Genomic DNA, 57,671 nt, shown 5'->3' with positions numbered 1-57,671 from the left:
TCACATGCTTTTAGCTTACACAGTGGTTGTCAAAGCTTCTCTGTTCCGAGTATGAAATCGAATATTACTGTAAAAAATTCCGCCCAGAATGATGATCACACCCATCCACTGAGACCAGCTTATGGTTTCGCCTAGGACTAAAGAGGACATGGCAATGACAACGGGCAATTCGGATGACGTAAGAATGGTTCCCAATCCCGAACCGACATGCGGCATTCCAATCGAATATAGAAGAGGGGGGAGGACACCGCCGAATATGCCCAGCGCCAATCCATACGGAATGATTCCCACGAGTATATCCAAGTCAAATAAAAATGTTGGCGGAAATACGATAAATACGGTCAATACGCCTCCCGTGGAAAGAAGGGCGCTTTTTAAAATGGGAGGGGTTCCCTTTTCAACCGAACCGCTCAAAAATACGAATGCGGAAAAGGATGATGCCGCAAGCATTCCCCACAGAATTCCATGCCATGATAACACTATGGGTTCTTGGAATAGGATATTAGCTGCCAAAACGGAACCAGCCAGAAGCAAGGCGATGGAAATAAGTTTCGTCATGGTTGGCTTTTTCTTGTGGATTACCCACTCCAACAAGGCTCCGATCCAAACAAATTGGAACAAAATAACGATTGCTAGAGAGGCGCTTAAAGTTTGTAGGGCTTGATAATAAAATATGCCCGTTAACCCGAAGGGGATTCCAGAAAGGATAAGCTTTGAAGCTTGGATTCGAGTCAGTTTTTTCTTCTTGGTAAATAACACGGCAAGCCAACCGAGTACAACGCCGAACAGATACTGTCCTCCGGTTACTGCGGACACGGTGAAACCTGCTGCATATGCCAATTTAACAAAGGTGGACAAAACCCCATAACTGCAGCCTCCTAAAAAAACGATCAATGCATAATGCCATAATTTCATCAAATCATTATCCTCCTTCATTACACGCAAAAAAGCCACACAAACGACCGTACGGCCTTTGCGTGGCGAAAATGGAGAGATAACTCTCCAGAAAAGTCCACATCATCCCAAATAGGTTTTAGGTAAGATATTAAGTATCATGTAACAGTATAAAAGCATACTTTGAACCATGTCAATTACTATATAAAAAAATAATAAAGCTGCCCCAAAAAAGCAATTGTTAACCAATGCCCTATGCTTCCATAAATTTCATATCTACAAGTATGGACTTCAAATCCTCTCTGGTCAAACAAATAAGTAACTTGATAGAACTGGATAAACGGGGGAACCGAAAAATTCGGTAAAGAGGGGGAGGAAAAAAACTTTTTTCAAAAAAAATTTATGTGCAAACCGGAAAGGAATTACTAAATTCGGTCGATATGGACAACTCAACATCAAGACAAATAACGGAGACGGAAGAACAAGAGTCGATAGAAGGAAGCCATCGGAAACCTTGGAGAATCGAAGATGATTTGGTATCCAACATTTGAACAAATGGCGGCGAAGCTACGGCCAACGTTGTAATGTTCAAAAGTCGCCCGAATGTTTCTGTCTAGACAGAAACACGCGGAAGTTAGCTATTTACAGAATTCATAACGCTGGCTAAAATGAGCTTACTGATGCATCAGTTTGGCAATAAATCCTACTTAACCTATTTGATTAATAATATTACTTAAGAGTTGAACTCTAAAAAATGACAAAGGTGGTTTCTATGAGAAAACAACGATATTCCGGTTTGTTATGGTTAGGGTTATTGTCGCTATTCTTGATATTGTCTGCCTGCTCCTCCGAATCTGCTAACAAGGAGACGGCTGCATCGCCGCCGACAACTCCAGAAGCAAACGCATCCAGTGAGCCGGCTGAGCAAGGTGCGGATGGCCATTTGCTTGAAGAACCCTTTGCTGCAACCGATTTAAACAAGCTTCCGGACAGAGCGAAGCAGCGCAATGATGCCATTATCGTCACATTGGTAAATCCGAGCGGAGCATTCACACCCTATTTCACCCAAGTGGGCTATGACGGCAATGTAAACTCTGTTCTGTACACCCCGCTTGTCCGCGTCGATACCGATGGTTTACCGGTTCCAGGTCTTGCGGAGAAATGGGAAATTTCCGAGGATAAGCTGACGTATACGTATTATCTTCGGGAAGGGCTGAAATACAGCGATGGTTCCCCGATGACAACCGAGGACGTGGAATTTACATGGACCTTGCTTCATGATCCGTCGTATGACGGCCTCAACAGCGTGGTGGAGACGAAGATCAAGGGAGGTCAAGCCTACAAGGACGGAAAAGCGGATTCCATTGAAGGCATTCAAATTATCGACGAGCGAACGATTTCAGTGACGCTGGAAGAGACCAACGCAACGGCGTTGACGGTGCTTGGCGGACCGATATTGTCCAAAGCGTACTACGGCAAGGATTATCAGTTCGGTAACCTGGACTATATTAAGAACCTGCACGCCAATCCGATCACGAACGGCCCTTACAAGCTGGAGAAGTTCATTCCGGGCCAAGAAGTGCGTTTTGTTGCCAATGAACACTATGTGTTAGGCAAACCGAAGACCGAATACTTCATCTACAAGACGACGGAAGGCGACACTTGGCAGTTTATCGAAACCGGAGAAGTCGACTATGGCAGCTTCTCGGCTACGACGGATAACATCGAGAAACTAAAAGCCCTTGGTTTCCTGAACCTGATTCCGTCCACGGCCAGCAACTACGGCTATAATCAATTCAATCTGGAGAGGGATCCATTGAAAGACAAGCGGGTTCGCCAAGCCTTGACTTACGGCCTGAATCGTCAGCTGATTTACGTGGATTCCAGGCAAGGGGCGGCGTCGATCGCCAACATCCCATCATCTCCGATTCTGTGGTCCTATACCGAGGAAGATATCAACCCGTATCCGTATGATCCGGAAAAAGCAAAACAACTGCTGGATGAAGCGGGCTGGACGGTCGGCGCAGACGGCATTCGGGAGAAGGACGGGGTCAAGCTTCGTATCAACTATCTGGGATCAAAGAGCCCGAATACCGATATTTTCATTGCCGTTGCCAAAGAGAACTATCAAGAACTCGGTGTTGATTTCGTGCCTGAGCAATTCCCGGACTTTAACACACTCGTATCCAAGGTCAACAGCGGCGATTATGACATGGCTTCGTTCTCGACGACAATTATCAGCGATCCTTCGCAAGGGGTGGAGCGGTTCATTAAAGGGGAAACGAAGGGTTACGACAATCCGCGCATCGAAGAGCTCTACGCCCAGGGTCTTGCCACGGGCGACGTCGAAGAACGCAAAGCGATTTACCACGAAATGTTCAAAATATTGAATGACGAATTACCGATCATGTTTACCAACTATACAAAATCGGTCATCGCGATCAACGGGCGCATCGACGGTTTCGAATTGAACCCGCTGGCGGGAATCGCATACAGCTTGCCGGGATGGAATCTGCAATAAGCCAGCTGGCGGCTGGAGGGAAGAATAGAAATAGACTGCTCTATCAAAGAAGACGTCTCCTGCCTGAACCCATCAGGCAAGGAGATGACTAAATGAAGGAGAGAACATGAGAACCTATTTGCTCCGAAGATGCTTGTACATGCTCTTGATATTAATTGGCGCATCCCTGTTAATTTTCTTCCTGTACTCCCTAACTCCAGGCGATTATGTCGATAACAACTTGAGTTTGAGCGAGGAGCGCAAGGCGGAACTAAGGGAAATCCACGGGTTGAACAAGCCTGTCATCGAACGATACGTTAATTGGATGGCCAACATTTTCACAGGGGATTTCGGCTATTCTCTGGCTCAGCAGCGCCCCGTCCTCGACCTGTTTCAGGATTACATATGGAACTCCTTTGTGCTGGCGGTGGTTTCCACGTTCTTCACCTGGTTCATCGCGGTCGTCGTGGGCGTTATTACGGCCTATAAGCAATATTCGCTGCTCGATACCCTGGTTATGATTGGCATCTTCGCCGCGATGTCGATTCCTTCGTTCTTCATCGGATTATTCCTGATCAAAGTATTCGCCGTCGATTTAAAGATTCTTCCGCCAGGGGGAATGATTACGACGGGGAGCCGGGCCGAGGGCTGGGACTACGTTGTCGAGGTGCTGCACCATATGCTGCTTCCGGCCGCCGTTATGATATTGCTCGGCGTCGGGTCGCTAACCCGTTATTTCCGCAGCAACATGCTGGAGGTGATCCGCCAGGATTACGTCCGCACCGCCCGTGCGAAAGGGTTGAAAGAGAGAACGGTGCTGTACCGCCATGCATTGAAAAATGCGATGCTGCCCGCGATTACGTTGATCGGTTTCGAATTGCCGGGCCTTTTCGGCGGCTCCATCATCATTGAGAAGATTTTCAATTGGCCGGGCATCGGCCAGTTGTACATGCAATCCTTTACGGTGAGGGATTATCCGCTCCTTATGGGCTTTACGATGTTTTTGGCTATCTTGACGGTCGTCGGGACGCTCATATCCGATATCCTCTACCACACGTCCGATCCCCGGGTCAGGCTTTAAAGAAAGGAGGAACTATCTTTGTCGATTCCAACGACGGCAAGCCAAGCCGGAAAAGCCGACCGAAGAATGGATGTTCCAGACTCCCTGTGGAAGCAATCCACTCGGCAACTTAGGAAAAATAAGATGGCCGTAGCCGGCCTCGCCTTTATCGTGTTGATGTTTGTCGCATGCTTTATCGGTCCGTTGTTCTCGCCGTATTCGGATGGCAAAATCAATCCTGCCATGATGCACAAGCCCCCAAGCGGCAAGCATTGGCTTGGAACGGACCTGCTCGGCCGCGACGTGCTGACCCGACTCTTGCAAGCAGGCCGAATATCGCTCACGGTCGGTCTTGCTTCCATGGCGCTGTCTATGACGATCGGGACGGTTCTCGGGGTCATTTCGGGGTATTATCGCGGTGTAGTCGATCAGTTGATCATGCGAACCGCCGATTTGCTCTTCACGATTCCGGGTCTTCCCATTCTCTTTATCATGGGTGCGCTGATGTCGGATTGGAAGGTTCCGACCGACTATCGTCTGTATCTGGTCATGCTCATGCTCAGCATCATCGGATGGCCTGGCGTGGCTCGGCTCGTCCGCAGCCAAATGCTGACTTTGCGGGAACGAGAATATATGCTGGCTGCAGACGTGCTTGGTCTCAGCGATAAACGGAAGCTGTTTCGCCATTTGCTGCCTAATGTCTTCCCGCTTCTGATTGTCATCGCCACGCTTAGCATCGGTGGAGCGATACTGTCGGAATCGGTGCTCAGTTTCTTCGGGCTTGGGGTCATGCCTCCGACGCCCACTTGGGGAAATATGATCGATGCGGCCAACAATGTCATCGATTTTGAGAAACGGCCCTGGCTGTGGATTCCGCCAGGCTTGGCCATTTTTTTGACGGTCATTGCCATTAATATTTTCGGCGACGGTTTGCGGGACGTTCTCGATCCTAAACAGAATACAAGCAGGTGAACGGATGATGAATTCATTAATGGAGATCAATCACTTAAGCACTCATTTCGAATCCGGAGCCGGAACGGTCAAAGCAGTGGATGATATCAGCTTCCGTATCCGCGAAGGCGAAACGGTATGCGTCGTGGGCGAATCCGGCTGCGGCAAGAGTATTACGGCCATGTCGATCATGGGACTGGTCGAAGGGCCGCACGGGAAAGTGGTGAACGGCAGGATCCAATTTGGGGACAAGGATCTTCTGAAGATTAGCAAAGAAGAGATGCGACGAATCCGGGGCAACGACATCTCGATCATATTCCAGGAACCGATGTCTTCCCTGAACCCGGTCATTACGATCGGCAAGCAAATCATGGAGCCGCTCATGCTCCATCGGCGAATGAACAAGAAACAAGCCTATGCCCGGGCGCTCGAATTGATCGAGCTGGTCGGCATATCCCGAGGGGAACAAATCGCGGCTTCCTATCCCCATCAATTGTCGGGAGGCATGCTGCAGCGGATCATGATTGCAATTGCGATCTCGTGCGGCCCCAAGCTGTTAATCGCCGACGAACCGACGACCGCACTGGACGTTACCATTCAGGCGCAGGTGCTGGAAACGCTTAGGGAAAGCAAGGAGCAATCCAATATGTCAATCCTGTTGATCACGCATGATCTTGGCGTAGTGGCCGAGATGGCGGATTATGTCATCGTCATGTACGCGGGGAAAATCGTCGAGGAAGGAGACGTCGAGGAGATCTTCGACCATCCGAAACACCCGTACACGAAGGGATTGCTGAAATCGAAGCCGATCATCGGCCAGCGCTCGGAACAGTTATACTCCATCCCCGGTCAGGTTCCCAATCCGCTTGAATTGACGGAATCCTGCCATTTTCATGATCGCTGTGAGAGCTGCATGGCCGTCTGCCGAACCCGGCAGCCGTCATTAAGAGAAGTGGAGCCCGGTCACAGGACGGCCTGTTGGTTGTATGAAGAGGAGGCGCGGCATGAGTGAAGCATTGCTGGAAGTACGACATTTAAAAAAATATTTTCCCATTACCGCAGGGCTGCTTAACCGTACCGTCGGTCACGTCAAAGCGGTTGATGATATCAGCTTGAGCATACGGGCCGGAGAAACTTTCGGCCTGGTCGGCGAATCCGGCAGCGGCAAAAGCACGGTCGGGCGCACGATTCTTCGGCTTCATGAGAAAACCAGCGGGGACATCCTTTATAAAGGAATCCCGTTTCACGAGCTTCCCAAAGCGGAGATGCGCAAACTTAGACCTAAAATGCAGCTTATCTTTCAGGACCCCTACAGCTCGCTGAACCCGCGAATCCGCATCGGAGACGCCATCGGCGAAGCGCTGCTTGAGCATGGTTTGGCCGAAAAAGACGAGGTTCGCAATCAAGTATTGGATGTGCTGGAGGCTTGCGGCTTGTCTGCCTATCACTACAATCGGTTCCCGCACGAGTTTTCGGGCGGCCAGCGGCAGCGGATCGGCATTGCCCGCGCTCTGGTGCTGAATCCCGATTTTATTATCGCCGATGAGCCGGTATCCGCGCTGGATGTATCCATCCAGGCACAGATCATCAATTTGTTTCAAAGGCTTCAGCATCACCGCGGATTAACCTATTTGTTCATTTCGCATGATTTAAGCGTCGTGGAGCATTTGTGCAATCGCATCGGGGTGATGTACCTCGGGTCCATGATGGAAATGGCTTCGCGAGACGAATTGTTCAGCCGTCCGCTGCATCCTTATACGCAAGCATTGCTATCGGCGATCCCTGTTCCGGTACCAAGGCTGAAGCGGGAGAGAATCGTGCTTAAAGGGGATATTCCAAGTCCGGCCCATCCTCCTGCCGGCTGCAAGTTCCATACGCGCTGCCCATATGCCTTGGCGCAGTGCAAGGAGGTCGTGCCCGAGTTCCGAAACGTGGGGAACGATCATTACGTGGCTTGTCATCTCGTTTGAAGCGGCACGCCATTCTCGGATCATTTTATAACACTTTGGGGGATATGCCTGGGGGCTGTGTCGTCCGATGCCAAATGTTGTACAATATGAACGAGAAGGTTGCTGTATTTACAGCGCCAGTCAGTCCTAACAGGTTAAAGAAGGAGTGCAACTTGTTGTCCTATCAATTGGAATTATCGTTCAGTCCCGTCAACGAACTGATCAACAGCCTCCATACGTTTCTTTGCAAAAGCTGGCACAAACGGATTGATCTTGGTCCTGCCTGGACTCAGAATGTACATGCATCCTTGTCTCCAGAATTCGCCGATCAACTGGAACAGACCGGAATCGATTTGGAATGGAAGCTGCTTCATCTTCTGGCCTATGTGTCCCCGAACAAGAATAGCGTCGAAGATTTTCTATCCTGGCTGCATCAACTCACGTTGGGCGAACTTTATGCCGTGCTGTCGCCGTATGTCCAGACGTTTCCCGAAGATTTCGGCGCGGTACGAAATCGGCAGCATCGGATGCTGTATGAATGGAATGAAGTCTATTTTAAGCATATCGACCCTGGGATCGTCACGGCTTTGCGTGCCGAAGCAGAAGAGAAGACGGGATGGGGTGGATTTGAGGCTTACGAGAAGGCGGCAGCCTTGACGAACGGGTTTTGTTTCGAGCCGGTGAACGGGCTGGAGAAGCTGGTTCTGGTTCCGCATTACCATTTTCAGCCCGGCAATATCTTTTATTCGTACGGAAGCCTGACCCTCTGCCATTATGCCTCCAGGATCGAGCTGCATTCCGAGGAAGAGGACGAGCCGTCGCTTCATTTATACCGGCTGCTCCGCAGCCTGAGCGAGAAGAGTCGTTTGCGAATCCTGCACTTTTTGCGCAGCGAACCGCGCACTTTTATCGAAGTGGTTCGTCATCTCGGCATATCCAAAGGCATAACGCATGACCATATTTTCAATTTGCGCTGCGCAGGGCTGCTCAACGTTCATGTCGTCGGGGAGACGGTATCGACCTATAGTTTAAGAGTGGAACGAATTCAACAAATCGAACAGGGGCTCTTCGATTATTTGGGAATGAACCCTAGCCTATTATCCAATCCCGTTAATGAAATAGTAGAACCGAGCAACGAGTGTTGACCGAATCGTCGGAGACACAGCTTTATGCAGAGATACTGCTTAGCTGTGTCTTTTTTCGTTAAAATCATCAAAATTTTAAAGGAGCGAGATACGATGACTACATTAAATGAATATTTAGCGCAAAAGAAAGCGGCGGCGGCGGCCCTGCGTTCTCAAGCGGAGCAAGACCCCAAGCCGAATACTTATTCGGCCAAGGTACAGGCGAAAGGCCGCAGCGGCGTTCGTGAAATACGCATACGCGACTTCCAAATCATCAGCGACAGTCCCGAGAATTATGCCGGCTATAGCCTCGGTCCTTCATCACCAGAAATTCAGCTTGGCGTATTAGGCAGCTGCCTGACTCATATTACGTTGATTCAGGCGGCGGAACGGGGCGTATCGCTGGAATCCCTTGAAGTCGAAGTCACGGGTCAATTGCACCCGCTTGCCGGCAAACCGGGATACGAGGATATTCCTATCTATCCGCATAATATCGAATATAACATTTACATCGTCTCCGAAGAATCCGCTGAAACCATCGCCGATCTTCATAAAGCGGTTGAACGCGTATGTCCGATTTACAACCTGTTGAAATATCCACAATCGATCTCCGGTGGAGTGGTGCATCGCTCGCCTGCCGGACAGCCAGAAGGTTCTTCCCTCTAGAAATGAATGAAATTCCGCCTAACCGGCAGCGTATATGAAGCTACTTGGAACCAGGTGCTAACGCTAATGCCGTGGACGGTGCTCTGCGGCGGGATCGCCTGGTTGAATGCTCGCCATTTGAACATTCACACGCTTGGGGAAGGGATCGCAACCGGCATCAGCGCGGATGTACAGCGACAACGCCTATGGCTGCTTCTCATTGCCGTGGGACTTGCCGGATCATCGGTCGCTCTGGTCGGAGCCGTGAGGTTTATCGGCCTGATTGGGCCGCAAATAGCTAAAAGGATAAGCCGCCACGATGCGATTCGTGGCGGCTTATTCGTGCGTATAACAGAGTTCAACTCACAGTATAATTCTATGATATGGTATTTTGCCTACGAATCAAATCCGGACAAGAAACCGTTCGAGTCGGTTAAGGAGGATCGTATGAACATTACCGGTATACAATCTGACTGGAAAGTGGAAAAAATCGAATTCGCCATGTTAACGGGTGAACGAGCCAGAAGCGCGGGCGCCAATGGCAGAATCGGCGTTCATGGCAAAAGCTGCACGGTGGATATCGCCAGAATTACGATCGATGGGCAAACAGGTTACGGTAGCTCGATTCATATGACACCGGAATGGGCTGAAGACATAATAGGCCGCCATTTGCTTGATTTATTCGATGACCGGGGCAGACTGCGGGAAGCGTATCGATTGCAATTGGAATATCCTGTGCTCGATTGGTTAGGACAGAGACAAGGCAAACCAGTGTATGACATAGTGTCCGGTGCCCACTTGGAAAGGGAAGCTCCATTGATTGTCCCCTGCTACGATACCTCTCTATACTTCGACGATTTGCATTTGCCGGATGAGAAGACCGCGGTGGCACTGATGCAAGAAGAAGCGATGCAAGGTTACGCGAAGGGCCAACGTCATTTTAAGATTAAGGTTGGCCGAGGCGGACGCCATATGCCGCTCTGGGAAGGGACGAAACGAGATATCGCGATCGTGCGCGGGATCTCGGAAGTGGCAGGACCTGCGGGCAAGATCATGATCGATGCGAATAATGCTTATAATTTGAACTTAACCAAAGAGGTCTTGGCGGCTTTATCGGATGTGAATCTGTATTGGCTGGAAGAAGCGTTTCATGAGGATGAAGCCTTGTACGAGGACCTGAAGGAATGGCTCCTGCAACGTGGACAGAATGTGCTTATCGCGGATGGGGAAGGACTTGCCTCACCTCATCTTATTGAGTGGGCCGCTCGCGGTCGCGTTGATGTACTGCAGTACGATATCATCTTGCCTGGTTTCACGCATTGGATGGAATTAGGCGAGAAGTTGGATGCCCATGGTTTGCGGTCTGCGCCTCATTGTTACGGCAATGCTTATGGTATTTACGCATCGGGACATTTGTCAGCCGCGGTTCGAAACTTCGAATTTGTCGAGTATGACGACATCACGATTGAAGGAATGGATGTATCAGGCTATCGAATCGAAAACGGAGAGATTCATATTCCGGCCACGCCGGGTTTCGGCATCGTCTTCGACGATGAACTTGTAACTTACCTTATAAACCGATCCGGCTGGTCCTGAGATCAGTTGGCCAGGATTGCTGAACATGTAAAATCCGTGTCAGAGGAAATGCAATTGACAAACCAACTACTACGTGTTACTTTATAGAAGTAGTAAGTAACACTTCATACCAGTGCTACAGAATAGCCAGGGGTAATTGTGCTGGAAAACCTAACGGAATTGCTCAAAGGGATGCTTGAAGGTGTATCCTTGGACTTATAGGCCGTATAGAAACCTACGGCTACGAAATCACGCGGCGACTGAACTTCCTCAGTTTCACAGTGTTGTGGAGGGAACGATGAACGTGGAGCACGAGGAGCTGAAAAGTTTTGGGGAAAATGGGAATTCGAATCATCAACAATTAACGAGTTAAAGGAGAATTAATCATGAATTTTTGGGAAAAAATCACCGGCAGCGACATGACTAAAGAATTTAAAACTTTTGAATCACGAGCCAAAAAGCTGCCGGCTGATTATCAAGCTGCATGGAAAGAAATGAATGCAAATCTTTGGCCGCACTCCGATTTCACCGGTCGGAACCTCATGCCAATTCTTGACGGCGTGCTTGGCCTGCTCGAAGAATCGGCGGCGGAAGGACATAATGTGCAAGAGGTTTTGGGTGACGATATCAATGGTTTCTGTTCAGCGCTGGCTGGCGAAGAAGGAGCAAAGTCTTATCGGGACAAGTGGCGCGAGCAGCTCAACAATAACATCGCTAAAAAATTAGGTAAATAGGAGGATAAAATGAGAATACAAGATATCATCGAAGGCAAAAAAGAGTGGAGAGCGCACGTGGCTCGCGCCAAAGCACTCCCGCAAGATTATCAGATCGTTTATAAAGAGATTCAAAAATATCTCTTTAAGGTCGGCCCTGTCGAACTAACCGACGGGACGGGTTTGCTCTCAGGGATTATCGATCTTTTTGAAGAGGGAGCGGCCGTGGGAAAAGGTGTGCTCGAAGTAACGGGCCGTGACGTAGCGGCTTTCTGCGACGATCTGATCAAAGATTCAAAAACTTACGCTGATATCTATCAAGAATCTGTTGACCATAGCAAGGCCATAAAAAAGATTACGGATAAAACAAAGTAAAAGTGGGATCCAGCCTGGACAAATCCAGTACATCGTGGACCAAACGCGATAACCGCAAGACTTCATCGAGAACTCCGATTTTCCACAAGGAATACGCCATGTTTGATCCGTCAGAATTCGGGAAGCCCGTCATGAACGATGTTAGGGAGCAGACCATTGCTGCCTTCATTTTTAGCTTACCTGAAAATCTAATATTAGATAGAGGAGAAACGGAACTTATACCTTGTGCCCTGCGTCATATTATTTAGAACAAACGGAAGGAATGGGAGGTTATACGTTGTCGCTAACGCTGCCCGCACTTCATGTCATGGGGGATATCACCGTTAACAAGGGATCCGTTCTGGGGGAGCGAACGATTGATGATTTCGAATTGGTATTCTTTCCGACGGGCTCCCGAACCGTTTATGAAAACGGGCGGGGCGAATTTCTGCTGGATCGGCCCGGCATTGTATTTACCTGTCCTGGAGAGCCGCATAGGTACCGATTTGATCCGCTCGTTCCCACCAGGCATCTATATGTCCACTTCGAGTATGCAGCGTTCCGGGAAACCTTCTGCGGACAGTACGATAGCCGAGGGGAATGCCAGGACTGGTCGGTGATTGCCGGGGGAAGTCTTGTTCCCTCATTGTTGAAACAAATGCTCAAAATCGTGCATGTAAAACCCCGCGGCTGGCAGAGAAGAGGAGCCATTTTGCTACTGAGCGTTCTGGAGGAATGGCAAGCGATCGATGAGGACGATTCGCGCTCATCCACGAAACTGCCTGCCCCGATTATCAAGGCATTGGATTATATGGAACAACATCTTCATCACCAGATCACCATTGAAGAGATTGCCGGCAGTTCCGGCTGGACTCATGAGCACTTTACCCGAATGTTTGTCCGCTGGATCGGAATCCCTCCCCAGAAGGCTTTGCTGGAACGCCGCCTACGGAGAGCAGAACAGCTATTAATCCAAGCAGAGCGAACGATCAAACAAATCGCTTACGATGTCGGGTTTGCCGATGAGCACTATTTCTCCCGAATGTTCAAACGGACACGTGGTGTTACCGCCGTGGAGTTCCGCGATCGTTTTGCGGATCCGTTATTTCGTCATTTGGCCATGACTGAAGAGGAGGAGTCCGCTTATCCTTTGAACCGGCATTTTATCGCTCTGAATCAGGAGCGGACATGATAACGGATATCAAATCAGTCCACCGTTTTCCATGTCCTCTCCATTGAGAACGCTTTCGGAATCCTTCACACTTAAAGTAATCAATTCATGTGGAGGGATCAGCATGGGGCAGACTTATGTACCTAAGGCCAAACTAAGAGAAGGCCGTTTTTACGTAACGGTAGAGCAATACAAGCACTATCACAGAGATGGTTTTCTTATTGTTGAAGGACTGTTGGATCCGAAAGAAATAGAACAATACGCTGCGTGGGCAGAGAGACTGCGGATTGAAAATGAGGGGAAACGTGAAAAGGCATCTAGAGAAGATAATGACCCTCTCAAATCGGAGTTTGCGGAGAAAACAAGGGTTCATATGATCTCCCGGGTCCATCCGGAAGGAGAGCAGCTGATGCTTCATCCCCGGATTTTGGATGTGCTTGAGGCGCTTATCGGGCCCGATGTCTATGCTCTGCAATCGATGATGTTCTTTAACCCGCCTGGAAAAGGGGGGCAAGGTTGGCATCAGGATGCTTATTACATCAAGACCCATCCCGACACATTAATCGGAGCCTGGATTGCCCTGGAGGATGCCGATGAAGAGAATGGGTGTTTGTGGGTCGTTCCCGGTTCCAATCACGAACCGATCTACCCACCGCCAGGGGATAATGGAGGCAGTGTTCATGCTAAAGAAGCATTCACCGATCTCCATTCCGTGGAGAATGTCAGTCACCTCGACGATGAGGTCAACACGTTATCCAAAGTGGTGTCCAATTATCCGGCCCCCATTCCAGTGCGAATGAAGCCTGGAGATGTGCTGTTCTTTGATTCCCATTTATTCCATCGTTCATATCGGAACCGAACGAAGGACCGTTATCGCCGCTCCTATGTGTGCCATTATTGTAACGCTCGGTCGTTCGTTCCGTGGGACCATGACGGTTATGAAGGCGAAAGCGGGAATTACCGCCAGATTTTGGCCCGCGGCCGGACGCATCTTGCCTATGCGGAACCGATATTTGATACCCCGGTAGATATTACGCAGCACGATGAGATACCCGAATCATCCAGCGTGACGTTGATGGGCATGGATGACGGCATGATGCTGCCGGTCGTACAGGTGAAAAAAGAACAGGACTAGAGGTGAAAATTGCATAAGAGGAAGAGTCCCTGAGTTCAATGATTGAACGGAGGGACTCATTATTTTGCAAACAGAAACGGACTAGTGTTCGACAATACGCTAGTCCGTTTCTGCCTGCATCGAGTCACAAAACGCGTTGATTATTTGCCTCGAAAACACCGTACACTACGCGAGGGTGGATTACTTTTCTGACAGTAATGAGAAGTGAAAAAAGAATTATTGCCTACCATCAGCCCTTCCTCTATATTCACTCGGAGTTAGTCCTACGTATTTTTTGAATTGCCGCATAAAATGTACATCGTTCTCATAACCGCATATTCCAGAAATATGGCTGATCACATACGATGTGTTCTTCAGTAAATAGGAGGCGTATCCTAGTCTGTTAAGGATGATATCGTTGATTACCGATATGCCAAAGATTTGTTTGTATATATGCTGGAAATAAGACCGACTCATATTCATCTTGTCCGCCAAAAACTCGACAGTATACCAAGTCGAAGGAGAACTGAAAACTTCATTTCTCAGGTTCAGGAACTGATCGTAGTATTTACTAATCTGATGGTGTGGCTCCAAATGATTTCGAATATCGCTAAGCTTCATGAACAGGCAGCAAATGGTATAATCGATGATCTCATTTCGGAAGGTTCCGTTCTGCAGATTCTCCCAATGAATGTCATTCACCTTTCTGGAAATATAGAAGGGGTCGTATGCTTTGATTAAGGTATCTAGAGGGAGATTCAGCCGATCAAAAAAAGCATCTGCGTCCTCCATATCAAAGTGAAACCAGTCATGGACCAGAGGTTGTTCAGCATGCTGGTAGAAATACGGGCTGTTTTTGTTAAAAATAATAAAGGTATTAGGTTCAACCAATACAGCCTGCGAATGAATCTTAAGCTCCATTTTGCTCCGGAAGAATAAAAAGACATAATCTCCGGAGCCGTCCGGGCGGTCAACAGTAAAACCTTCCGGATGGATCACGTTATATCCGCATCGGTTTAGATGTATCAATGATTTCCACTCCTATAAAGGATATTAGATCAGTCATTGGATAGGATAAATCATTTTCTTTCTCTATACAAGATAGTAATCTGTGATAGGAAATACAGATTATACTTCAGTCATTAGAGAGAGGATAGGTGCTAAGATGCCCACAGCAGCTACGAAATTTTATATAAAAAACTATCCGAGACCCCAATTTGTACGGAGCCAGTGGCTGGATCTGAACGGAGCGTGGGATTTCTGTTTCGATGATGAGAAAGCTGGCGTTGCAGAACGCTTTATGGACCATTTTCCGGCAGCACAAAAAATAAACGTTCCCTTTACCTATGAAACCCAGGCGAGCGGGATTGGAGAGGAGACATTCCATGCGCAGATTTGGTATCGCAGAAAACTGACACTTTCGCCAGAGGCGGAAGGGAAACAAACGATCCTGCATTTCGAAGGCGTGGATTATAAAGCCACCTGTTGGGTGAACGGAGGTTTTGCGGGGGAGCATGAAGGGGCGTACGCTCGGTTTTCTTTTGATATTACTGACCTCCTCAAGCAAGACGCCGAAATTGAAATTGTGCTGAAAGTGGAAGACAGCGATAGCTGTCTGCAGCCTCGGGGCAAGCAGCGCTGGGCCGGACGGAATCATGATTCTTTTTATGTGCAGACGACAGGCATTTGGAAAAGCGTCTGGCTCGAACATGTCCATGACACCCGCTTGGATACAGTAAAAATGACACCGGACATTGACCGCCAAATGATTCGGTTCGACTTCCGGTTTAACGGGACGAAAAACAATAAAAATCTCCGGCTGGAGACAGAAATTACATTTAAGGGTGAAACGGTAAGAAAGCTGAGCCTTTCGGTGGACAGAGCCTGGCTGACGGCGGAAACAAGCATGATGAGCGGCATCAACGGGCCATGGCTGCAGAACATGTGGTCTCCGGGCAATCCCAATCTGTTTGATGTGGAGTTTGTGCTGTATGAAGGAGAACGGGAGACCGACCGGGTGGGCTCATATTTCGGCATGCGCAAAATCTCGATCCGAGACGGACAAATTCTTCTGAACAACATTCCCCTTTACCAACGATTGATTCTGGATCAGGGATACTGGAACGAAAGTCATCTGACGCCTCCGTCCGAAGAAGCGCTGATCGAAGATATCGAGGCAATCGCCGAAATGGGCTACAACGGTTTGCGCAAGCATATGAAAATTGAGGACGCTCGTTTCCTATACTGGTGTGATGTCAAAGGTTTGTTGGTCTGGTCCGAAATGGCGGCTGCTTTTGAATATAACGATGAGGCCGTGGAACGTTTTACCAAGGAATGGATTGAGGTTGTGCAGCAGCAGTATAATCATCCCTGCATTATTACCTGGGTGCCATTTAACGAATCCTGGGGCATTCAGAATATTATCCATGACGACCGGCAGCAAAAATTTACGGAAGGTATTTATTATTTGACCAAATCTATTGATCCTTACCGCCCAGTCATCACTAATGATGGATGGGAGCACACCGTTTCTGATATTTTGACTCTTCATGATTATGTGGAGCGGGGGGAAGATTTGTACGAAACCTACAAGGATAAAGACTCGATTACGGGTAGCAGCGGTACGTACAACGAGTGGAAATTTGCGTTCGCCCAAGGCTACAGTTATAAAGACCAACCGATTATCATCAGCGAGTTTGGCGGGATTGCTTTCAAGAGCGAGCATGGCTGGGGTTACGGCAATCAGGTGGATAATGAGGAAGCTTTCCTGGAGCGATTCGGCAGCATAACCGGAGCGATTAAAGCAATTCCGTTTATCTCCGGTTACTGTTATACGCAGATTACGGACGTGCAGCATGAGGTTAACGGTCTGCTCACAGAAGACCGAAAACCGAAAGTGGCGCTGGAAAAGATCCGGGAGATTAATTTGGGGTAGAGAAGCAAGGAAGAAAAAAGAGAACTTAAAGGATAAAGGAAAGACAAGGCTAAAGATATTGTAGGGTAATTGATATGGTTTATCAATTACCCATGTAGCTTACAATGGAAACTCTGAGCACCTTGCGCCAGGAGCCAGGCAAGACTCAATTTGGCGGGAGTGCAGCCTGTTTGATAAGCTATTTTCTCGATCATGAGAGACGATCTCAACATTCTTGGCGAGTTGGGTTTTATATATTATTCAATGATCATCGTAACGACCACTATGATGAGTACAAATTGATATACTCTATAAAACAGAATATCCGGAATTTTCTGAGCACATCTTCTCCCCAATGGTACGCCTATTCGTCCTCCAATCGAAAATCCGATCAATGCAGGTAAATAGATGAATCCGATGGTCAAAATTGATATTTCCTTTCTTCGCATGATTATAAGTGGAGTTGGCTGAATTTATAACCATGACTGCAAGCGATGTTCCCACTGCGGTATGCATTACATATTCTGCAGGTACGACAGAGGGCAGAAAAACATACAGGATAGGAACGACGACGAAACCTCCGCCAAGACCGAAAAGACTGGAAAGTACGCCAATAAAAACACCGATCACAGTAAACCAAACCATCGTCCCGTTCCCCTTACAACTGATTTTTGATTACAGCTCAATGATAGGGGAGACGATTATATAAATAAAATTAATATTAGTAATATATTATATAAATAAGAGTAATGGATATTCCGAACAAGGATACAGATTTTCCTCAGGTCATTTTCCTAAACAACAATTGGGGTGCAGTTCAGCTGCCGTTTTCTGAACTAAAGAACACCCTTTGTTCTGTTAACGAGCGGCGCCAGAGGACATAGCAAATGATTTTGGAGGTCTTTATGAGAGAAGCGAAGGTTCTAACAAAAGCAAAGGATAAGGCAAGAGAAATTAAACGAAATGTTTTTGTTTTGTTCCTGGCCTATAAAGATCCAAGAGTACCGTGGTACGCAAAGTTGTTTGCGGTGTTAGTGGTTGCCTATGCTTTCAGTCCGATCGATTTGATACCGGATTTCATTCCCGTTTTAGGTTATCTTGATGATTTGATCATCGTGCCTTTAGGAATTACGATCGCTCTTAAAATGATTCCACAATCGGTGATTGAACAATGTAGAGCTAAAGCGGAGGAGATCAGAAAGCAGGGAAAACCGAAAAACTGGGTGACTGGAGAAGCAATTAGAGGAATCTGTACATGGAGAATTGGTTTTATTGGACGCGGGACATTATTTATATCGTTCTCATCCAAAAGAAATCTCGGACAAAATAATGACGTTTACGGACGGGATAAAATAATTAGAATCCTTCATGTGGTTCGATTGCGTTACCAAAAATAAACTGGAACGAGTTGAATGAAGAGGAGCAGACTGCGCCAGCAGCTGCTCCCTTTTCAAATGAAGAAACGGGCAGGAAGAGGTAATAAATGAATATATCTATAATCGGCATATCCTCGTTGTCTTCTATTCAAATATGATGTTTATGTATTACGGTTAGAAATCGATCGTAGCCCGTACATAAGTCTCTCTATGAATACATAACTAGGAGTGAAAGAAATGAACATAAGAACATTGCGTTCAGACCATATTTATCAAAAAGTTGCCCAAGCTTCGCCCGAGGAAAAGCTTGAATTATTCAGAAATGAAATGATGGCTCCCTTTATGAAACAATGGCATATTCAACAGATCCCTTTTCGAGCGGAAGAGGCTAACGGTTTTGATGTAATTACGTTTAATAGCATAATGCATCGATCTCCTGATCAGATTACCCCGCAGGTATCACATGAGGTAGAGTTGATTTCTTCAGATTCTTTTTGGTTAGAGTGTGAGCATGCCGTAAGGAAAAGCCTCCAACTATTTATGGAACATGAAATAAACCTCCCTGTTTCTGAATATTTGTTTACTATTCAACTTGGGAATCCGGAAAGCCGTGCCTTAACCATAAACGAAGGTTATAGCGGTTTTGGGGGCATTCCCGGGTATATCTGGGGTACAATCTTGCCAAATGCCTACACGATTCCTCGAATGAAGGCTGCGCTCGCGCACGAATGCAACCATAATGTGCGATATCAATTTATTCAGTGGGATCACACCGTTCATTTGGGCGAGCTCATTGTAAGTGAAGGATTAGCCGAAAATTACGCTACGTTCATGTTTGGAGAAGAATTGCTCGGCCCTTGGGTAACGAAAACAGACGCAGAAACACTGAACAGGCGCATAAAGCCAGTGCTTAAAGAGCAATTGCATTTAACGGGTTTTGATAATATTGCTCCGTATCTTTATGGTGACGAGATCGCCAAACTACATAACTCTAAACCGGTCAACATGCCATATAGTGCCGGATACGCGTGCGGATATTATCTAATCCAATATTATTTAAGGAAAACAGGTAGAACGATTTTCGAGGCCACCATAACGCCTGCTTCTGAAATATTAGACGAAGTAAAAGAATTTTGGAATGAAGACACGGTGATTAGCTGTTAAGATCACGTCCAAATAACAGATACCATTTGGAACTTACATTGCTCACGTTTATGAAATTTCGGGCAGAGGAACTGCGACATGCTCCCATTAAAAGCCGCTATTTTGAACTTATCCCCTTTAAGTAGTCAGTGTGTAAAAAGCGCATTAAAGTCTACTTGGAGGGGATTTTTTTCATGGGCGAAATACGAAAGACATATGACATCGAATTCAAGCGCAAGGCTGTTGCGATGTTCCTGGAGGAAGGTCTTGGCTACAAGACGGTAGCCAAGACCTTGGGCATCGATGATAGGATGGTTCAAAGATGGGTAGCTCACAACGAGCGGGAAGGAATTGAGGGGCTCAAGGAAAAAAGAGGCACCTCGACGGGTTCGAAGAACGGGAGACCGAAGAAGGCCAAAACCTTGGAGGAAGAAGTCCTGCGGCTGAGAGCGGAAAATGCCTTGCTAAAAAAGCTATGGGAACTGCAAAGGGGGCAAGAGCAAAGCGACGTCAAACCTACCAAGCCATCGAAACGCTAACCAGCAACTACCCCGTGGCCTTGTCTATGTGAACTGGCAGGTATCGCTCGAAGTAGTTACTACAAATGGGCAGCCAGAAAGAATAATCCAACGCCCAAACAGATCGAAGAGCAGGCTCTGAAAGAGAAAATTCTAGAGTGCCATACCCAGTTAAAGGGCATTTACGGATACCCACGGGTTCGTGTCTGGCTAAAGAAAACCTTTGGTTTGAACGTCAACCACAAGCGTGTGTACCGACTGATGAAAGAACTGGGGATTCGTGCGCGCATTAGGCGGAGGAAGCCATACTTCGGCCGATGGGAAGCAGGGATTACCTCAACCCATGTGCTAAATCGGGATTTCAACGCCACGGCACCTAATACGAAATGGGTCACCGATGTGACCTATCTGCCAATCGGCTCTCGCTTTCTGTACCTGTCGGTTATTTTTGACCTGTACAACAACGAGGTGGTTGCCTTTCGGATCGGACGCCACAACAATTTAAAGCTTGTGCTGGAGACCGTACAAGCAGCTGTACATCAACGCAAAGTAACCAACCTACTGCTCCATAGCGACCAAGGCTTCCAGTATACCCACAAAGAGTACCATGCCTTTTTGAAGCGTAAGAAAATGAAAGTGAGTATGTCGCGTAAGGGAAACTGTTGGGATAACGCCTGTATCGAGAGCTTCTTTGGACACCTGAAGTCGGAATGTTTTCGACTCGCCACGTTCTCGACCGAGGAAGAGCTTATTATGGCAATTGAACAATATATCCATTTTTACAACCACGAACGTTTTCAACAAAAACTAAGCAACCTTAGTCCGGTTGAGTACCGAACTAAGGTTGCTTAAGGCTGCTTTTTAAGGCTGTCTACTTGACAGGGTTAAGTTCATTTTAGCGGCTTTTTTGCTTTGACAGTACAAGTTGGTGTCCAGAGTCGCCGGTAAAGGCGACTTTGTTCTGCTTGTGATTATCTATTTTCGTTGAGGTTGTTAGTCAACGACCGTTTACAAGGAGAACTTTTCTTTACTTCTCAACACGCCAATCAACTTTTTTCAAGATCAATATGATGGAGATCAGCGAGAATAACAAGAGAACAAGCGTGTTCCAGGCGACAGAGCCGGACCAGCCCGATATCAATACCTCCCGCATGGCCTCGGCGGCGTAAGTGGTTGGGAAGATATAAGAGAACCATTGCAAGATCTTGGGCAATTGATCCATATCCACCATGACAGGCGTCAAAAACGAGATGAACATCATCAACGCCTGGACCAGCATGTTGGTCAATTGATGGCTAGGTGACCAGAAGCCGATCAGTACACCCGCACCAACCACGCTAAAGACGGTGAGCAGCAATACAGGGACAAGTCCCCAGCTGTAGTGGAATTGAATGCCATAAGCAAGTTGACCAATCAAGGCCAGGATAATAAAAGACGGTACGCTCATAATCAATCCACGCAGCAAATTGGCGAAGATGAAGTTTACCTTGGCTATCGGCAGAGACGAATAGTACGTGAAATGGCCTTGATGCTTCTGCCAAGATATCTCCTGAGCCATGGAATTGAGTCCCATGACAATTAAGCCGAAAAGCATGTTCCCCGTAATAATACGTGTCATGACAGCCGGCGTGGGGTCAACCGTAAAGAATTTGAGAAACAACAGCGTTGTTAACGGGAACATGCATGCCATGATGAAAATCCAAACCCATGCCTCACGAATGATTGTAAATTGAATGCGGGCTAAGATCAGCCATTCTGTGATTCTGCGCTGGATTATGCTCTGCTGCTCGTGCCCTTGGAGAAAGACCGCTTCCTGCAGTTGCAAGTCATGGCTTTGCATGGATGGTTTTATCTTTTCCATGTTCAGACCACCTCCGCTTTGGCAGGTTTATCCTGATCGTCATCAATATGAAAATAGACATCTTCAAGATTCGGAGGGACCAACGAATATTCTTCAATTGGTAATTGCTGCTCAGTCAGGCAGTCGATCGCGTAGCTGGCGTTTTGCTTCTCAATCAGTGTCCGGATTCGGTTTTCTCCCGTTTTCGTCCACTGTCCCAGAGCGCTTAAGCTTCGGCAAACATTATCGCTCTCGCCAAAGGAAGTCGTAATTTCCAGCTTCATCCGCTGATCGACCCTTTGTTTTAAGACACCGACATGATCGATGGCCAATAGCTTGCCGTGGTTTACGACAGCAACTCTATCCACGACCTGTTCGGCCTCCAGCACGTTGTGCGTTACCAAGATTACGGTTACTCCTTGGCGATTGCGTTCCTGAATCAGATCCCATACGAGCCTTCTCTTTTTAGGATCTAGTTCATTGGTCGGTTCATCCAGGATCATGACGGGGGAAAAACCGATCAAGCAAGTACCGATCCCGATTAAACGCTTTTGTCCGCCGGAAACGTTTTTCAACAGCTTATGACGGAGGTCTAGCATACCAAAGCGTTCCAACAATTCTTCTGTTTGCTTTAAGGCGGATTCCTTCGTCAACCCACGCAATCTTCCTGTAAAATACAAAGCTTCCCACGTTCTTAAACTGGTCAGGGCGTGAGGCTCTTGTGAGTAGTAGGCGACCTCCTGGGCAACTCGCTTTGTTTGTGTCTGCACACTGGTTCCTTTATAGCGTACCGAACCTGAGGTGGGAGCAAGGTGGCCTACCATCTGTTTGATTAGCGTAGATTTCCCCGCTCCATTCGGACCGAGCAAACCGAGAATTTCCCCTTGTTGAACGTCGAAGCTTATGTTTTGATTGGCGACAACCTTTCCTTTTTTGTATGTTTTATTCACATGCTCTAATTGATAAATCAGCTTCATCATGCTTGCCCCTTTCAGTTTGAACTAGGTTTTTGCTGTTGCGTGTTTAAATGGAAAAGAGAGTATGTATTCATTGGCTGTTTAACGGTACATCAACAGGCGTTAATATAACGATAACTTATTACGAAGAGAAGAAGTGAGGGACGGCAGAATGGTTTTCGTCTCCGTCTTAGGACGGAGACGGCATGCCGAGGTCCAGTGCTTCTCCATGACCCATGCGCCTCAAAATCTCGACTAGGGATGTTCGGTTTGCTGTCCGATGTGCTGAAAGAGTGGATAACGAGGCTTTTCCGGCGCGTGTGCTGCTGCCCGGAGGGACGGTAGATGCAATGCGGAAAAACTGGCCCAGGACGATTTTGGCAACTTATATTTCAAACACAGCAGCGAGCTGATGAAGTATAGCGATCCGAATCTGGTCGTGCAGCTAGACAAAGCACAGCTTGAGGCTGACTCGCTCCAGCTTCACCCGGGAGATGAAGTCGGTTATTCCTACAAAGTATTCCTTGAAAAAGGAAGAACGACTAAGGAGTTATCCGGCGCAGTCTTTGAGTATTTGGGCAGCCGTCCGGATCAAGCGGAGATCGAACTGAAAGGAAAGATTATCGCCAATAAAATCAAAGTGAAAGAACCGGCCCTTTTAAACCTGTATGATATAGCAATATGAGATGATCACTTGGCCGATTAGATGATTATCTCGTCATCACGAGCTAGCTGCCGGCAACGATCGAATGGGAGTTATGAAAGAAACTCCGAAAACCCACTACATTCAAGGGTTTTCGGAGTTCTTTTTTAGAGTCAACCCAGTACAGGGGTGGTCTTCATTTCATAGATTTTTTGGAGCGTACGGACATGCTTCGTCTTTTCGTCACCGTCCTCTGTGTGGAGATACCACTCCACAAGCCTGTATCCGAAGCTGAGAAGGATCAGCTCGTAGACGCAATGATTGGCGATAGGGGGGACATCCGCATATTCCGAAAAGCCTTGGTAATACGCGGGGACACATCGCTGGTAGTTTTCGACCATGTGATCGATATCCGCTTCATCCGCAATCAGGCTTGCGAGGTCCTCGCCCAGGTAGCCCCATCCGGATGTATCCCAGTCAATGAGTGCGATTTTTCCATCGGCATAGATCAGGTTGGTCACCCAGAAGTCCCGGTGGCAAAGCACGAGGGGCAATTTTTCGATGCGGTCGAGAATCTCGTCTGCATGTTCATCGATGTCAATGAGCATTTGCCGAACGTGCTGCGGGAATTCGCAGTTCTCCGAGCGTATATAATCGTAGACGACCGGCCAAGACCGGTAATGGAGATACGTATTCTTCATGAGATCCGCATGGCTCAGGTTGGTCAGGCTTTGCAGCACAGCGGGCTGCTCCGCATACAACTTGCCTTGATAGCGCCCTAACTCCAGCGCGGCCTGTTCATACATGTCATCGGTCAAATCTAATCCGGTTACGCCATCGATATATTCCAGCCACAGCTGGAATTCATTTTCTTCGGCATTGATCTCGGCGTGATAACATGTCGGCCAGCGGAAGGCATCCGAGAACGTCGCTCCCAAGTCAGACGCATAAAGATCATATTCCCTGCGCCATGAACCCGGATCGCTGTAACGCTCCCATTTCTGCTGGATTTTGAGCACGATACGGTACGGCAATTTTACGCCATCCGCGGTATTGGCAATCCCCGTTACCAGGTACACATTTCCCACGGTTCCGCCCTGTAACGGCTTGGTTTGGCAGTCGGCCGAGATGATATCCTTCTTGAACTGTCGGCTCAAGGCATTGATCAGCGTTTCGAAATGAATATTCATATTTTCCATCCTCCGTTTTTTTTTCGTTTGTTTGCTCCACATGGCGTTCGTTTTGTTTTGTGCTCTCTTGTCGATGAGGTAGCTGGTTTTATCCTGGACATACTTGTTCTCATGCTGCTGGGCCACGTCATGCTCCCACCGTTCACGCGGCAATGAACCGTTGCCGGGCAATAAGCCGCCTTGCATTGCTTCTATTTGTGTGTAGCCATAAGTTTTTAAATCCATCATGTTTTTTTTGTTAGCTCCTTTAATGTTGTTTTTGGACGCAAAAATGCCACGGACAAGCAGCCTCAAAAAGAAGCTGCTGTCGCGCGGCATCAGAACGCAAAAAAGATACGACCTTCATCGTATCTCGCAAACAGCAATATTCACGAAAGGTTACTTTGAATGGCACACCAAATAATACGGGCGTTGCCCCGCTTTATTCCCGTATGCCTGCTATTCAGTTTTAAGACCAAACCACCATATAAGTAGTCGCCATTAAAACACATCTCCCTTCGTGATAGGAACTTGCTTATCGCTAAGCTGTCTATAAAATAACCTATTTTGGAAAAATAATCAATGACACGAATTATGTTCTTTACTTAAGAGAGGATCGAGGCGTATAATCCGTTAAGACATCGGAGCTAGAAGAGGAGAAATCATAATGAACAATGGGTTGGTTAACGCTATTATCGCGTATATCATGTGGGGGGTTCTCCCGCTTTATTGGAAGTTGTTTGACAATGTGCCGGCAGGCGAAATTCTGTCGCATCGGGTTGTCTGGTCGTTCGTCTTCATGGGTATTCTCGTTGCCGTCCAGCGACGCTGGGGTGACATGAAGCGGGTTGCGGCTAGCCGATCGCTCCTGCTGTCGCTTGCCGCCAGCGGACTGCTGATCGCCGCGAATTGGCTCATCTTCATCTGGGCGGTCAACAACGGCCATGTTGTCGAGACGAGTCTCGGCTATTATTTGAATCCGTTGCTGAACGTACTGTTAGCGGTCGTCTTCCTTCGTGAAAAGCCTAACCGCGGCCAATGGCTCGGGATTGCCATTGCTGGCGCGGCGGTGCTCATCATCGCCATCGACTACGGGCGGTTCCCGTGGGTCGCGATCTCGTTGGCCGTGTCGTTTGGCTTGTACGGCCTCGCGAAGAAAAAGATCGTGCAGGACGCTTCTGTAGGCTTGTTGTCGGAGACGGCTGTAATCCTGCCCGTCGCCCTCGGTTACTGGATCTATTTGGCCGCCGTGGGCAAGACGACGGCATGGACGCTGCCTGCGCCGGTGTTCGTCGAGCTGCTTCTTTCCGGCGTGGTAACGGCGCTGCCGCTGCTCTTCTTTGCGCGGGCGGCCGCCCGAATGGCGCTATCCACGCTCGGCTTCGTACAATACATCGGGCCGACGATCATGCTGTTACTGAGCGTATTCGTGTTCAAGGAATCGGTCTCGCCGGTTCTGCTTATCGGCTTCGCGCTTATCTGGACAGCGCTCGTTGTATACGCTGTGGCATCGGTTCGCAGCACGAAACTCGCGAAGGCGAGCTGACGCTAAGGGCGCCGAGGTACAGACATAAACGGCCATTTCCGTCCGATAGGGGCGGAGATGGCCGTTTTCCGTTACATATTCCGTTTCTCTGAAGTTGCTGACGTCAACGCCGATGACAATGACAACGTCAAGGATTCGAGAGATGGTGGGAAGAGATAACAGTTATATCAAACGTTAACGACGAAGGGTTTTGGCAATGAATCCAACGATGAATCCCCAAATGGCATTTATAGCGAAGACACTTACGAGTGCAAACGGGTTAGTTAATGGACCTTGTAATTTTCCATCAAGAAGTGGAGAGACTAAGCCGCTGAGGATGACGGCATATAAGGCATAACTCATACCCGCAAAAATAAGAATGACCATCGGAAAAGCGGGTTTCTTAATTAAAACGATAACGAGCCAAGCTAAGGAAATAAGAATCGTCATGAGCATGCTGCCAAATTGTTGTCCGATCAGATCCATGATCCCCGTCATTTTCATTATGGGTCTCACTAAAGCTAATGCGCCAAGTCCAAGAATAAACAACAAATTTTCTTTCACGATACCGATCGTTTTCATTATTAACAATTCCTTTCTGGTGTGTTTGAACGATGTGAGGACCAAAATTCTTGATTTTCTTGAAAGCGGATGGGTCGGCCTAATGTTCGTTTTCTGAATTTCTAATTCGTAGCGTTCTTGATTACCGTTATAAAATAACAAATTCATGTTGTGAACTTATGACAATGCATTGCGTTTTACGTGAAATTTACGATGAGCCGCCCTCAGGAAGAGGAGGTGATTTGGAGTAGAAGCAATTAACACACGGAGAACCATACGAAGGTCAGCCATTAAGGGGATATTAGTAGAATTAAAAAAAGACAACCAAGATAATGAGGTTGTCTGTACATAGGATAAACATTGTACATGCGATGGAAGTAATGATACGTATCCCGGCGCATATTTTCAGTATGTTTATATATAAATGAAAAGAAAATGGTACGGATCTCTAAAAGCCGCCGTCATGGGTGGAGGAGCTACTCTTTGACTGAACCCAGCGTAATCCCGTGAATGAAGAAGCGCTGGAGGAACGGATAGACGATGAGGACAGGCAGCATCGCAATGAAGATCTTGGCAGCATCGAGTGTCCGGTTGGATAACTCAGACAAGCGACGATACTGGTCCTCGGACATCGTCGAGGGATCGACCGAGACGACAAGCTGCTGGATATACGTTTGGAGTGGATAGAATTGCTCACGGGACATGAAGATCAGACCGTACAAGAATTCATTCCAGTGATACACGATACTGAACAACGAGACGGTCGCCAGCACTGGCACGGCCAGCGGGATGTAGATCTTGAACAGGATGTACCATGGTCCCGCGCCGTCGACAAGGGCAGCTTCATCCAGCTCCTTGGGCAGGTTGCGAAAGAAGTTCATCGTGAGGATGACGTTGAAGACAAGTGTCTGCGCGCCGCCGACCAGGACAAGTGCCCAGATGCTGTTCAGCATGTTGAGCTCTTTGACTGTCAGATACAGCGGGATCAGCCCCCCGTTGAACAACATCGTGAAAATGAGAATCCACATGAATACATTGCGCCCCTTGAACTCTTTCGCAGTCCGCGAGAGCGGGTAAGACATGAGCACAACCATGATAAAATTGAGCATAACTCCCAGCAGCACTCGCTGGGTCGAGGTCCAGAAGGACCGGAAGAACTGTTGATCATTGAGAATCTGGGCATATGCGTTGAGATTGAAATCGACCGGCCATAGCCAGACCTTACCGGCCGCAGCGGCAGAGTTGGAGCTAAGCGAAAGGGAGAGGGTGTACCAGATCGGCAGGATGCATGACAAAGTAATGCCTATCAGGACAACAATCAGTATAATATCCGTCACACGGTTGCCGAACGTCCGGTCTCTGACCACGGTCAGCACCTCCTACTCTAGTTGGAATGGGATGGGTTTATATCTGCAACAGGATGAATCCTTAGAATATGCGATAGTTAACAAAACGGTAAGCCAGATAATACGAGACGGATATCAGCAGGAAGCCCACAACGGACTTCAGCAGGCCGACTGCGGTCGCAAGTTCATATTGCAGGTTGAGCAAACCTGTACGATAGACCCAGGTGTCAATAATATCACCAGTAGAATAGACAAGAGGGTTGTACAGATTGAAGATCTGGTCAAAGCCCGCGTTAAGCACATTACCCAAGCTGAGAACCGTAAGCAATACGGCTGTCGTGCGGATCCCGGGCAGCGTGATGTGCCAGAGACTTCTCCAGCGTCCTGCGCCATCGATGTTGGCAGCTTCGTACAGTGCGGGGTTGATCCCGGTAAGCGCGGCAAGATAGATAATAGTGCCAAAACCGAATTCCTTCCAGACGTCACTGCCGACAACGAGGAACGGAAACAGCTGGGAATCGGCAAAGAACAGCTTGGGCTGGAATCCGAACAAGGCAGTCAGTTGATTGACGGGTCCGTTATAGGAGAACAGATCAAGTACAATGCCCCCCAGAATAACCCAAGACAAAAAGTGGGGCAGATAGACGATGGTCTGAATCCAGCGTCTGAGAATCATCAGACGCAGCTCATTGAGCATGAGTGCAAACAACAGAGGCGCAATCAGATTGGCGACAATCTTCATGGACGCGATCACAAGCGTATTGCTGAAGACTTCCTGCGTATCCTTCAGCAATAACATATACTTGAAGTGCTCAAGCCCTGCCCAATCCGAGCCCAGGATACCTTTGCCTGGATTAAAATATTGGAACGAAATGATGATGCCGAACATCGGTACGATGCTGAAGACGAACAGCCATAGAAATCCCGGGATCAGCATCAGATAATAATGTTTGGCGAAGCCTTTCATACGCATGACAGCACTCCCTTCCCCGAATCCTGCATCGAGTGTTCCAGAGCTCCTGACGGGTGCCGGGAGCTCTGGCTATGTGGTTCGTAGTATGACCATAAGATCACTGCGCAAGCGCGTCCTTGACCTCCTGGGTAATCTGGTCGCCGCCTTGACGTTTCCAGTTCTCGACGAAGGAGTCGAAAGTCTCCAGTGGAGCCGCACCCATGATGATGCGCAGGAAAGTCTCGTCCTCTAACTTGCGCAGATTCACCCAACGGCTCTCCATTAACGGCGTCTGTTCATACAGAAGACTGGGCACCTCCTCAAACTCGGTATCAACCAGCGGCCTGCCGCCCACCATGATAGAGTACGCCCGAGTCCATGCTCCCCAGTTCGCTTCAGGGTTCCATGTTGAAAGATCCATAGAATCGTAAGGCTCGTTTTTGATCGTCTTGATGCTTGCGATGTCCGAAGGCAGCAGTTTGTAGGCCTTGTCATTTGCAAAATCCTCGGCGGTTTTATTGCCTGCCAGCACATCACGGAGGGCTTTGACTGTAAATTCAATTTCGTCGGATGGTGCGTATACCACGCGGAGCGGGTAGTAACCAGGACCGCCTTTGCTCGGGTCAAAGGTGTTCTCTTGCTCGTTTTTAAACAAATTGTTTAGCAATTTCATAGGAACTTCCGGATGCTCGTAATCTTTCCGAACCACCACAAACTCAGTAGAAGGTGTAGCAGCATGTGGTCTAAATTCGCCATTTTGATTCAAAGGCAGAGCATAAGCCTGCCAATTGGCTTCGGCATCATTTTTTACGGCATTGGTTAGCGGGCCGTAAGCCATCCACCATGGCGCAAAGAACATTCCGGATTTTCCGGCGATAATGGGCTCATCCGCTTTGTTACGAACACCCATCTCTGGATCAATTAGTCCTTTGGAATACAAATCTCTTAAACTAGCTAACGCCTCACGAGTCTCCGGCAGGATTGAGCCGTATACAGGGCTGCCATCCTCGCCCTCGAGCCAGTATCCAGGGAAGGAGTCATGCGCGGAGAAAATTGCGTCAAAACCGTATAAATTGTTCTTCGACTCAAGGAAGTTCGCATACAGCTTGCCGCCACTTTCCGGTCCGGTGATCCCAATCGTATCACGCTGACCGTTACCATCAGGATCTTTTTCGACGAAAGCACGGGCGACTTCCTCAAGTTCTGCCATCGTGGTTGGCGGTTCAAGGTTCAGCTTATCCAGCCAGTCCTGCCGGATCCACAAGAGGTGAATGCCATCTGCATTGGCTTGCACACCCGGAAGGGCCATGATTTTGCCATCGAATGTTACCGCATCCAAGGCAGCACCGTTGGTGTTTTCAATGATTGTCTTTATATCCGGGGATGCATATTGCTCATACACCTCCGTTAAATCGGCAATTTGGTCGGCTTCGACCAATTGGCGCAGCTCAACGGCATTGACGACCATAGCATCCGGCAAATCGTTACTTGCAATGGCGAGACTAATTCTCTGACGAAGATTCTGGCCGGAGGCAGCGAATTGATGATCGACGTCCACATTAAGCGCTTCCTTAATTTGACGAGTGTATTGATTGTTGAGCGGCGTGTCGCCAGGGGGCAATTCATTATCGGTGGGATCGATTTCAATACTGATGCTGATCTGGACAGGTTCTTCGTAGCGGCCAAATGGATCGGCGGGTTCGCTGGACTCCGCGCTTTTCTCCGGTGCAGCCGGCGTGTTATTCGTTGGATTGCTGCAAGCTGCTAGAACGAGAAAACAGGCCAGAAAAAGCGCTAACGTTTTTGACTTGTTTTTCATAATTACACCCCTTCTTTCAGATGAATGGAATAACTATTCGTATGAACCATTTAACTCTAACACAATGAAACCGCCTACATGGATAGAAGGTGGTTTCCAAATGAGGGGGTCATATGTACAAAAATTCACGGCTGTTGCGGGTGGTTGGACATTTCACCCACTAAGGAGAAGACATTTGTCTACCCGTGATTTTTTCATTTGAACGATAACGGCTTTGGCACCTGATTGATTGAAATCTTTGCTCAATAATCCGTTTTTTTTGTGTTATATTCTAGAAGGATTTTTTCGCCTGTTTCTGATTATGCACGTCATAGACCATATGATTCAAAGAAAGGAGGAGCCATTTTCAATGAGATCTAGGGCCCTGAGAAACGATATGGGGAGCCCGAGTTTACAGAAACTTCACTAAGTAATCGATGGGGATGAAACGATGAAACCGGAAAAGGATTGGAAGTCCCGCCTGAAGCGATTGACCTTGAAAAATCGAATTCTTTTACTGTTTGCCGCAGCAACATTGATCCCTTTCATCTGCACCTGCTATCTTTCATACAACACCATTACATCCATTCTGAATACGAAGCTGCAATCCGGCATTCAAAGCAATTTGAAGCAGGTCCGATTGTCGCTTGAGAACACGCTGAACAATCTGAATCACGTTTCCCAACAACTGACCTTTAAGGGGAATGTCGGCAGGCAGCTTGAGAAGTTTTTGATGGCCAAGCAGCCGTACGACCGGAGTTATCTGACGGATGAAATCAAAAACCAGCTGAATCTAATCACGTTCACCAATCCCAATGTCGGATTAACGCTGTATTATTTACGCGACGATCAGGCCACTCTTTTTGAGAATACAGGCATGAAACAGCCATTCGATATCGATGACCTTCCCATCATAGCAGCGTATTATGGCATTACCTATTTTGGACCGCATATCAGTAATGATCGATTCAACAATCAATATGTGCTTTCCGCCTTGCGAAAAGTTGATTTGCCGGAGAGGGAAGATGCCTATGTCTACATTGAGTCCGGTTTCAAGCTGACGCAGAGCATTCTTGATTTGGATGAAGTCAGCAAGCATACCAATCATTTAATTCTGGACAACAACGGAAGAATTTCATACAGCGAGCTTCAAGATGTCTTTCCTGAAAATTCATTTTTTTCGGACGCACTAGCGCCTTCCCTGGTAACAGGTATTACGTCCGACTATTATTGGTATCGACAAGTCAGCAATCAGGGCTGGAGTGTGGTCTCGCTTATTGCGAAATCCGACTACAACCGCGAGAAAAATCGCTGGATGATGCAGATGCTGGGGCTGGCGCTGTTGTTCGCTGTAGTCAGTCTGACGATTGGCTGGCTTCTATGGAAAATGGTGTACCGGCCGCTGTCGCGCTTTAATAAGGAGATCAAATCGATAGCGGGCAGCAATTTTAATGCGGCTGCCACGCAATCGCGCATCCCGGAATTTGAGATGTTGTTAAACCAATTTCAACATATGAAGGTTCAGATCACGCAGCTGTATTCTGAAGTCAAGGCCAAGGAGAAGCGCAGAGCGGATCTGGAGATCGAGAAGCTTCAGTATCAGATTAATCCGCATTTTCTGATGAATACGCTGGATACCGCGCACTGGCTTGCCGTTATGAACGGTCAGGAGGAGATCGACAGGCTAGTCACTTCGTTGAACAAACTGCTTTATTACAATCTCCGCAAAGGCAACAGTGTCGCGACGATCAGGGATGAAATTGACTCGCTGAAGCAATATCTCATTCTCCAGCAGATTCGATACAATTTTCAGTTCGATGTCAATATTCACGTGGACGACGCATTACTTGAAGTGACGGTTCCTAGATTCATTCTGCAGCCGTTGGTTGAAAACTCGCTGTATCACGGATTAGATGATAACGGCAGAATCGAGGTGGTGGTTAGAAAGAATGACAGACTTGAGATCGAAATTCGAGATAATGGCGGGGGGATCTCTGAGGAAAAGATTGAGGCATTGCTTGAGCAGGAACAGACTGAGCGCCATCGAGTGGGAATGGGAATCGGACTGAATTACGTCAAACGAATGTTAGAATTTCATTACGAAGGGAAAGCGAGTCTTACGGTAACAAGCGAGCTTGGCAAAGGTACCCGCATCATCATTTCGATACAAATCAAGGAGGAGGATTTAACGAAATGATCCATGTTCTCATCGTAGACGACGACAAGCTTGTACGTAAGGGACTGATCTCCTTTTTGCCATGGGAATCGTTCGGAATGAAAGTTGTAGGCGAAGCTGCCAACGGGGAGAAGGCGCTCGATTTTCTGAAAGCGAATCGGGTGGATCTGTTAATGACCGATCTGGCCATGCCGGTGATGTCGGGCATCGAATTAATTCGGGTTGTGCGAAAGCAATATCCGAATATCGCGATCGCCGTGCTGACGCTTCATCAGGATTTTGAATACATCCAGGAAGCACTGCGATTGGGTGCCATTGATTACATTGCCAAGGTAGAGCTTGAAAAGGAACAGTTCGAAGAAGTGTTTCAGCGCATTCACTCGCGCATTGTGGAAGTGAAGCAGAAGGGCAAGAATGAGTCGGATTCGATCGTGGCGGCTTGTTCTTGCGATACGGCCTATGCGCTACTGACGTACCCGGATGAGTCATTAACAAGCAAAATGGTAGCGGATTTCGTTTCATTGGGCTGGACAGCTGAATCGGATGGATCTATTCTGATGTGGCTGACGGATCTTGCCAAGGAGTCTCAGTCTCATGGCAATGACGAAGAAAACCCGTTGCCGCCGCTTCCAGACGGAACGCGCAGCACCGGATGGCATATGGTAAGGCTAAGGCATACAGCCGATTTATCTCCATCCGAGCTGCTTCAACGAATACGGGCCTACCGGAGCAGAGATTTTTTCTACGACTGCGACGGCAATGAGCCCTATCCGATGGAGAAGTCCGTCATGGAGCTGCTGTCGGAACATCCTGAACCGGGAGAAGAAGAGACAGCCAAAGTGAAGGAATTACTACACGCCTTCACATGGGTTCATGACGATGAAGCCTTTGATAAGCTTTGTAGTCGATTGAAAAAACTGCGTATCCCCGTCTCCAAGCTAATGCAATGGATCTATGGATGTATGGTTGACTGGAACCGGCTTTATAGAGCGATACAACCTGATGATATCAAGATGCCTGACACATTTACGTGCTGGCGGGAGGTTGCGGACTGGCTGAAACAATTCAGGGAAAATGGGATAACGCTGTCAGGCAGCCTGCAGCTGAGCCCCGAAGTGAGCGGCAGCATTATGACCGCGGTCAAAATCGTGCACGACGAACTTGAGTTGCCGTTATTCGCTATCGATGTCGCGAAGCGGGTCAATCTGAGCCGAAGCTACTTCTATCAATGTTTCAAAGAAATCGTTGGCTATTCCTTCAATGAATATCTGCGCAAGGTACGGATCGATAAGGCGCGGGAATATCTGGAACAGACGGCCAGGCCAATTGTCTGGATTGCTAAGCAAACCGGATACGAGGATGAGAAATATTTCAGCAGAACTTTTCGAGAGCAGACAGGCATGCTGCCGAGCGAATATAGACAGCGGTATAAGGCGAGGTAGGCACTACTTAGACTCCTAAAATACTAAAATTATTTTGTTACAAACCTTAACTGTGATAAAATGAAATTATCAATAAATGGAAGGGATTGATAATATGAACTTATCGATCTTAGCTCTTATTCTTGTTGGGATAATCACTATCTATGCCATTGCATTTACAATGATAATTAAGCTGCTTGGCCGGAAATTTAAAGACAAATCCAATATGTATTTTCTATATGCATTGATTATCTTGGTTATCCAATCATATCTTATAATTAAGGATTTTTTAGGAAACCAGCCTCTAAGTTCAGTCAATACTTTATTCTTCTTCATGGCGTTTATGCTGATTTTCCAAGGAATAAAACGAAGAAAATCAAATATGTAGCAAGATCCATAAGCCACTTGGAAAGGAACCAGGTGGCTTATTGATGTCGTGTACAATTCATCAGCCTTCTAACACATTTTTCACCACATAAAATAATGGAAATTACAGAAATGGGTCGATTCTCTGATACTATATTCACTACTGCATGATTATATCCAGCTTCGGCAGATAATGATTTAAAAACGACCGATCACAATAAATACAGTGAACACAAAGAAGACAATGTTTACGACTATTTCTCGATGCTCTTTTCGTGCAACATGGAATAGGGCGCCGAGAAGAACGATTGTGGCAAGTCCGGCAGCGGCTATGGGCGTCAATATGGGCGCAATATTCAATGCTTGAGGCAGAATGAGTCCGAATGCCCCTACCAATTCGACAACCCCGATAAAGACAACAAACGCTTTGGGAACATCTTTCACCCATCCCCAAGACGCTCTGGCTCCTTCAAACTGAAACGCCTTTAACCACCCTGAGTAGACAAACCCCAGCGCAGAAAGTCCTTGAATAATCCATAATGCGATATTCATGAATGATGATAACCCCCTTATTACTTATTTAAATTCTCTGAGGTTATAATAGTCTAGTAATCGGGTTCAATGAAGTAGGCACTTTATTTAAACATAGTGAATAAAAAGTTACCTAAGGTACAGGGAAGCGGGGAGTTCAATGAAAGAGTATTGTAAATTTGAATCAGCGCTTGATATTTTGGTGGGGAAATGGAAGCCCGTCATTTTGCTTCAACTGATTTCCAACGGAACTATGAGATTCAGCGAGCTTCAAAAATCGATACCGGGTATAAACAAAAAAATGCTTACCCAACAGTTAAGAGAGCTTGAGTATAACGATATTGTACATCGAGAGGTTTATAACCAAATCCCTCCGAAAGTAGAGTATTCAATTTCCGAGTATGGCAAAGGTTTAAGCTCGGTACTAGAGGCATTGAACAATTGGGGTGCAGCCCATACGGAGCATATGATTACACTGTATGGAGTAGATCGTTCAAGGTATGAAACCGAGTCAACCGATTATAAATAAGGCGGGCAAATGGCGGCTACTTCCAGCTCCACCGGAAAAACCGTGTAGTAAGCACAACAGATACAATCGCAATGCCGATCAAATCAGCGTCATCGAAGCCATATTTCGTAATGGGCTCTTCAGTCCACGTCCCCCGCAACAACTGAATGACGTGGTGGGTGTATTTTTGCTAAAGCAGAACGATAGCTGAATAAAAATGAGAAGGCAGCTGGTCAGAGCGATCAGTTGCCTTCTTAAGTGAACGGGATATTTTGGTTTTACATTATATCATTATACTCGATTCATCCTAAATCATGTTAATGCTGCAATTGTCGGAAGACACGATAGCTTCTTTGCGCGCATTCGGAGATGGCAATGGGGTGGAAGCCACTGACATCGGCAAACAACGTATCGTTTAGCGGCGAGATCCAATTCTCTGGAAGCGCCGCTGCTCCAAGCGATGCGCCAAGAATGGAACCGACGGTGGCGCCATTGCAGTCGGTATCCCAGCCACCAAGTACGGCTGTCGTAATGCCTTTCTCGAAATCCCCGCCGGAATGAATGAGCGCAGCCGCGCATAATGCAGCATTATTATTGGTATGAACAGGGTGATAGTGCTTAAATGCTTCCCATATTTTACTCACCAAATCTAATGGGTCTTCCGTTTCCTCAGCAATGTTGACCGCTAATGCGATATCTTCTGCAAGTCGGCTGCGTTTCGGAATTTCACTCAATCCGATCTCAACAATTCGCTTCATGTCACGTTCAACGAATGCGGCGGCAATCATAGCCGAGCAAAACATAGCGCCGTAAATACCATTCTTCACGTGGGAGAAGGAAGCGTCCCGCCAAGCAAGTTCAGCTGCAAGCTGGGGCTGGCCGGCAGCACCGTATGCATAGCCGTCTACACGGATTTGGGCGCCGATCCATTCGCGGTAGGGATTTAAATAAGAACGACCCCAATGGATATGTTTCTCCCAGTCGTCTGGCTGATCGCCGCTAATATGTGAAGTGACCCGAGCGAAATTAAGATAGGACTGCGCTTCAGCCGTGAATACCTGCCCGAATGACAAATGACGATGCCACAGCTTGCCCACGTCCCAAGAGTTGAAATCGAGCCCGCGTTCCTCAAGCATGAGCAGACCGAGAACGGTATATCGAACATCATCGTCCGTTTCCATAAAGCGAATGTTATCCCGGCAGCTGGCCAAGCTGCTCCACCTTGCTATCTCGATACCGTACTCGGCTTCTGCTGTTGATTCGCCCGGTGTATAGTGGCGAATCGGCCATTCCCCTGCGCCTTCGAACCACAACTTCACATTGTGCCAGCCGGGTCTTCCGCCCGAGCCTTGCATGAAGGAAGGAGCTTCGAGGGGTTTTCCGAGCGCACAACCAGCCGAACGGCCGAGCCAGGCACCATGAAATTTATCCTGCCATTTAAGTTCATCCCAGTTTCCGGATAAGAATCTCGGTCCAACCGGACGTTCGGCGCGAATGGCTTCCAATTCCGACGGCTCGATATACTTGAAATCCGCACGTGGTTCAAGAGCCATTAAAGCCTGGTATACGTCCATTAGCTTTGCTTCGTCTGTGCCGGCTGCTTCCAAACGCTCGGACATCCCCTCAACAGTACAGCCTTCTTCTCCTCGCTGTTTGATCTCATCCCGAACTAATTCCCTCAGTCCAATCCATCTCGTCATCAAGGTTTGCCCTCCTGAAATCCATGTAATCAAAATATGCCTTGATTATAACCAGTCATGACGTCAATGGCTTCTCAAATGATGTAAGCATTATTCTCATTATTTGCTCATTCCGTCATCCCTCTAGATTGCCGATAACGGATCGGAGACAGGCCGACTGTCTCTTTAAAAGCGCGATAAAAGGTTGGCAAGCTCTGAAAGCCGCATACGAATGCAATATCGGCAACAGCTTTGTCCGTTCCTGCCAATTCCCGCTTGGCAGCCTGAACACGCAGCAAGGAAACATATTGCGAGAAGCGATAACCGGTCGTTTCCAGAAACGCCCGACTCACTCGCGAGACGCTTAAACCAAGTTCCTCAGCCAATTCCCTTAAGCTAACCGGTTCGTGGAAACGATGCTCGACCAAAGCGGCCAGCGATTGCGCCTGGCGAACAGAATGTACCATATGATGACGCTCATCATCGGTCAGCAAACCGTCGTAATGTCGAAGAAGACGGCCGCACAGCTGAATGAGCGCGCTTTTGGCCATTGCCAGATAACCTGGGGACTTATCCCGCAGTTCTTCCGCTATAGCCAGCACCCAAGGCGTGAGCTGTTTGGCGAGCGGCGAGCCGCCCATAATATGATTGCAAAAATGAGTGGAGCGATAGGAGAATGGCAGCAGAAGACCTGGCTCCTCCGCTAGCAGCAGCGCGGGATCAAAATTAATAAAAAGATAGCGGCTCGGGTCATCGGGGGCAGATTGGGCAATATGCCGTTCATCATTGTTGACCAGAAATAAGTCGCCAGGTTTTGCTGCATATTGTTTGTTGCCAAAGAAAAAGTAGCCTTTGCCTGTTAAACAGAGTCCGATCTCCAGACTTGCGTGCACATGAGGCGGCTGCCGATCAGTTGCAGGGGTCCATTCGAAAGCATTGATAGCAATGGGATGGTCATAGGCAATATGAAGTCTCGTTATGTCCAACGCCTCCAGACAATCATGAATTTATATGCTAAGTATATAGACAAGGGATGCCTTCAACCAGATCCTGTTATTTACTTTCATACATACATTCTGAGGTGTTTCTAAATGAAAAGTAAAAAACGCTGCCGTTGTATAAGCGAATCATGGGGATTATTCACTTTTTGCCTGGTGTCAAGAGGTGTATACGAAAGTAAAGACTAGTATATAGAACAGCGGGGGGCTTCTTTCTATACTGGAATTATGAAAGACTGCAATACAATTTGCAGAAAACTAAACGAAATATACCGGAGGGGTTATATTTGAAGAGCAAAAAGGCACTTGCCATGATCTCCTTGACGCTTGCGTTGGCGGTTTCAGGCTGCGGCTTCAAAACGTCGTCTGAGCCAAGTCCACCTGGAAATTCCAAGGAACCGACCGAAATAGCAGGCACAGGAAACAGCAATGATGTCATTGAGGTTTCAACGGTTTCGCCAAGCGATCCTTACTTGAAATTTGACGAAGGGGAAAGTTTCGACAAAAACTCTGTATATGATGCTTATGAAAAAGATATCGGTGTCAAAATTACAAACAAATGGATTGCCGATATAAGCCAATTTAAGGAAAAGGTGAAAATCGCAATTGCATCCAATGATATTCCGGATTTCATGCTTGTCAATGCTACACAGCTTAAAGAGTTAACCGAAGCGGATATGATTATGGATTTGACAGAGATTTATGATCAGCATGCAACGGAAGAAACGAAAAAGTTTCTGACCATGGACGGCGGCATGCAAATGAAAACAGCGATGATCGACGGGAAAATGATGGGCATTCCGAGCTCATACAATCCATTCAACTATCAGTACTTGTTCGTTCGTACGGACTGGCTGAAAGAACTGAACCTGCCTGAGCCTAAAACGATGGATGATTTCATTAAAATTGCCGAAGCGTTCAAAGCGAAGAATCCTGGCGGTACAAAACAAGCTTACGGTATTGCGGTCAGCAAGAATCCATTTAGCATAGAGACAGGCGTTACCGGTCTGAGAGCGTTCTTGAACGGCTACCATGCTTATGAAAACATCTGGATGGAAGACGGGAACGGCGGTTTGATGAACAGTGATATTCAGCCTGAGATGAAGCAGGCTCTTGCAGCGCTGCAAGACATGTTCAAAAAAGGGTTGATTGATCCTGAGTTTGCCGTTAAAGATACGGAAAAAGCCGCTGAGCTGATCTACGACGGCAGCATCGGCATGGTATTCGGCGCTTCCTGGACACCGGCGCAGCTTGTGCAGGGCGCTGTGAAAGACGGCAAGGTTGTTCAAGAATGGGGAGCGTTCCCGATCCCTTCAATCGATAACAAGCTTACTTTGAATCAAATCGGCCTTGGCGTTGACGAGTACTATGTTATTTCTAAGCAAGCCAAGCATCCTGAAGGCGCAATCCGTTTGCTGAACCAATGGATCATTGTTAACAATCATCCGACAGAAGAGCAGAAGGTATACACCAGAGGTAAAGACCGTGTGGAAAAAGGCAACAATTACTGGCTGCTTAACCCGCTTCGTGTAGGCAAACAGTTTGACAATAACGGAGAAATCCTGCCTAAAGCCATTGAAAACAAAGACGAAAGCATCCTTGAAACAGAAGACCAAAAAACGCGTTATGCGCGCGCTATGCAATACGTTGAAGGCGATACAAGCATGTGGTGGGAATATTTAATCTCCGGTCCTAATGGAGCCTTGTCGTATATTCCGGAAATTCAAAAGAACAAGCAATACCTGCAAAACAAGTTCTACGGAGCACCTACTCCAGCAATGGCAGACCGTCAAGAAATTTTAACGAAGAAACGTGATGAAATATTCATCAAGATCATGATGAACCAAGTATCCGTAGACGAATTCGACAAATTCGTTGAAGAGTGGAAGAAGCTTGGCGGCGATGAAATCACGAAAGAAGTTAACGAGTGGTATAAATCGCTTCAATAGAATCTGTGGCGGAGGGAGGGGGTGATTCTATGCAATCCCTCCTTTTTTTAAGAACAATTAGGTTCTTGAGTAAAAATGCACAGCATGAAAAGTGAATCAGCGAGGTGAAGATATGAATAGTCTGACGCGCATATGGAAGAAGGAATGGCCGCTTCATTTGATGCTGCTACCGGGTTTGGCTTTTATTGTTATTTTTAGTTACATTCCGATGACAGGAATCCTAATGGCTTTTCAAAAATATGTGCCGAACAAAGGCTTGCTCGGCTCCCCGTTTATCGGATGGAGGAACTTCGAATTATTAATGGATTATCCGGATGTCGGCCGTATTTTCTTTAACACGGTATATATCGCTGTTATGAAAATCGTTGCCGGTTTGTTCGTGCCGATCACTATTGCTATTTTGCTTAATGAATTGCGAAGAGAATGGATGAAAAGAACATTCCAAACCCTGGTCTATCTGCCCCATTTCTTATCATGGGTACTGCTGAGCGGTATTTTGGTCGATATTTTGTCTCCTTCCTCCGGCATATTGAACCAGCTGCTTGGATGGTTCGGCATCAAGCCGATTTTCTTTCTTGGCGATAATAACTGGTTTCCTTATGTCATGGTCATCTCCGATGTTTGGAAAGAATTTGGATTTGGCACTATTGTTTATTTGGCAGCGCTAACAGGGATTAACCCTACGTTATATGAAGCCGCTGAAATCGATGGCGCGGGCCGCTGGAAACAAACCCTGCACGTGACGCTGCCGGGCATGATGCCGATCATCGTTCTGATGCTTACGCTTAATATCGGCAATGTGCTGAATGCCGGATTTGATCAAATATTTAATCTGTACAGCGCGCCGGTTTATGAAAGTGCTGATATCATTGATACTTTCGTGTACCGCATGGGGATCCAGCAAGCCCAGTTCGGATTTGCCACAGCTGTCGGCTTATTGAAATCCGCCGTATCTTTTATTTTCATTTCCGTATCCTACGTACTCGCCTACCGACTAGCGAATTACCGTATTTTCTAGTAGTAGAAAAGTCGGTGATTCAGAAAGGAGACAGACCGTGATCATGAAACCGTCATTCGGAAGAAGGGCTTTTCTAGTTTGCAATCTCATCTTTCTTGCGTTTATATCTTTTTTATGCTTAATGCCAATCATTCATATTTTGGCGATTTCCTTTAGCTCGGGCTCGGCGGCGGCAGCCGGCAAAGTTGCGCTGTGGCCTGTAGAATTTACAACGGCGGCTTATGATAACGTGTTCGGCAAGCCTGAATATGTAAGAGCCTTCGGCATTTCAATTCAACGGGTTATTGTAGGGACGGCATTAAGCATGCTGTTAACGATTGTTACGGCTTATCCTTTATCCAAGGACCGCAATACGTTTCGCCTAAGAACCGTTTATGCCTGGATTTTTGTCTTTACGATTTTGTTCAATGGCGGACTTATTCCTACCTATTTAACAATTAAAAGCTTGGGACTTATTGATTCTCTCGGAGCCCTGGTGTTTCCTATGGCGATTAACGTGTTTAACGTCATCCTGCTATTGAACTTTTACCGCAATCTGCCTAGGGAGCTTGAGGATGCTTCACGGATTGACGGAGCCGGGCATTTTGCAACGCTTTGGAAAATATATGTTCCGCTATCGTTGCCCGCACTGGCGACAACGGGGCTGTTCACGATGGTTGGGCATTGGAATAGCTGGTTCGACGGCATGCTTTATATGAATCACCCGGAAAATTATCCGCTGCAAACCTTCTTGCAAACCGTTATTATTAAGATGGATTTCCGATTTCTTAAATCAGAAAATGTGGAACTCATGCTCCAGCTGTCTGACCGTACAAGCAGGGCGGCACAAATCTTCGTAGCGGCTTTCCCGATTCTTATTGTCTATCCATTCTTGCAGCGGTTTTTCATCAAAGGCATTGTAATGGGAAGTGTAAAAGAATAATCAGGAAGGTCGTAGATCTCAGGCACAGGAGAACAAACGATGAAAAGTATATTCTTTTTACAGGATTCCTCTATATTTAGAAAAATAATGGCTGCCTTTTTGGCGGCCTTACTGCCGCTTATGGCGATTACCTGGATGATCAATGAGCAAGGGGCCAATCATATCCGTAGTGAAATCTCCGCTTCGATTTTGAATACGACAAGTTTTTATTTAGATTCCCTCGATCAGGAAGCAGACCGGATCAGCCGTTATTTACCTAACTATGTCATGGACAGGGATTTAATGGAGGTGGCGGCAACAGGTGAACAGATGAGCTCTTATGACCGGTCGCATAAAATATTGGATATTCAGCACCGCCTGGATTTAATGAAAAATTCCAGTCCATTTATTCGCGAGGCGAAAGCGTACATTCCGCTGATCGAGCGCACGGTGCTGAGCAACAGCTTTGAAACCATGCTAAATACGGAAGAATATGAAGCGATGCAGTCAGACAAGAAGCTTTACACGGAGCCCTTTATTTATTGGCAGGACCGGCTGTTTATTACGATGCAGTACCCCGCTGGCAAAAAAGACCCGCTTTATGTGGTAGGCGTTGAGCTCTCAACCGGCAAAATGAAAGAAACATTAGCACTAATCGGCAATAGCAGGGGCGGCCAGACTGTATTGTTTAATCTGGAGCGCGGCTGGGATATCCATAGCGGCTCCGACCTTGAATTGCATGATCTGATGAAGCAGCTGGCTTATGAAAAGCAGGGAGGGGAAGTGGATGGAGGCTATGATACGATCCATTATAAAAATAAGCGGTATCTAACCGTATTCAAGTATTCCAGCCTATGGAATTCATACGTGGTAACGAGCATACCGGAAGAGATGATTCTCGGTTCGCTGCAGGTTTATAAAGCTTTGTTTTGGTGGGCATGCGCGCTTGCTGTTTTTATTTTCTTATTCTTTACTTATTTTTTAATCCGGTTAATATACCGTCCATTGATCAAGCTGGTGCGTTCCTTCCGCCGCATGCAGCAAAACGAGCTGGAGCCGATCTTGATCGATCGCAGGAAGGATGAGTTCGGCTATTTATACCAGGCTTTTAACGATACCGTGAAATCTTTGAAAACACTGATTGAGGAAAATTATGAGCAGCAAATTCGCAATCAGCGTTCGGAGCTGAAACGGTTGCAATCGCAAATTAATCCTCATTTTTTATATAATTGCTTCTTTGTGCTTTGCCGTTTGATTAAATCCGATAGCCAGAGGGAAAAAGCTTACCAGTTCTGTTTATACATTGGGCAATATTTTCAGTTCATTACCCGCCATCATGATGACGACATCCCGCTGGAGATGGAGCTTGAGCATTCCCGTACTTACGTGGAGATGCAGTCGATCTGTTACGGCGATCGAATCCAAGTGCTGTTTGAGGTCGAGGCCCAGCCGATTCAAGTCCCCCGATTGATTTTGCAGCCTATTGTTGAAAATGCTTACAAATACGCCCTCGGCAATATGATCGGCACGGGCGAGCTATGGGTGCACAGTAAGCTGCGAAATGATGCTTATTACATTTATGTAGAAGATAATGGCGAGTTCATTACGGACGAGGAGATCGAAGCGCTTGATAAGAAGCTGCGTTATTCAACGAACCAGATGGAGGAGACAACCGGCCTGCTTAATGTGCATCGCAGAATTCGTCTTCATTATGGAGAAGAGTATGGCATTACCGTATCACGCTCTGAGCTTGGCGGGCTTCAAGCTATTATTAAACTGGGTATGAACTAAGGAGGAATCGCCATGTACAGGCTTTTAATCGTGGATGATTTGCCGATCATTGTAGATGGTCTTTTGGAGTTGTTCGAGAGAACGGAGCATTTGGAGCTTGAGGTCATGAAGGCCTATTCCGGTGAAGAGGCGCTTGAGGTGCTGTCCCATCACCGGATGGATATTGTGATTTCGGACATTAAGATGTCTGGCATAGAGGGTATTGAGCTGCTGCAGGAAATCAAATCGCAATGGCCAGCGTGCAAAGTTATTTTATTAACAGGGTTCGATGATTTTCACTATGCGAAGAGCGCCCTTACGTTTGGTGCCTTTGATTATTTGCTGAAAGTAGAAAGCGACGAGAAGATCATTCATACCGTTGTACGGGCGATAGAGGAGATTGAAGAGGAACAAGGTAAGGCGCAAATGATCCTGCGTGCCCAATCCAAAATGAGAATCGCGATGCCTTCCTTGCAGAAGGAATATATTTGGGGTTTATTACAAGGCAAGACGTTGACGGGGCAACAGCTTCGGAACGCTTTTGCGGAAATTGACATTCCGCTCGACGCATCGCTGCCTGTCTATTTGCTGATTGGCCGGATTGATGCCTGGAAGGAAATGTTCACGGCACCGGACAAGGCTTTGCTCGCTTACGCATTTCAAAATATCGGCGATGAGTATTTATCCGCCCATGTGCGCTGTTTCTCCGTCGTATTTGATATGAACAAAATGGTATGGATCTTTCAGCCTAAAGCCGGTCCGGAGATAACGGCGGATACCCGTACGATGGAATGGACCCGGGCATACCGCTATGTGAGCGGCAATTTGGAGACGATCCAGGCGACCAGCAAAAGGCTGCTGAACCTCTCCGTATCTTTTCTTATTGGCATCGAGGTTGTCCCATGGAATCGGCTGTCGGATCGTTTTCATGCGATGAAATACGGTCTTATGCAAGGCCATGGCTTGTTCCATGAGGTCATCATGAACGATAAAGATTTTCAGAAGTCCGAAGAAAAAGAGAAGGCGAAAAGCTATCATGACAGCTTTTTTCACGCTCGCGTACAGCTGCTGATGAGCTGTCTTGAAAATAATCACCGCGAGCAGTTTAATCATCTGTTTATTGAATTGACAGACATCTGGAACGAGCCGGATACTCCTTATGAGCGCAAGGTTGAGTTGTACCATTTCCTATCTGCGGTATTTCTGGCGCATTTGCACAAAAATAAAGATATGCGAGACTATATGAACACCCAGATTAATTTGGATATGCTGTTCCGCCAGGAGGAGACTGCTTCATGGACGGAACTGATTCCATACTATTGGCAAATTGCGGACTGCTTTTTTGAATGGAATGCGCTTCGAGGGACAGAGCTGCAGGCTGAGGTCGTCAATAAGGTGCATCGTTATATAGAGGAACATATTGCGGATGATATATCCCTAACCGCGATCGGGGATTATGTCAGCTTGAATCCATCCTATCTCTCAAGGCTATACAAACAGATCACGGGAATCGGTCTCTCTAAATACGTAAATGATTACCGCAATGTCATAGCAAAGGACATGCTGCTCAATACATCCATGAAGGTCAATGAAATTGCCGCCAAGCTCGGCTACAATTCAGCTCTTGCCTTTATCCGCTTCTTTAAGAAGCAAAATGATATGACGCCGCAGGATTTTCGGACGGCCCGCACCGAAACCATGCAGCAAGGTCAATAAATGTATATGGAATGTAAGCAATGATCTATTTTGATGCGCGGAGTCACCCCTTACAATGAAATTAGGATGCAACTGTACATGCAAGGGGGACTAACATTGAGAACATTAACGGCTGTACTATTAGGCGCAGGCAGTAGAGGTAGATACATCTATGGACCATATGCGGAGAAATTTCCGAATGAGCTGAAGTTTGTTGCCGTAGCCGAGCCGGATGATGAACGGAGACAACGTTTTGCAGAGATTCATCAAATCGCTGAAGAGCATGTTTATCATTCTTGGGAACAAGCATTCGAGCAGGGAAAAATAGCCGACGTGATGATCATTTGCACGCTTGATCGAATGCATTATATACCGACAATGAAAGCGTTGGAGCTTGGCTACCATGTCATGCTGGAGAAGCCGATGTCACCGAATGCGCGGGAATGCATCGAACTGGAGCAAGCGTCCCTTAAGTTTAAGCGTTTGCTGGTGGTCACGCATGTGCTTCGCTATTCCCCGTTCTGGTCGGGCATCAAAAAATGCATCGAGGATGGGGAGTTGGGTGCCATCGGCACCATTCAGCTGACAGAGAACGTAGGCTATCACCATATGGTTCATAGCTACGTACGCGGCAATTGGCGCAATTCCGAGGAAACAAGCCCGATGATTCTGGCCAAATCCTGCCATGACCTGGACCTCATCTCCTGGTTGATGGATGAGCCGTGCACAGCGGTCAGTTCCTTTGGCTCATTGCTTCATTTTAAAGCCGAGAACGCGCCGGAGGGTTCAACGAACCGCTGCATCGATGGTTGCGGAGTGGAGAGGGAATGTGCCTTTTCAGCGATTAAAATGTATTTGGAGCAACCTGCCGATCATTGGGCGCGCTATATGACGCATGATTTATCACAGGAAGGCATTATCCGGGCGCTCAAGGAAGGACCGTTCGGCCGCTGCGTCTATCGCTGCGATAACAATGTTGTCGACCATCAGGTCGTCAATATGGAATTTGCCAGCGGCGCTAATGCTAACTTTATTATGTCGGGTCTAACCCAAAGCGGTACTCGCCGTGTGCAGATTATGGGTACGCAGGGAGAGATCATGGGCGACATGGATAAGGGCTCATTTACGCTGTATCGCTATGCGACGGGCGAAGAGATTGAAATTAAATGCAGCGTTCAGGGCGACGGTCACGGCGGAGGGGATGAGCGCATGGTGAGCTCCTTCCTCCAAAATGTACATAAGTTTGATCGCAACATGACCCAAGGCCTTACATCGGCTACCGCTTCCTTGCAAAGCCATTTGATTGCCTTTGCTTCCGAACGATCTCGTCTGCAGCAGGGCAGAAGCATCAAGCTGACCGAGATGTATCAGAAGGAAGAGGCGGGCGTTTGATTGTACACAACTGCAAAACGATGTGGGATAGGCAATATGAAACGAAAATCACTTGCTGCGCCGTTTTTGAAAGAGCCATAACATGGACGAGAGCAGGATTAGGGCCAGAAGAATTATGATGTCGTTGCATGATATTTTTACAGAAGGTTTTATAAACAGCTGATCCATGTGGATCGGCTGTTTTTTCTTCGAGCTAACGGGCAGCTTAATTTAAGTTATACCTTATGCAACAGTAAGGAATGCATTGTATCCTATTCCATATGGAGGATGCCGGCTAGTTACATTCTACCGATGGACTAATACTGCATACACTGATCAATGCGAAAGATTTTTGTGAGCTGAATATCTTAAGCCTTGCAGCCAAAAATATGTCAGCATGCCCAGAAGCGTAATCATTCCACCTACAAATTGAAAGGCGGAGATCGTTTCTCCCAAAAATAGATAAGCCAGCATAATGGCCAAAACGAGTTCGCCGATATAATATAAGAAAAAGCTGGGGATGGGAATATGAGATTTCGATTCAAACCGTACAGCTATGGTACATCTTGATCTCCAATATGTCCGTCTCTCCCGTGCAAGCACTGAAACACGTCAAGCGGCAACAGGAGAGACTGCAATTCATGCTTAGCTTCATACATCAAAACTACTCGTTTCCTGTAACGCTGCAAGAAATTAAGTCTGTTAAAAAGTACCACGAAAGAACACCCAAAGAATTTCGAAAACATGGAGCAGAAATGAAATAGTCCAAAGTTTAACGTGTATCCATTCAGTTTCATACTTTAACAGAGAAAACGATAGAGAAATCGAAAGTCTATCGTGAGGTCACGTGTATGACGGTTCAGAAAAAACGAAAGTGGTTTTTATGGTTGTCAGCTTTAGTCCTGATCGTTGCAGTTCCAATAACAATTTTCATGCATATCATCATTCATTCTAAAGTACCAGAACTTACTGAAGGAAGCATCGAGCAGCGATATGCGCAGAAAGGAAGCTATCATGTAAAGGTAGAAGAAGTTAAGAGAATGAGCGGAGAGGCTTTATTCAGAATATACTACCCGGCATTTCAAGAAGACGAATCCTATCCTGTTATTTCATGGGGGAATGGAACAGATGCCACGCCAGATCGTTATGATGAGCTCTTAACTCATCTAGCTAGCTGGGGATTCATAGTCATAGATTCGTACAGCAAGACAACAGGAACAGGCAAAGAAATTGTGGAGGCTATTGATTATTTGAAAAATGAAAACGAACAAGCAAACAGCTTGTTTTATCAAAAAATACAAATGGAACATATTGGTGTAGCTGGACATTCTCAAGGGGCTACAGGGGTCATTAATGCACATACCAACTATAAAAGTGGATCGTTGATTAAGACGGTAGTTTCCATCGCTCTCCCGGATTTGAAGCATTGTGATCCGGAAGATGTATACGATACAGCACGTATTACCGTTCCTTTTCTCATTATGGGAGGTACGCGAGATTTTCTAATCTCACCGGTATCAACGAATCAATTAGCTTTACATAATACTCATGCAAGCACGCCTGTAATGATGGGGATGGCGAAAGGTGCTGCTCATACAGCGATTGAAGGCAATGGGGGCAATCATAGGGGGTACTTGACGGCTTGGATGAGATATCGGCTGTTTGATGATCAGGAAGCCATGAAGGCATTTCATGGGGAATCTTCCGAGATGATGCTATATACGAATTGGGTGGACGTTGAACAAGCTAATATGGATGATCATACATTCGTGAATCCATAACAATCATGTTTGGTTATATCCCCTCGTGGGATTATGTTCGTGTAATTTATAGGACTTTCTCTCTGGCGGAGTGCTCTTTTGATTGTATAGACGAAAAGAATCATTTTTCCGGGAAGTTTGATGAAATGGGTATACGACCTCTGTTGAATATAATACGATCAGTCTTATTACGTAACAAGTTCGAATTTACGACAACGGAGGGAAACGCTTTGAAGTACATTAGGACGATTATGATGATAGTAGGCGGCATCTGCTTGTTGGGCATTGGCTGTACCGTTCAGAAACAAGAATCGGAGATCACCCTAAGCGAACTCAAACAATCCGATAACAATATTCGCGTACCACATAATGACCGACTGCATATGTCTACTGATCAGAGGTGGGTTGAGGAAGAAGGGCATCAGTCTGATCTGATTCGGCTTCAATGGACGGCGGAAAGGGCTAAGCCTGCAATCGTGTGGCTCGACGAGAAGGGAATGAACAAAACGGCGATCATATCGCATGACAAGGCTAACAATCCTGATCAGCACGACCATAAGCATATCTCATTCGAGACGACGATGTCGCCAACGGGGGAATATCCGAACCAACTGTTTACCCGGTTTGAAATTCCTTACGATACTGACGTTAGCGAGATTCGTACGCATTCTTCCAACTTCAATGTAATGAACGGCATATTGCGAGTCGCAGGGGAAAAAGGGACTAACCGGGATATCCAGTTCAGTGTAGCCGGCAAGGAAAATGAGACGATAACGAGATGGGCCCTTCGGGCAGATAGTTCCGAAGAACCGGGGGATAATTCCGGAGCCGATATGCAGTTCGTTCGTTATGACGATGACGGCAACGTCGTTGATTCCCCGCTAACCATAAAGCGCAGCAGCGGTAATGTCGGTTTAGGTACGAATGACCCCGATACCAAGTTAGATGTAAACGGGGATATGCTTCGAATCCGGGACAAATTTACGCCAGCTTCATCCACAGATGCCTGTAGTCAGGGTCAGATAGCATGGGACGACGATTATGTATATGTTTGCGTTACCGAAAACAAGTGGAAAAGAACCGAGCTCTCGTCGTGGTAACATTGGATAGGTGATAGGCGAAAAGGGGCAAGTGCGGGAAAGGGTTCTTGTCCTTTAACAGTATATGTTCACGGATTGCCGCGGCACAAGAACATGGGCTAAAAACCATAGTGGGAGTTTCGGCATAGCAAGCATCTTCGATGCGGGTAGTTCAACAATCAAGGAGAACTCCTGCAAAATGTGTTATCCATATTTTATTTTGTCAGTTATCGCATCCCATTCACTCTTTCTTTTTTTTGAAGAAATCGAACTTGATCACATAATCAAAGAGAAAGGTGATTGCAACAGCTCCAAGTGGAATCATTGCGTATGCCCAAGGCGGATTATTTGGAGCTTCACCAGGGGGCGCATCAATTAAAATCTCAAAAAGAACAACACAGTAAATTACGGCCAATACAATACCTGTTACGTTCCTGCCTTTTTTACGCATGGCTATTTTTCACCTTCCTTAACTTTAACAACCACTGAATATAAATCCTCTTATTCGAGAAACGTTGTGAAGCGGGCCTTCCGGAACTTGAAGGTCTGGATAAGCTAAAGTGAACTGTTGAAGAAGGAGAGTCGGAAAGTCATTTTCAGCATCATTTTCTTGTGTATTAGTCCGACTTTGGGTTGCAACAGGCTTTACCATTGAAAGACAAAATGATCTTCACGTTCAGAAGAGAGGACCGGTGAATCCGTTCAGACGTGCGATGACGCCGATTTGACCGACATGGTACGACTCATGCTCGAAAACATGGTGAAAAATCCATCGCAGTGTCGGCGCCGATGGCGGTTCCCAACCATCTGAAAAACGAGGGAGCTGTATGTCGGGTGCATATTCATCGTAAACCATGGAATTGAGCTTGAGGTCCGTTTGGTTCCGAATGTCGATATAGGCCTGTAAAATTTGCTGTGAGTGGTCCAAAGTCCGGGGAAGTTGACATTTCCCCTTAGAACTAATCACGTTAATCCATTCGTCTTCGCTGCGCGCAATGTGCTCAACGATCCAGGCGATAGAGTTGGGATGATCGGGATGCGTTGCATACCACTGTTCTTCCGTCAATTGGTTTAAATAAGGGATCAGAATCTTCCTTACATCATTTCGATAAGGAAAAAAAGCAACTAATTTCATGATTCCTCCGGTAAAAAGATAGAATAAGTATAAGATGAATCTCTATCATCATAGAGGTTTATTATAGCTTAATATTTGGACGGGAACAACGGAATCTCAAGTGAATGGGAGGAAATCGGTAGAAACTAGCTTAAAATCCCTTTGAAAGTTTGGAAGTGTTAAATTTGGAAATGAGCCATTTGTCACAAAATTCATTTAATGCCGTTCAGTCAATTGTTTCTGCAATTAATCTCCATATGAATGATAAATATCCTTTAGTAGTTTCATTGGACGGAGGAAGTGGGGCAGGCAAATCTACACTTGCTGCTGGGGTAATCTTGCAGTTAGGTGCAGCAGTGATTCACTGCGATGACTTTTTTGATGCAACTGTCCCTGACAACGATTGGGACACATACTCATTGGAGCAAAAATGCCGTCGTTGTATTGACTGGCAACGTATGCTTAATGAAGCATTATTGCCTCTGTTAGAAGGTAGGAAAGCCCAATACTATCCTTATTACTTTTTATCTGGCAACAGCTTGGGATCGAACTTGGTGACGATTGAGCCTTCAAAGGTAATTATCCTTGATGGTATTTATAGCTCCCTCCTTGAACTACCCGATGTTAACCATCTTACAGTACTTGTGGATGTACCACCCGAAATTCGCCGTCATAGACATGATATTAGGGAGGGTACCGACGATTTGGATTGGCATCTTCGATGGGACTCGGCTGAGGACTACTATTTTACAGTTCTGCGTCCACCGACAACATTCGATATAATAGTGGTAAACAATGAATCTAATGTTATTTAGATTTAAATTATCTGAACTAGTGGGAAACCGATGGCATCTTGGTAGAAAGACCTGAGTTAAAGCCGCATTATGAAAAAGTTAAGGACATATTTGCTGGGTACCCCTTTTATATGGTTGAAGTGTTTTGTCCCTTGGAAATTTGTCGCCAAAGGAATATTGAACGTGGAGATAGAGCTGAAGATCAATCAGAATGGCAAAACAGAATGATGGCAAGAGATATACAGTACGATTGTACTGTCAACACATATTTAAATTCTTCAGAAGAATGTGCAGTTTCGATTCTAAAATGTTTGCATGGTAGGTCAAAAGATTAATCATGTTACGCCTCACGGGAAACAGCTCAATAACAACAAAAAGGCAGCCGACCAATGTGATCGGCTGCTTTTTTTAACTGACGTGCTGAGTATTCTGTAGATAGGTGAAGAGGGACAAAAACATTGCATCTTTGGTATCGTTTTTTGGTAGTATACAATTTCAATATAATAGCAAACTTCAAAGCGCCTTGTATTCGTGTTTACGATGTTGCGAGTACAAGGTGTTTTTCTGACAAAGAACAAAAACTTAAAGCTTTCTCAACTCATGCAGAATGTCTTCCGGATCCAATCGCTGCATAAAATCCGGATTGACATAGGCGGAACGGATAATACCAGATTCATCGATCATGAAGGTGGAAGGAATCGGCAGGACCCAGCGGTTCATCGCATTGTATTCCGTTAGGTCCATGCCTACTTGTTTCAAAATGTTCTGGATGTAGTCCGGAACGTCGTAAAGAATATTATAGAAGGCTGCCACGAGACCGTTTGTGTCGCTAAGCACTTGAAAGGACAGCTCTTCTTTCTCTTGCTGGGAAAGCGTGTTGTCCGGACTTTGTGGGCTGACTGCGATGAGCTGACCCCCAAGGGCTTCAATATCCGGAAGTAGCCTCTGATAGCTCTTAAGCTGAGTGTTGCAGAACGGGCACCATCCGCCCCGGTAGAAAGTTAGGACAACAGGTCCTTTGGACAGTTCATCATAGAGGTTAACCGATTCTCCCAAAGCATTCTTGAGTGTGAAATCCTTGGCCTTCTGCCCCTCCTGGCGGCCGTAAGCTATACCGGACTCCTGTTGCTCCTGGATCTGTCGGAATATCTCCGCTTGGATCTCCAAAGGGGTATGCGCTATAAATTCCTGTTTGACTGTGGCTAATGCTTGAGTTAATGACATGTTTTGCTCCTTCTTTTTAGTAATTATCCTCTCGGATTAAACCTAGACTCATTACCTTCCTTCCCACTTCTTTAAGTAGACATCTCGGCTGACGAGTCGAAAGTATCCAGTCTGTTTTGCCTGCGTAAATGGATGATTTGTGCTGTCAAACCTACGATAAAAATGACGAGGAGAGTGGCTTGAGCGCCAAGTAGGACTGGCGAACTCAGATCGGAGGCTAAGGGGTTGCCGTCTGGAACACGGGTCAGGATTTCAGTAACAGTCGGCAACATCAGCAGAAACGCCGTCAGGCTGAGGAAGATGGTCTCAAGGTACTTGCCGGAACGCCCAAAGCCTGAAATACGCCCGACGCCGTATCCGCCGAGCAGCAGCAGGATCGTTGCTGTGCTAATGACATAGCTTACCGACTGATGAGCGATGGGGAATACCGTGATGGCGCCGATCATCATCGAGATGAAGTAGGCGACACCAGGCCTTGACCTAGGGACAATCCGTCCGTAGCGAGCAAACATATATGTAGCCAGCGGAATGGCGGGCAAGCTGCTGAGCGTATGCACCCAGCCGAGTGATGAAATTCCAAACATAACTGACTCCTTTCAGTCCTTAAGGACAAGGGTGATTTGTTTTGTTATGTCGATAGATTTACGTGAGCCAATACTAGCGGCTGACATTATCTCTGGACGAATCGGACGTGGAAGGAGGCCTCGGCATTTGTGCCTGACAGTGCGAACCCGCCTTTTCTCGATCATCACCTACAGTACGCTATAGCTTTTAAAACGGCCGGCTGCGGTACCCACGTGCCAGAGACCATGACGCCCTTCAAGTTTTTCAAAAAATGGACCGACAAAGTGAGCAATCATGCTGCGAATTACCTCATATGCTCTGCTCACTGTAATAAATGTGGCAATTGTCCTCGTGTCCTTCGCGCCACCAATTGTCGGACTGCGAACGAACTTGCCTTCTTCGTAGACTGCCGACAACTAGATAACCTTTATCGGCACTTAGCGGATATGACGCGATTCGTTCGACAATAGCGAGCATATCCTCAACAGTACGTAGCCTCCTCTCTAGATGACTTAAGCTAAGGGGTTAAGTTAATCTCTTGTCATCTCGATCATGTCTGTAATTTTCGCCACTGGACCAATCACAATGGAATTGCGAGTCGCTCCAAGAGCGGGCCTGTCACGAAGCTGAACATAATAGGATCGCCATAGGCCCGTGCCGAAAGCATAGCTCCGTGAACCGTAGCCATGAATGCTTCGGCCTCGGCATGGGAGGTACTTCTAAGTTGAAGTTGCCCAAGCCGCGATCCGCGATCCAGCACGGATGTCAACCACGTTGACAGATTGCGGAAATGCTCCCTGACCTCCATGGCAACCTCCTCGGGAAGGACGGGGAGTTGACTTGCCAACAATGCGCAGACACAAATCGGAGCGCTAGCGTCCGCGATGCAGGCTTCCCAATACCCAACGTAAAAGCGAAGCTGTTCGAGAGCGTCGGATACTTGGAGTTCAATATTCTCCAACCCCGCTTCAGCTTCTTCCCGATACCGTGCAACCAGTGTTCGAACCAGATCGACCTTGCTCGGAAAATGGTGATGGATGCTCGCCTTACGAATCCCAACCACATCAGCAATGTCAGCATAACTAAAACCGTTGTAGCCGCCAGCGATGATCAAAGAACGAGCACAAGTCAGAATGTCATCAGAAGTAGTAGTTAAATTTTTCATATCACCAGTCTACCAACTAGTAGGTAGACTGTCAAGTGAGTTCCGAAATCTTATAAAAACTAAAGGAGGTGTATCTGGTCAGAGCGATCAGTTGCCTTTTTAAGCTAACGGCAGTGAACGTAGCCCCCAATTATGGGGGGGGAGATCGTGATCGACTGAATCTGAAGCTGATCGAGACCCAACCCTTCAGCTCCGGCATCGTGGTGCTACGCTACACGCCCGTTCGTTAACTGCCTGGCTGATCATCACGCCTGGCGTTACCAGACGAATATTAATGAGCACAAGAGGCAGCCGGTAAACATCTGTCGGCTGCTTCGACGTGGAGCTTTTCTTGCTGAACCTAACGAGCAAAGATACAAGTAGTGAGGAGGTATAAATTGACATTTTGCAGATTAATGGACACAACCAACACGGAACGAATGTTCGTGAAAATCGGATTGGAGGAACAAATTCAATGGATTTGATTATTGAAAAAATCAGAGATATTAATGCAAGTAAGAAAGTTGTTTGGAAGGTATTAACTGATCCTGATTCCATTAGAGATTGGTTAGGGGTACATATTGAAACCGATTGGAGAGAAGAGAGTCCGATCACATTTTCATACTCATGGGACGGAAAAAAACTTACCGATAAGGGACATATATTGAAATTCATGGAACCGGACACTTTCTCTTATGATTATTGGAGTGGGTTTTCGGGTCCCATTGAGAGTCGCTAATTTAGCGACTTTTTTTGTTTTAGTGGTACAAACGACAGACGCATAAAGTTATGAAATTATTGCTCTCATCTGCATGTGTTAATAACATATAACATGCACGACGCTCTAGTTGACATGCTGGGCAAGCCGTTGCCAACTCGAACGTACTATGCATCCCCAACTCGATGTTCGGACAACTCCTGGGTGGGTCCCGGTGTCAAAGCCTGGCAGCATCGAAACAGCCGGTCAAAGGGGGACAGTCCTTGGATAACCAAGGACTTTTGGCGTTAGGAGGCGACCATCTTCCGATATTCGTTCGCGCTTACGCCGGTATAGGATTTAAATCGCTTATAGAACCAGTCGATTTCCGTATAGCCCACTTCATACGCAATTTCGTAAACCTTGAGATCCGTTTGCTCCAGCAATATTTTCGCTCTTTCCATGCGCTGGATGAGCAAATATTCGTTAAAACTCATATTTTCATGGTTCTTGAACTTTTGACCAAGATAGGAGCGGTTGAAATTGAATTTGCTCGATAAGTCTTTCAGGGTAATATTTTCGTGAAGCATTTTTCCTACATATTCCTTTACTCTGTGGATCACGTCATCCTCAGTGTGGTGATGGTTGGCCTTTATAGCTGCTACGCTCTTCACCAATTCCTCAGCCGGCAACGTGCTCGGTAAGTAATCACTGACCTGAAGCTGCAGCGCTTTTCGGATGACGGCAAATTTCATGGCATCCTCGATGACGATGATGGGCAATCGACTTATCCTCCGGATCCGACCGCACAGTTCCAACCCTTCTTTAGGTTTGCCGTTCATGTTGATGACGGTCAGCGAATAGCCATTCTCCTCAATCAGATGCAGCGATGCGTCGCAATCATGTTCACAGATGTCTATGTTCATCCCGCATTTGCCCCAATCCTGCAGGCGAAGCATGTCGCTTTCGGAATAGCAACTCAGATTGATATACAGCATCTTAGATATGTTGACTCCCCCCCCCCCCGTACATTTCCTTAAACGGAATATCATTCAAAATGATTACGCTTACATTATGTTGCCTGATCCCGTTCTTCACAATGTGCTTTTCTTTGCATAGCTAGCCGTTCTTTACTTCTTTCATGGCTGGGTTATAAAGATCGGTTAACATGCCGCAGAACAAGCTGGCTATCTAGCGTTTCACAGGTTGAACATCCCGATTTCCCCAGGTTGTTGCATGGAAATGTAAGCGCTAAACTTTGGATGAATATGGACCAAACATCAATCGTTGAGGGGGATTAAAGATGCGTATTCGCAAATTAATGGTTCTGTTATTAGGATTGGCGCTGCTGCTTGCAGCCTGCAGCGGAGGCTCAGGCAACCCAAGCAGCGGCAACCAAGAAACCGTGGAATCGGAGACGAATAGCGGAACTGAAAACGAGGCGTCGAAGGGAACGGACGAGACCGATAACAGCGTCGAGGAAGAAGTCTACAGAACGCCGGATATGGATTTTGATTTAGGCGGCAAGACCATCAAAATCGTCTCTTGGTGGGATATGACGATTCCGGAGGATACCCCGGACAATATCGAGCGCAAGAAGAAGCTTGAAGACCTGATGCAAAAGCATAATTTTAAAGTGGAGTACGTGGCGATCGATTATGGCGAGTACCAAGAGAAAGTTACCGCTTCCCTGATTGCCGGTGAGCCGATCGGCGATATCGTTCGACTTGGCAAAACCTATACGGTGCCTACCTTGGTTAAACAGGATCTGCTTTGGCCGATCGACGAATACACCCAAAACCCCATCGCCTTTAATCAAAAGGTTACGAAGGAATACTACACGTATAAAGGCAGGGGGTACGGGTTTACCGAAAACCAAGCAAATCTGGTTCAAGGCATCTTTTACAATCGTACACTTATGAACCAGCTTGGCTTAAAGCCGCTTCAAGAGTACGTGAACGAAGATAACTGGAACTGGGAAACATTCATCCAAGTGGCTAAGGAAGCCAACAAAGATACGAACAACGATGGCAAGCTGGACACTTGGGGGCTAGCAAACTCCTCGCTCATGGACCATGCCTTGTATTCCAACAATACGGGTCTGACCAAAGAAGATAAGCA

51 protein-coding genes and 3 pseudogenes (1 of these 54 only partly in view) are annotated in these 57,671 nt (G+C 46.9%); 35 read left to right on the top strand and 19 right to left on the bottom strand.

Annotated elements, in window-relative coordinates:
• Nucleotides 1-15: 15 nt before the first annotated feature.
• Nucleotides 16-915: an EamA family transporter gene (locus BMX45_RS28285; protein ID WP_090913815.1), complete on the bottom strand. Its 900-nt coding sequence runs from the start codon at nucleotides 913-915 to the stop codon at nucleotides 16-18.
• Between the two features lie 751 nt (nucleotides 916-1,666).
• On the opposite strand from BMX45_RS28285, the gene BMX45_RS28280 reads away from it, so the two are divergent.
• From BMX45_RS28280 to BMX45_RS28215, 13 genes and pseudogenes are all read left to right on the top strand, one after another.
• Nucleotides 1,667-3,415: an ABC transporter substrate-binding protein gene (locus tag BMX45_RS28280; RefSeq protein WP_090913813.1), complete on the top strand. Its 1,749-nt coding sequence runs from the start codon at nucleotides 1,667-1,669 to the stop codon at nucleotides 3,413-3,415.
• Between the two features lie 106 nt (nucleotides 3,416-3,521).
• Nucleotides 3,522-4,475, top strand: coding sequence for an ABC transporter permease (locus BMX45_RS28275; protein WP_015735600.1), 954 nt, complete (start codon nucleotides 3,522-3,524; stop codon nucleotides 4,473-4,475).
• 66 nt (nucleotides 4,476-4,541) lie between these two features.
• A complete protein-coding gene (opp4C, locus tag BMX45_RS28270; protein ID WP_254778333.1) occupies nucleotides 4,542-5,426 on the top strand; it encodes an oligopeptide ABC transporter permease in 885 nt (294 codons plus the stop codon).
• Between the two features lie 7 nt (nucleotides 5,427-5,433).
• A complete protein-coding gene (locus BMX45_RS28265; RefSeq protein WP_090913809.1) occupies nucleotides 5,434-6,417 on the top strand; it encodes an ABC transporter ATP-binding protein in 984 nt (327 codons plus the stop codon).
• Nucleotides 6,410-7,375, top strand: a complete 966-nt coding sequence (locus tag BMX45_RS28260) for an ABC transporter ATP-binding protein (RefSeq protein ID WP_090913807.1) — start codon at nucleotides 6,410-6,412, stop codon at nucleotides 7,373-7,375. The genes BMX45_RS28265 and BMX45_RS28260 overlap by 8 nt, the downstream gene beginning before the upstream one ends.
• A gap of 155 nt (nucleotides 7,376-7,530) precedes the next feature.
• Entirely contained in the window at nucleotides 7,531-8,499 is a 969-nt protein-coding gene (locus BMX45_RS28255) for an ArsR/SmtB family transcription factor (RefSeq protein ID WP_090913805.1), read from the top strand.
• 93 nt (nucleotides 8,500-8,592) lie between these two features.
• Entirely contained in the window at nucleotides 8,593-9,144 is a 552-nt protein-coding gene (locus BMX45_RS28250) for an OsmC family protein (RefSeq protein ID WP_090913803.1), read from the top strand.
• A 6-nt stretch (nucleotides 9,145-9,150) separates the two neighbouring features.
• On the top strand, nucleotides 9,151-10,719 hold the full coding sequence (locus BMX45_RS28240; protein WP_254778325.1) for an iron chelate uptake ABC transporter family permease subunit: 1,569 nt from the start codon (nucleotides 9,151-9,153) through the stop codon (nucleotides 10,717-10,719).
• A 141-nt stretch (nucleotides 10,720-10,860) separates the two neighbouring features.
• Nucleotides 10,861-11,082: pseudogene (locus BMX45_RS32030) on the top strand (hypothetical protein).
• Between the two features lie 2 nt (nucleotides 11,083-11,084).
• The gene (locus tag BMX45_RS28230; RefSeq protein WP_090913802.1) at nucleotides 11,085-11,432 is read left to right on the top strand and encodes a DUF1048 domain-containing protein; all 348 of its coding nucleotides are present in this window, start codon (nucleotides 11,085-11,087) and stop codon (nucleotides 11,430-11,432) included.
• A gap of 9 nt (nucleotides 11,433-11,441) precedes the next feature.
• Nucleotides 11,442-11,786: a DUF1048 domain-containing protein gene (locus BMX45_RS28225; protein ID WP_090913800.1), complete on the top strand. Its 345-nt coding sequence runs from the start codon at nucleotides 11,442-11,444 to the stop codon at nucleotides 11,784-11,786.
• Nucleotides 11,787-12,063: 277 nt separating this feature from the next.
• Nucleotides 12,064-12,957, top strand: coding sequence for a helix-turn-helix domain-containing protein (locus BMX45_RS28220; protein ID WP_090913798.1), 894 nt, complete (start codon nucleotides 12,064-12,066; stop codon nucleotides 12,955-12,957).
• A gap of 103 nt (nucleotides 12,958-13,060) precedes the next feature.
• Nucleotides 13,061-14,071, top strand: coding sequence for a phytanoyl-CoA dioxygenase family protein (locus tag BMX45_RS28215; RefSeq protein WP_090913796.1), 1,011 nt, complete (start codon nucleotides 13,061-13,063; stop codon nucleotides 14,069-14,071).
• 216 nt (nucleotides 14,072-14,287) lie between these two features.
• On the opposite strand, the gene BMX45_RS28210 is transcribed toward BMX45_RS28215, so the two are convergent.
• Nucleotides 14,288-15,049, bottom strand: a complete 762-nt coding sequence (locus BMX45_RS28210) for a helix-turn-helix domain-containing protein (protein ID WP_090913882.1) — start codon at nucleotides 15,047-15,049, stop codon at nucleotides 14,288-14,290.
• A 166-nt stretch (nucleotides 15,050-15,215) separates the two neighbouring features.
• On the opposite strand from BMX45_RS28210, the gene BMX45_RS28205 reads away from it, so the two are divergent.
• Nucleotides 15,216-16,985, top strand: coding sequence for a glycoside hydrolase family 2 protein (locus tag BMX45_RS28205; protein ID WP_090913794.1), 1,770 nt, complete (start codon nucleotides 15,216-15,218; stop codon nucleotides 16,983-16,985).
• 288 nt (nucleotides 16,986-17,273) lie between these two features.
• On the opposite strand, the gene BMX45_RS28200 is transcribed toward BMX45_RS28205, so the two are convergent.
• A complete protein-coding gene (locus BMX45_RS28200; RefSeq protein ID WP_090913792.1) occupies nucleotides 17,274-17,609 on the bottom strand; it encodes a sulfite exporter TauE/SafE family protein in 336 nt (111 codons plus the stop codon).
• Between the two features lie 260 nt (nucleotides 17,610-17,869).
• Between BMX45_RS28200 and BMX45_RS28195 the strand changes: the two are divergent.
• From BMX45_RS28195 to BMX45_RS28180, 4 genes and pseudogenes are all read left to right on the top strand, one after another.
• A pseudogene (locus BMX45_RS28195) lies at nucleotides 17,870-18,196 on the top strand (YkvA family protein); the annotation flags it as partial.
• A gap of 381 nt (nucleotides 18,197-18,577) precedes the next feature.
• A complete protein-coding gene (locus tag BMX45_RS28190; protein WP_090913790.1) occupies nucleotides 18,578-19,504 on the top strand; it encodes a DUF2268 domain-containing putative Zn-dependent protease in 927 nt (308 codons plus the stop codon).
• Nucleotides 19,505-19,677: 173 nt separating this feature from the next.
• Nucleotides 19,678-20,022: a transposase gene (locus BMX45_RS28185; RefSeq protein WP_090913788.1), complete on the top strand. Its 345-nt coding sequence runs from the start codon at nucleotides 19,678-19,680 to the stop codon at nucleotides 20,020-20,022.
• Nucleotides 20,023-20,055: 33 nt separating this feature from the next.
• On the top strand, nucleotides 20,056-20,853 hold the full coding sequence (locus BMX45_RS28180) for an IS3 family transposase (RefSeq protein ID WP_139212504.1): 798 nt from the start codon (nucleotides 20,056-20,058) through the stop codon (nucleotides 20,851-20,853).
• 175 nt (nucleotides 20,854-21,028) lie between these two features.
• On the opposite strand, the gene BMX45_RS28175 is transcribed toward BMX45_RS28180, so the two are convergent.
• Together BMX45_RS28175 and BMX45_RS28170 are read right to left on the bottom strand one after the other, a co-directional pair.
• A complete protein-coding gene (locus BMX45_RS28175; protein ID WP_090913784.1) occupies nucleotides 21,029-21,862 on the bottom strand; it encodes an ABC transporter permease in 834 nt (277 codons plus the stop codon).
• A gap of 2 nt (nucleotides 21,863-21,864) precedes the next feature.
• A complete protein-coding gene (locus BMX45_RS28170; RefSeq protein ID WP_175495227.1) occupies nucleotides 21,865-22,821 on the bottom strand; it encodes an ABC transporter ATP-binding protein in 957 nt (318 codons plus the stop codon).
• Nucleotides 22,822-23,209: 388 nt separating this feature from the next.
• Here BMX45_RS28170 and BMX45_RS28165 point away from each other — a divergent pair, with 388 nt between their 5' ends.
• Nucleotides 23,210-23,482, top strand: a complete 273-nt coding sequence (locus BMX45_RS28165; RefSeq protein WP_254778324.1) for a hypothetical protein — start codon at nucleotides 23,210-23,212, stop codon at nucleotides 23,480-23,482.
• 131 nt (nucleotides 23,483-23,613) lie between these two features.
• On the opposite strand, the gene BMX45_RS28160 is transcribed toward BMX45_RS28165, so the two are convergent.
• A complete protein-coding gene (locus BMX45_RS28160) occupies nucleotides 23,614-24,630 on the bottom strand; it encodes a phosphotransferase (protein WP_090913779.1) in 1,017 nt (338 codons plus the stop codon).
• 646 nt (nucleotides 24,631-25,276) lie between these two features.
• On the opposite strand from BMX45_RS28160, the gene rarD reads away from it, so the two are divergent.
• On the top strand, nucleotides 25,277-26,155 hold the full coding sequence (rarD, locus tag BMX45_RS28155; protein ID WP_090913777.1) for an EamA family transporter RarD: 879 nt from the start codon (nucleotides 25,277-25,279) through the stop codon (nucleotides 26,153-26,155).
• A 174-nt stretch (nucleotides 26,156-26,329) separates the two neighbouring features.
• On the opposite strand, the gene BMX45_RS28150 is transcribed toward rarD, so the two are convergent.
• The 4 genes from BMX45_RS28150 to BMX45_RS28135 all read right to left on the bottom strand — a co-directional run bounded on the left by BMX45_RS28150 (nucleotide 26,330) and on the right by BMX45_RS28135 (nucleotide 30,812).
• Complete coding sequence (locus BMX45_RS28150; RefSeq protein ID WP_254778323.1) at nucleotides 26,330-26,863, bottom strand: hypothetical protein; 534 nt, start codon at nucleotides 26,861-26,863, stop codon at nucleotides 26,330-26,332.
• 308 nt (nucleotides 26,864-27,171) lie between these two features.
• Nucleotides 27,172-28,062 carry a carbohydrate ABC transporter permease gene (locus BMX45_RS28145; protein WP_015735575.1) on the bottom strand — a complete coding sequence of 297 codons (891 nt, stop codon included), beginning with the start codon at nucleotides 28,060-28,062 and terminating at the stop codon, nucleotides 27,172-27,174.
• Nucleotides 28,063-28,123: 61 nt separating this feature from the next.
• Nucleotides 28,124-29,014, bottom strand: coding sequence for an ABC transporter permease (locus BMX45_RS28140; RefSeq protein WP_009590468.1), 891 nt, complete (start codon nucleotides 29,012-29,014; stop codon nucleotides 28,124-28,126).
• Nucleotides 29,015-29,111: 97 nt separating this feature from the next.
• Nucleotides 29,112-30,812: an extracellular solute-binding protein gene (locus BMX45_RS28135; RefSeq protein WP_090913773.1), complete on the bottom strand. Its 1,701-nt coding sequence runs from the start codon at nucleotides 30,810-30,812 to the stop codon at nucleotides 29,112-29,114.
• 430 nt (nucleotides 30,813-31,242) lie between these two features.
• Between BMX45_RS28135 and BMX45_RS28130 the strand changes: the two genes are divergently transcribed.
• Complete coding sequence (locus tag BMX45_RS28130) at nucleotides 31,243-32,988, top strand: sensor histidine kinase (protein WP_090913771.1); 1,746 nt, start codon at nucleotides 31,243-31,245, stop codon at nucleotides 32,986-32,988.
• Nucleotides 32,985-34,409 carry a response regulator transcription factor gene (locus BMX45_RS28125; RefSeq protein ID WP_090913769.1) on the top strand — a complete coding sequence of 475 codons (1,425 nt, stop codon included), beginning with the start codon at nucleotides 32,985-32,987 and terminating at the stop codon, nucleotides 34,407-34,409. Before BMX45_RS28130 ends, BMX45_RS28125 begins: the two co-directional genes overlap by 4 nt.
• Nucleotides 34,410-34,952: 543 nt before the next feature.
• On the opposite strand, the gene BMX45_RS28115 is transcribed toward BMX45_RS28125, so the two are convergent.
• Nucleotides 34,953-35,306 carry a DoxX family protein gene (locus BMX45_RS28115; RefSeq protein WP_090913765.1) on the bottom strand — a complete coding sequence of 118 codons (354 nt, stop codon included), beginning with the start codon at nucleotides 35,304-35,306 and terminating at the stop codon, nucleotides 34,953-34,955.
• A gap of 139 nt (nucleotides 35,307-35,445) precedes the next feature.
• Between BMX45_RS28115 and BMX45_RS28110 the strand changes: the two genes are divergently transcribed.
• Complete coding sequence (locus BMX45_RS28110) at nucleotides 35,446-35,814, top strand: winged helix-turn-helix transcriptional regulator (protein WP_090913763.1); 369 nt, start codon at nucleotides 35,446-35,448, stop codon at nucleotides 35,812-35,814.
• 296 nt (nucleotides 35,815-36,110) lie between these two features.
• On the opposite strand, the gene BMX45_RS28105 is transcribed toward BMX45_RS28110, so the two are convergent.
• On the bottom strand, nucleotides 36,111-37,493 hold the full coding sequence (locus BMX45_RS28105) for an ADP-ribosylglycohydrolase family protein (RefSeq protein ID WP_090913760.1): 1,383 nt from the start codon (nucleotides 37,491-37,493) through the stop codon (nucleotides 36,111-36,113).
• 107 nt (nucleotides 37,494-37,600) lie between these two features.
• Entirely contained in the window at nucleotides 37,601-38,458 is an 858-nt protein-coding gene (locus BMX45_RS28100; protein WP_090913758.1) for a helix-turn-helix transcriptional regulator, read from the bottom strand.
• 299 nt (nucleotides 38,459-38,757) lie between these two features.
• Here BMX45_RS28100 and BMX45_RS28095 point away from each other — a divergent pair, with 299 nt between their 5' ends.
• From BMX45_RS28095 to BMX45_RS28050, 8 genes are all read left to right on the top strand, one after another.
• Nucleotides 38,758-40,419 (top strand): extracellular solute-binding protein, encoded by a 1,662-nt coding sequence (locus BMX45_RS28095; RefSeq protein WP_090913756.1) that lies wholly within the window; start codon nucleotides 38,758-38,760, stop codon nucleotides 40,417-40,419.
• Between the two features lie 112 nt (nucleotides 40,420-40,531).
• A complete protein-coding gene (locus BMX45_RS28090) occupies nucleotides 40,532-41,437 on the top strand; it encodes an ABC transporter permease (RefSeq protein WP_175495226.1) in 906 nt (301 codons plus the stop codon).
• Nucleotides 41,438-41,480: 43 nt separating this feature from the next.
• Nucleotides 41,481-42,359 carry a carbohydrate ABC transporter permease gene (locus BMX45_RS28085; protein WP_090913878.1) on the top strand — a complete coding sequence of 293 codons (879 nt, stop codon included), beginning with the start codon at nucleotides 41,481-41,483 and terminating at the stop codon, nucleotides 42,357-42,359.
• Between the two features lie 39 nt (nucleotides 42,360-42,398).
• The gene (locus tag BMX45_RS28080) at nucleotides 42,399-44,129 is read left to right on the top strand and encodes a sensor histidine kinase (protein WP_090913754.1); all 1,731 of its coding nucleotides are present in this window, start codon (nucleotides 42,399-42,401) and stop codon (nucleotides 44,127-44,129) included.
• A gap of 12 nt (nucleotides 44,130-44,141) precedes the next feature.
• Nucleotides 44,142-45,824 (top strand): response regulator, encoded by a 1,683-nt coding sequence (locus tag BMX45_RS28075; protein ID WP_090913750.1) that lies wholly within the window; start codon nucleotides 44,142-44,144, stop codon nucleotides 45,822-45,824.
• 96 nt (nucleotides 45,825-45,920) lie between these two features.
• On the top strand, nucleotides 45,921-47,195 hold the full coding sequence (locus tag BMX45_RS28070; RefSeq protein ID WP_090913748.1) for a Gfo/Idh/MocA family protein: 1,275 nt from the start codon (nucleotides 45,921-45,923) through the stop codon (nucleotides 47,193-47,195).
• Between the two features lie 830 nt (nucleotides 47,196-48,025).
• Complete coding sequence (locus BMX45_RS28055) at nucleotides 48,026-48,955, top strand: poly(ethylene terephthalate) hydrolase family protein (protein ID WP_090913746.1); 930 nt, start codon at nucleotides 48,026-48,028, stop codon at nucleotides 48,953-48,955.
• Between the two features lie 230 nt (nucleotides 48,956-49,185).
• Nucleotides 49,186-50,034, top strand: a complete 849-nt coding sequence (locus BMX45_RS28050; RefSeq protein WP_254778321.1) for a hypothetical protein — start codon at nucleotides 49,186-49,188, stop codon at nucleotides 50,032-50,034.
• A 220-nt stretch (nucleotides 50,035-50,254) separates the two neighbouring features.
• Here BMX45_RS28050 and BMX45_RS28045 read toward each other — a convergent pair whose 3' ends face one another.
• Complete coding sequence (locus BMX45_RS28045; protein ID WP_036660591.1) at nucleotides 50,255-50,464, bottom strand: hypothetical protein; 210 nt, start codon at nucleotides 50,462-50,464, stop codon at nucleotides 50,255-50,257.
• A 225-nt stretch (nucleotides 50,465-50,689) separates the two neighbouring features.
• Nucleotides 50,690-51,148: a DinB family protein gene (locus tag BMX45_RS28040; protein WP_090913744.1), complete on the bottom strand. Its 459-nt coding sequence runs from the start codon at nucleotides 51,146-51,148 to the stop codon at nucleotides 50,690-50,692.
• A gap of 164 nt (nucleotides 51,149-51,312) precedes the next feature.
• On the opposite strand from BMX45_RS28040, the gene BMX45_RS28035 reads away from it, so the two are divergent.
• Both BMX45_RS28035 and BMX45_RS28030 read left to right on the top strand, forming a co-directional pair.
• Nucleotides 51,313-51,942, top strand: coding sequence for a uridine kinase family protein (locus BMX45_RS28035; RefSeq protein ID WP_090913741.1), 630 nt, complete (start codon nucleotides 51,313-51,315; stop codon nucleotides 51,940-51,942).
• Nucleotides 51,943-51,971: 29 nt separating this feature from the next.
• Nucleotides 51,972-52,256 (top strand): annotated as a pseudogene (locus tag BMX45_RS28030) (chemotaxis protein); the annotation flags it as partial.
• Between the two features lie 247 nt (nucleotides 52,257-52,503).
• Here the strand turns inward: BMX45_RS28030 and BMX45_RS28025 are convergent.
• The 3 genes from BMX45_RS28025 to BMX45_RS28010 all read right to left on the bottom strand — a co-directional run bounded on the left by BMX45_RS28025 (nucleotide 52,504) and on the right by BMX45_RS28010 (nucleotide 54,874).
• The gene (locus BMX45_RS28025) at nucleotides 52,504-53,145 is read right to left on the bottom strand and encodes a peroxiredoxin-like family protein (RefSeq protein ID WP_090913739.1); all 642 of its coding nucleotides are present in this window, start codon (nucleotides 53,143-53,145) and stop codon (nucleotides 52,504-52,506) included.
• Between the two features lie 71 nt (nucleotides 53,146-53,216).
• Nucleotides 53,217-53,729 (bottom strand): hypothetical protein, encoded by a 513-nt coding sequence (locus BMX45_RS28020; protein ID WP_090913737.1) that lies wholly within the window; start codon nucleotides 53,727-53,729, stop codon nucleotides 53,217-53,219.
• A 560-nt stretch (nucleotides 53,730-54,289) separates the two neighbouring features.
• The gene (locus tag BMX45_RS28010; protein ID WP_090913733.1) at nucleotides 54,290-54,874 is read right to left on the bottom strand and encodes a TetR/AcrR family transcriptional regulator; all 585 of its coding nucleotides are present in this window, start codon (nucleotides 54,872-54,874) and stop codon (nucleotides 54,290-54,292) included.
• Nucleotides 54,875-55,259: 385 nt separating this feature from the next.
• On the opposite strand from BMX45_RS28010, the gene BMX45_RS28005 reads away from it, so the two are divergent.
• Nucleotides 55,260-55,592: an SRPBCC family protein gene (locus BMX45_RS28005; RefSeq protein ID WP_139212502.1), complete on the top strand. Its 333-nt coding sequence runs from the start codon at nucleotides 55,260-55,262 to the stop codon at nucleotides 55,590-55,592.
• A gap of 266 nt (nucleotides 55,593-55,858) precedes the next feature.
• Here the strand turns inward: BMX45_RS28005 and BMX45_RS28000 are convergent, their stop codons facing one another.
• The gene (locus tag BMX45_RS28000; RefSeq protein WP_090913729.1) at nucleotides 55,859-56,548 is read right to left on the bottom strand and encodes a response regulator transcription factor; all 690 of its coding nucleotides are present in this window, start codon (nucleotides 56,546-56,548) and stop codon (nucleotides 55,859-55,861) included.
• 305 nt (nucleotides 56,549-56,853) lie between these two features.
• Between BMX45_RS28000 and BMX45_RS27995 the strand changes: the two genes are divergently transcribed.
• Nucleotides 56,854-57,671 carry the 5' portion of an ABC transporter substrate-binding protein gene (locus BMX45_RS27995; RefSeq protein WP_090913727.1) on the top strand. Its footprint extends 574 nt past the window's final position, so 818 of the gene's 1,392 nt are visible here — the first part of the coding sequence; it begins with the start codon at nucleotides 56,854-56,856; its stop codon lies off the right edge, out of view.

Origin of the sequence: Paenibacillus sp. cl141a (genome assembly GCF_900109305.1) — a bacterium.
Taxonomy (GTDB): Bacteria; Bacillota; Bacilli; order Paenibacillales; family Paenibacillaceae; genus Paenibacillus_AQ; species Paenibacillus_AQ lautus_A.
Note: the sequence above shows the minus strand (reverse complement) of the source record. Positions and strands in the feature narration are given on the sequence as shown.

What these genes read in the sequence shown, in the direction of transcription:
- BMX45_RS28105 (WP_090913760.1), bottom strand. Translation starts at nt 37,493, where the DNA reads ATGACGAGATGGATTGGACTGAGGGAATTAGTTCGGGATGAGATCAAA.
- BMX45_RS28170 (WP_175495227.1), bottom strand. Translation starts at nt 22,821, where the DNA reads ATGATGAAGCTGATTTATCAATTAGAGCATGTGAATAAAACATACAAA.
- BMX45_RS28185 (WP_090913788.1), top strand. Translation starts at nt 19,678, where the DNA reads ATGGGCGAAATACGAAAGACATATGACATCGAATTCAAGCGCAAGGCT.
- BMX45_RS28080 (WP_090913754.1), top strand. Translation starts at nt 42,399, where the DNA reads ATGAAAAGTATATTCTTTTTACAGGATTCCTCTATATTTAGAAAAATA.
- BMX45_RS28085 (WP_090913878.1), top strand. Translation starts at nt 41,481, where the DNA reads ATGAAACCGTCATTCGGAAGAAGGGCTTTTCTAGTTTGCAATCTCATC.
- BMX45_RS28045 (WP_036660591.1), bottom strand. Translation starts at nt 50,464, where the DNA reads ATGCGTAAAAAAGGCAGGAACGTAACAGGTATTGTATTGGCCGTAATT.
- BMX45_RS28240 (WP_254778325.1), top strand. Translation starts at nt 9,151, where the DNA reads ATGAAATTCCGCCTAACCGGCAGCGTATATGAAGCTACTTGGAACCAG.
- BMX45_RS28215 (WP_090913796.1), top strand. Translation starts at nt 13,061, where the DNA reads ATGGGGCAGACTTATGTACCTAAGGCCAAACTAAGAGAAGGCCGTTTT.
- BMX45_RS28275 (WP_015735600.1), top strand. Translation starts at nt 3,522, where the DNA reads ATGAGAACCTATTTGCTCCGAAGATGCTTGTACATGCTCTTGATATTA.
- BMX45_RS28200 (WP_090913792.1), bottom strand. Translation starts at nt 17,609, where the DNA reads ATGGTTTGGTTTACTGTGATCGGTGTTTTTATTGGCGTACTTTCCAGT.
- rarD (WP_090913777.1), top strand. Translation starts at nt 25,277, where the DNA reads ATGAACAATGGGTTGGTTAACGCTATTATCGCGTATATCATGTGGGGG.
- BMX45_RS28230 (WP_090913802.1), top strand. Translation starts at nt 11,085, where the DNA reads ATGAATTTTTGGGAAAAAATCACCGGCAGCGACATGACTAAAGAATTT.
- BMX45_RS28285 (WP_090913815.1), bottom strand. Translation starts at nt 915, where the DNA reads ATGAAATTATGGCATTATGCATTGATCGTTTTTTTAGGAGGCTGCAGT.
- BMX45_RS28280 (WP_090913813.1), top strand. Translation starts at nt 1,667, where the DNA reads ATGAGAAAACAACGATATTCCGGTTTGTTATGGTTAGGGTTATTGTCG.
- BMX45_RS28135 (WP_090913773.1), bottom strand. Translation starts at nt 30,812, where the DNA reads ATGAAAAACAAGTCAAAAACGTTAGCGCTTTTTCTGGCCTGTTTTCTC.
- BMX45_RS28130 (WP_090913771.1), top strand. Translation starts at nt 31,243, where the DNA reads ATGAAACCGGAAAAGGATTGGAAGTCCCGCCTGAAGCGATTGACCTTG.
- BMX45_RS28025 (WP_090913739.1), bottom strand. Translation starts at nt 53,145, where the DNA reads ATGTCATTAACTCAAGCATTAGCCACAGTCAAACAGGAATTTATAGCG.
- BMX45_RS28175 (WP_090913784.1), bottom strand. Translation starts at nt 21,862, where the DNA reads ATGGAAAAGATAAAACCATCCATGCAAAGCCATGACTTGCAACTGCAG.
- BMX45_RS28140 (WP_009590468.1), bottom strand. Translation starts at nt 29,014, where the DNA reads ATGCGTATGAAAGGCTTCGCCAAACATTATTATCTGATGCTGATCCCG.
- BMX45_RS28125 (WP_090913769.1), top strand. Translation starts at nt 32,985, where the DNA reads ATGATCCATGTTCTCATCGTAGACGACGACAAGCTTGTACGTAAGGGA.
- BMX45_RS28110 (WP_090913763.1), top strand. Translation starts at nt 35,446, where the DNA reads ATGAAAGAGTATTGTAAATTTGAATCAGCGCTTGATATTTTGGTGGGG.
- BMX45_RS28225 (WP_090913800.1), top strand. Translation starts at nt 11,442, where the DNA reads ATGAGAATACAAGATATCATCGAAGGCAAAAAAGAGTGGAGAGCGCAC.
- BMX45_RS28055 (WP_090913746.1), top strand. Translation starts at nt 48,026, where the DNA reads ATGACGGTTCAGAAAAAACGAAAGTGGTTTTTATGGTTGTCAGCTTTA.
- BMX45_RS28075 (WP_090913750.1), top strand. Translation starts at nt 44,142, where the DNA reads ATGTACAGGCTTTTAATCGTGGATGATTTGCCGATCATTGTAGATGGT.
- BMX45_RS28115 (WP_090913765.1), bottom strand. Translation starts at nt 35,306, where the DNA reads ATGAATATCGCATTATGGATTATTCAAGGACTTTCTGCGCTGGGGTTT.
- BMX45_RS28160 (WP_090913779.1), bottom strand. Translation starts at nt 24,630, where the DNA reads ATGAATATTCATTTCGAAACGCTGATCAATGCCTTGAGCCGACAGTTC.
- BMX45_RS28020 (WP_090913737.1), bottom strand. Translation starts at nt 53,729, where the DNA reads ATGTTTGGAATTTCATCACTCGGCTGGGTGCATACGCTCAGCAGCTTG.
- BMX45_RS28090 (WP_175495226.1), top strand. Translation starts at nt 40,532, where the DNA reads ATGAATAGTCTGACGCGCATATGGAAGAAGGAATGGCCGCTTCATTTG.
- BMX45_RS28165 (WP_254778324.1), top strand. Translation starts at nt 23,210, where the DNA reads ATGAAGTATAGCGATCCGAATCTGGTCGTGCAGCTAGACAAAGCACAG.
- BMX45_RS28260 (WP_090913807.1), top strand. Translation starts at nt 6,410, where the DNA reads ATGAGTGAAGCATTGCTGGAAGTACGACATTTAAAAAAATATTTTCCC.
- BMX45_RS28040 (WP_090913744.1), bottom strand. Translation starts at nt 51,148, where the DNA reads ATGAAATTAGTTGCTTTTTTTCCTTATCGAAATGATGTAAGGAAGATT.
- BMX45_RS28010 (WP_090913733.1), bottom strand. Translation starts at nt 54,874, where the DNA reads ATGAAAAATTTAACTACTACTTCTGATGACATTCTGACTTGTGCTCGT.
- BMX45_RS28000 (WP_090913729.1), bottom strand. Translation starts at nt 56,548, where the DNA reads ATGCTGTATATCAATCTGAGTTGCTATTCCGAAAGCGACATGCTTCGC.
- BMX45_RS28250 (WP_090913803.1), top strand. Translation starts at nt 8,593, where the DNA reads ATGACTACATTAAATGAATATTTAGCGCAAAAGAAAGCGGCGGCGGCG.
- BMX45_RS28265 (WP_090913809.1), top strand. Translation starts at nt 5,434, where the DNA reads ATGAATTCATTAATGGAGATCAATCACTTAAGCACTCATTTCGAATCC.
- BMX45_RS28050 (WP_254778321.1), top strand. Translation starts at nt 49,186, where the DNA reads ATGATGATAGTAGGCGGCATCTGCTTGTTGGGCATTGGCTGTACCGTT.
- BMX45_RS28190 (WP_090913790.1), top strand. Translation starts at nt 18,578, where the DNA reads ATGAACATAAGAACATTGCGTTCAGACCATATTTATCAAAAAGTTGCC.
- opp4C (WP_254778333.1), top strand. Translation starts at nt 4,542, where the DNA reads ATGGATGTTCCAGACTCCCTGTGGAAGCAATCCACTCGGCAACTTAGG.
- BMX45_RS28150 (WP_254778323.1), bottom strand. Translation starts at nt 26,863, where the DNA reads ATGAATTTGTTATTTTATAACGGTAATCAAGAACGCTACGAATTAGAA.
- BMX45_RS28205 (WP_090913794.1), top strand. Translation starts at nt 15,216, where the DNA reads ATGCCCACAGCAGCTACGAAATTTTATATAAAAAACTATCCGAGACCC.